We start from the raw sequence: 55,472 nt of genomic DNA, 5'->3' as shown, positions 1-55,472 counted from the left end.
GGCAGGCATCCCGACGACGGCAGCCTGCCCGGGCTTCGCTTACCTGCCCGAAAAAGACGCCGAAGCGGTGGCACGCCTCCGCGCCGCCGGTGCCCTGGTCCTGGGCGCCACCAACCTGGACCAGTTCGCCACCGGACTGGTGGGGACGCGCAGCCCCTACGGCGCCGTCCGCGACTCGCGCCGGCCTGAGTACATCTCCGGCGGATCCAGCTCCGGCTCCGCGGTAGCCGTGGCGCTGGGACTGGTGGACATCGCGATCGGTACGGACACGGCAGGGTCCGGCCGCGTCCCGGCGGGGCTGCAGGGCATCGTGGGCATCAAGGCAACGCTGAACGTCGTCTCCACAGCGGGCGTTGTGCCCGCGTGCCGGTCCTGGGACGCCGTCACCATCTTTGCCCGGCACCTGTCCACCGCCGAGCTCGCCATGGGCGTCATGGCCGGCAACTCCCGGTCCTGGCCCGCAGACATCAAACTGGCTGCACCGGCCCGGCCGCGCGTGGCGTATCCCGCCAGCCTGCCCGCCTTGCCGCCGGAGTGGGCCGCCGAATTCCACCACCAGGTTGACCGGTTGCGGGAGGCCGGGGTGGACGCCGAGGCCATCGATTTCGACGCCTTCCTCCAGGCAGCCCGGCTGCTGTACGACGGCGCACTGGTGGCCGAACGCCACGCTGCAGTGGGTGCTTTCCTGGAGAAGCACGACGGCGGCACGGCCAGCGGGGCGGGCATCGATCCGACCGTGGCGGGCATCGTAGCGGCGGCGGGCACAGTGCCCGCCCACCGGTATGTTGCCGATACGGGAAGGCTCGGGGTGCTGAAAGAGAACGCGATGGCGAAGTTGGAGGGCTTTGACGCACTCGTGGTTCCCACCGCGCCGTTCCACCCCACGCTGGCTGAAGTCGCCGCGGACCCGGTAGGCGTGAACTCCCTGATGGGCACCTACACCAACTTCTGCAACCTGTTTGACCTCTGCGCCGTTGCCGTCCCCGCCGGGGAGGTGGACGGCGCCCAGTTCGGGCTCACGGTGGTCGGCCGGACCTTCGATGATGCCGTGGCGGCAGACATCGCCCGCCGCCTGGAGCTAACCCCGGAGGCTCCCGCCCTCTTCGCTGCGGGCGCAGCGGAGGAGGCTGACCGCACTGGTGCCCGCCCGTCGTCGTCCGCTCCCTGGCCCGTGGCGGCCGGCGCAACCGCCGTGCCGCTGGTAGTCGTGGGCGCGCACCGCAAGGGCCAGCCGCTGGCGCCGCAACTGGAAGAACTCGGCGCCGCCTGGGACGGTCCCGTGAGGACCGCGGCGCGCTACCGCATGGTGGCACTGGACACGGTGCCGGCCAAGCCGGGCGTCTACCGGTCCGACGACGGCGCGGAACTGGTGGGGGAGCGGTGGCTTCTGTCCCCGGCAGCCCTGGGGACGTTTCTGGCCTCCCTCCCCGAACCCATGCTCCTCGGATCAGTGCAGCTGGCGGACGGATCGAGTGCCGTCGGGTTCGCCTGTGACGCCATTGCCGCTGCCGGCGGGGAGGACATCACCGCCTGGGGGGACTGGCTGGCGGACCGGAGCGTGGAACCGGCGCCGCGGACCGTGTGGCGTGACCTGGGGGAGGCTGCCCTCGCGGGGTTCAGCCGCGGGGAGCGCGGATAGCCTCAGCTGCGTCCGGGCGGGATTCCCCGTCCGGACGTTCGCCCGTGAAATACGCCGCGATGTCCGCCACCAGTTCCTTGACCGCTGCCGGAATGGACCCGTGGAAGCACTTGGGGGAGAGCTGGTAGGTGCTGCCCGGAACTGCCTGGTGCAGCCGTTCGGCCGTTTCCTTGTAGTAGGCGGGGCTCTTGCCGCCGGCCATGAAATGGGTGTTTGCAGGCAGCACGTTGAAGTCCCGGGCATGGTCCTTTTCGTCATATGCCGCGCGTAGTTCGCCCACACCGCTCGGCATGACCTGGCGGAACATTTTGTTGACCTTGGTCCGGGACAACACGGCCATCAGGCCGGCCAGGACCGGTTCTGGGATCCTGGCCATGGTCGAGCCCGGGCGGGTGGCCTTCTTCATATGCGCCAGCGCAAGGCCCACCCTGCCCTGGTTCACCGCGTCCTCGAACCCGTCCAGCCACCTGGTGTCGATGCTGCCGTCGATGTTCACCGCCGCGTCATACACGGCAAGCTTGTCCGGGACGAACGCGGTTCCGGTGAACTCCTGCACCGCATTAAGGGCCACCGCTCCGCCCAGGCTGTGCCCCAGGATGTTCCGGGCTCCGGTGGCCGTGAGGACCGTCCGGACATCCTCGATTTCGGTGGCCATGGAGTAGTCCGCTGGCTGTTCGGACGAGTTTCCGCGGCCCCTGCGGTCGTAGACGTCAACCGCCCAGCCGTCCCCCAGGCCCTTCGCCAGGGCAATGGAGAACGGGCGGTAGATCAGGGCCGTGAGGAACGCGCCGCCGATCAGCAGCACCCGCCGTTCGCCGGGCGCCTCCTCGGTGCCGTAACTGTACAAAGCCAGCCTGCCGCCGTCGTGCGTTGGAAGTACACGTTCTTTCACCAGCCCATCCTAGGGTGCACACCTGCCCGGCAACTGGGAGCCCGGATACCCAAGGCCCGGTAAACTTGTGGATTGTGACTTCCCAAAACACCCCCGCGCCCAAGAACGCCCCAGAGCCTGCCGACGCCAGCGAGCAGATGCGGATCCGCATGGAAAAGCGCGCCAAACTTCTTGAGCGCGGCGCTGAGGCGTACCCGGTGGGTGTGGAGCGGACGCATTCCCTCGCCGAGATCCGGGAAAAGTACGCCCACCTCGAGGCGGACGACACGACGGGCGACACCGTGGGCGTCACCGGGCGCGTCGTCTTCATCCGCAACACCGGCAAGCTCTGCTTCGCCACGCTGCAGGAAGGCGGCACCGACGGCAAGGCCACCCGCCTGCAGGCCATGCTGAGCCTGGCCAACGTGGGTGAGGAAGCGCTCGCCGACTGGAAGGCGCTGGTTGACCTCGGCGACCACGTGTTCATCAAGGGCGAGGTCATCTCCTCCCGCCGCGGCGAGCTGTCCATCATGGCGGATTCCTGGTCCATGGCCTCCAAGGCCTTGCGCCCGCTTCCGGTCCTGCACGCGGACCTGAACGAGGAAACCCGCGTCCGCCAGCGCTACGTCGACCTGATGGTCCGTGACGAGGCCCGCGAAATGGTCTACACCCGCGCCGCCATCACCCGCTCCATCCGCGAGACGCTGTTCCGGCACCGCTACGTGGAAGTGGAAACCCCCATCCTTAACCTGGTGCACGGCGGTGCCCTTGCGCGGCCGTTCGAGACCCACATGAACGCCTTCGACCAGAAGATGACCCTGCGCATCGCCACTGAGCTGTACCTCAAGCGCGCCGTGGTGGGCGGGATCGACCGCGTCTACGACATGGGCCGGGTGTTCCGCAACGAGGGCGTGGACTCCACCCACAGCCCCGAATTTACAACGCTTGAGTGCTACGAGGCCTGGGCGGACCAGTTCGTCATGGCCGAGCGGATCAAGGAGATCATCCTCGACGCCGCCGACGCCGTGGGTGCCGGCCGTGTCCTGCAGACCGAGGCAGGGGAGATCAACCTCGACGGCGAGTGGGCCTGGCTGGCCGTCTACCCCGGACTTTCCGACGCCGTTGGGCAGGAGATCACCCCGGATACGCCCGTTGAGGTGCTTCGGGGCATTGCAGAAAAGCACGACGTCAAGGTGGACCCCAAGTGGGACGCCGAAAAGCTGGTGGTGGAACTCTTCGGCGAAATCGTGGAGCCCACCCTGCTGAACCCCACCTTCGTCTACGACTACCCGCCCTCTGCCCAGCCCCTGGCCCGCCCGCACCGCGAGGACGGCCGGCTGATCGAGGCCTGGGATTTGATCATCGGCGGCATGGAGCGCGGCACCGCCTTCTCCGAGCTGATCGACCCCGTCATCCAGCGCGAACGGCTTACCGAGCAGTCCCTGCATGCAGCTGCCGGTGACGTGGAGGCCATGCAGCTTGACGAGGACTTCCTGCGCGCCCTGGAATACGGCGCCCCGCCCATGGGCGGCATCGGCCTGGGCATCGACCGGCTGGTGATGCTCTTCACCGGCGCCGGGATCCGCGAAACCATCCTGTTCCCCCTGCTGAAGCCCGAAGGGCACTGATCATGGAATACGTAGCGGTTATCCTGCCCTCCCTGGTGGTGGGCCTGCTGTTCTGGTTTGCCATGAAGGCAATCTTCAACGCGGACAAGGCCGAGCGGCAGGCAGAGGCCCGTGCGCAGGCCGAGGCCGATTCCCTCCCCGCACAGCCCACGGACCGTCCGGGCCCGGAATCCAAATAGATAAAACCCCCTTCTTTCCGGTTTTATCCCCAAGGAACCAATAGGCGCTTTGACGCGTTGCCAAGATAAGAGTCATAATTTTTTTGGGAAACATCCTGCTTTTCTGAAAACCCAAGAGGAAGACCTTTAATGGCACAGAAAGTAAACATCATCCTCGTTGATGATCTGGATGGGGGATCCGCAGACGAGAATGTTAAGTTCGGCCTCGACGGGGTCAACTACGAGATTGACCTGTCGGCAGCCAATGCCGCTGAACTTCGGTCTTCATTGGAGAGGTTCATCAATGCTGCACGCAAGGCATCCGGAGGAGGCCGCGCCGCCCAGCGGGCGAAGGCTCCAACGGGAGCCCGCAGCCACGATTCGGCCCAAATCCGGCAATGGGCCCGGGATAACGGCTACACCGTTAACAGCCGCGGCCGAATTCAGGCTGAAATCCAGGAGGCCTACCAAAAGGCAAATTCCTAGGACTGCCTTTAGCGCCGCTGAAACCCCGCTTCCCGCCGCCAGGCGGGGCGGGGTTTTTCAATTTCCGGCTATTTGCTGCTATGGGCCGGCTGCATCCGCGCCCAATTGGACTAATTAGGCGCTCTGCCTGGCCGCCAGGCCACCGCGCCAATTGAAGTTTGCACACGCCGGCGCGGCCTCCTGCATATCCTGCCGGGTGCCCCTGCCGGCCCGGTTCGCGGCACCGCAGGCCGCCGCCGTGCTTATTCCCGCAAGGGCCCGGGTTTCCCCTGTGGCGAACACGCTCCACAACTCAGGACCGGCCACGTAGCATCAAAGTACGTCGTAGCTAGGAGTGTGGCGAAATGTTTGAGCGATTTACGGACCGTGCCCGTCGCGTAGTTGTGCTTGCCCAAGAAGAGGCACGCATGCTGAACCACAATTACATCGGTACCGAACACATCCTCTTGGGTTTGATCCATGAGGGTGAGGGCGTTGCCGCCAAAGCTCTTGAGTCCTTGAGCATTTCGCTCGACGGCGTTCGCGAGCAGGTGCAGGAGATCATCGGGCAGGGCCAGCAGGCCCCCTCCGGCCACATCCCCTTCACCCCCCGTGCCAAGAAGGTGCTGGAGCTCTCGCTGCGCGAAGCCCTGCAGCTGGGCCACAACTACATCGGCACGGAGCACATCCTGCTCGGTCTCATCCGCGAGGGTGAAGGCGTTGCCGCCCAGGTGCTGGTCAAGCTCGGCGCCGACCTCAACCGGGTCCGCCAGCAGGTCATCCAGCTCCTCTCCGGCTACCAGGGCAAGGAAACCACCGGCGCAGGCGTCGGCGGCGGACAGCCCGAGGGCGCACCCGCCGGTTCCGTGGTCCTGGACCAGTTCGGCCGCAACCTGACCCAGGCTGCGCGCGAGAACAAGCTGGACCCGGTGATCGGGCGCGAGCAGGAAATGGAACGCGTCATGCAGGTCCTTTCCCGCCGCACCAAGAACAACCCCGTCCTCATCGGTGAGCCCGGCGTCGGCAAGACGGCCGTCGTCGAAGGCCTCGCCCAGGCGATTGTCCGCGGCGACGTTCCGGAGACCATCCGCGACAAGCAGCTCTACACCCTGGACCTCGGTTCCCTGGTGGCAGGTTCCCGCTACCGCGGTGACTTCGAAGAGCGCCTCAAGAAGGTCCTCAAGGAGATCCGCACCCGCGGCGACATCATCCTCTTCATCGATGAGATCCACACCCTGGTGGGTGCCGGTGCCGCCGAAGGCGCCATCGACGCAGCCTCGATCCTGAAGCCCATGCTGGCCCGCGGTGAACTGCAGACCATCGGCGCCACCACGCTGGATGAGTACCGCAAGCACATCGAGAAGGACGCCGCCCTGGAGCGCCGCTTCCAGCCGATCCAGGTCAAGGAACCCTCTGTGGCACACGCCATCGAGATCCTCAAGGGACTGCGCGACCGGTACGAGGCACACCACCGCGTCACCATCACCGACGGCGCCCTGGCCTCGGCTGCAAGCCTGGCCGAGCGCTACATCTCGGACCGCTTCCTGCCGGACAAGGCGATCGACCTGATCGATGAAGCCGGTGCCCGGCTGCGCATCCGCCGCATGACCGCTCCGCCGGAGCTCAAGGCCATGGACGAGCGCATCGCCAAGCTGAAGATGGAGAAGGAATCCGCCATCGACGCGCAGGACTTCGAAGGCGCCGCTTCGCTCCGCGATAAGGAACAGAAGATGATTTCCGAGCGCGCGGAGAAGGAACGCCACTGGAAGTCCGGCGGCATGGACGACATCTCCGAGGTGGATGAGGATCTCATCGCCGAGGTGCTGGCCAACTCCACCGGCATCCCCGTCTTCAAGCTGACCGAGGAAGAATCCTCGCGGCTGCTCAAGATGGAAGACGAACTGCACAAGCGCGTGGTCGGCCAGAACGAGGCCATCAAGGCACTCTCCCAGGCCATCCGCCGTACCCGTGCAGGGCTCAAGGACCCCAAGCGCCCCGGTGGCTCGTTCATCTTTGCCGGCCCCACCGGCGTCGGCAAGACCGAGCTCGCCAAGGCACTCGCGGAGTTCCTGTTCGGTGAAGAGGACGCCCTCATCACGCTGGACATGTCGGAGTACTCCGAGAAGCACACCGTCTCGCGGCTCTTCGGTGCCCCTCCGGGCTACGTGGGCTACGAAGAGGGTGGCCAGCTGACCGAGAAGGTCCGCCGCCGTCCGTTCTCCGTGGTGCTGTTCGACGAAGTGGAAAAGGCCCACGCGGACCTCTTCAACTCGCTGCTGCAGATTCTGGAAGACGGCCGCCTGACCGACTCCCAGGGCCGCGTGGTGGACTTCAAGAACACCGTGATCATCATGACCACCAACCTGGGAACCAGGGACATCTCCAAGAGCGTTGCCACCGGCTTCCAGTCCGGCACCGACACGCAGACCGGCTACAACCGCATGCGTGCCCGTGTCACCGAGGAGCTCAAGCAGCACTTCCGTCCCGAGTTCCTGAACCGTGTTGACGACGTCGTGGTGTTCCCGCAGCTGACCCAGGACGAGATCATCGAGATCGTGGACCTGTTCGTTACCCGCCTGGAGAAGCGCCTCAAGGACAAGGACATGGGCATCGAGCTCACCACCGCCGCCAAGGTGCTCCTCGCAACCCGCGGCTACGATCCCGCCATGGGTGCCCGGCCGCTGCGCCGCACCATCCAGCGCGAGATCGAGGACCAGCTCTCCGAGAAGATCCTCTTCGGCGAGATCCACCCTGGCGACATCGTCGTGGTGGATGTCGAAGGCGAAGGCGACGACGCGAAGTTCACCTTCGCCGGCAACGCCAAGCCGCGCATCCCGGAAATCGCCCCGAGCGTCTAGTCACCACAGCCAAAGCCCCGCCACTCCCCAAGGAGCGGCGGGGCTTTCGCTATTAAGGCTTTCCTCCGTGGCTGGGTCCGCTCCGGCCCCGGCGCCATTTGCCGCTTGCTGCTCCTTCGTCGCTTTGACGCAAGCTACACAAATGACCCCGGCGCCCTCGCTAGGCGCCTTCCGGACAGGAGCCCCGTGCACGTTCGGATTTGAGCGGCCCTTCCCCGCATAACCGTTGTTGGGCAGCACCGGTTCTGCGGGTTGGGGCCGTGTCGCCACCCTGCCCTCAACTCATCCGGTACTGCCCGCACGAGGTGCCGGGTATCAGGGATTTATGTAGGCGCCGTCAAAGCGACGAAGGAGCAGGCGCCGGGAAATCTCTGATATCCGGCGCCGGACCCAGCCCCGGAAACGCACCCGGGCGCCGGGGCCGGAGCGAACCCAGCCACGGAGACGCACCCACGGTGGCGGGACGGGTAGGATGCAGTGGCGTGTGGCGGCTGTGATGCTCGGCACAAACCGTGTTGAATCGGGTTCATGGCTAACTTGGACCCGGCGATCCCGGATGAGCAACCACTGACCCCTTTCCACGACCTCGACCACTACCTGTCCATCCCGCGCGTAAACGGCCTGGCCCTGAGCCCGGACGGGTCGCGGCTGGTCACCACGGTCAGCACCCTGAACGGCAAAGGCACCGAGTTCGCCACTGCCCTGTGGGAGCTGGACCCGGCTGGGCAGAAGCGTGCACGGCGCATTACCCGCAGCGCCAAGGGTGAGGCCGGTGCCGCCTTCGCGGCCAATGGTGACGTCTACTTCACGTCCGCGCGTCCCGACCCGGACAGCCCGGACGAAGAGCCGGTGAACGCGCTGTGGCTGCTTCCGGCAGACGGCGGGGAAGCCCGCGTGGTCCTCAGCAGGCCCGGCGGCATCAGCAAAGTGATGACGGCCAGGGACGCCGACGCAGCGTTCGTGACAGCCGAGGTCCTGGCAGGGTCCGCGGACGAGGAGGACGACGCCGAACGGCGCAAGGCACGCAATGACAGGAAGGTCTCAGCCATCCTGCACAGCGAATATCCGGTCCGCTACTGGGATGCGGACCTGGGCCCGGGCCAGCCGCGGATTTTTGCGGTGGAAGCAGGGGAGGACAAGGCGCCGGCCAAGCCGGGAACCGTTGATGCCACCGCTCCTTTGGTTCTGCGTAACCTGACACCGGACGCCGGTCCGCGGCTGCGGGAAGCGGAAGCGGTGGTCAGCCCCGACGGCAAGACCATCTACAGCAGCTACACCAAACCATTGGCCAAAGCGGACAGCCGCTCCATCCTCGTGGCGGTGGATGTAGCATCCGGCGGCGTCAAGGTGCTGCTGGACCGGGAAGGAATGAGCTACTTCCCGGGTCCGGTCAGCCCTGACGGCCGGACCCTGGTGGTGGTCAGCGAAAGCGACTCCACCCCGCAGCAGGCCCCCGCCATCAGAATGCATCTGCTGGATGTCTCCGGCGGCGCTGCCGGGGATGCCCCTGGCCTGCAGCCCCTGGCCCACGACTGGGACCGCTGGCCCAAGCCCGTAGCGTGGCTGCCGGACGGGTCCGCCATCCTGGTGACGGCGGACGACGACGGCGCGTCGCCGGTTTTCCGCGTCAGCGTGCCGTCGGCTGCCGCTGAGGTGGGCGTCACCCGGGTGACGCAGGACGCGGCGGCCTACTCCGACGTCGTCATTTCCCCCGAGGGGCGACATGCCTACGCCCTGCGCAGCTCCTATGAATTCCCGGCCGAAGCCGTCCGGATCGACCTCGCCTCGGGGGAAACCACCCGCCTGCCCGCGCCGGCAGAGCGCCCGACCTGCCCGGGCCGCCTGGAGCGCATCGCCTCAACCGCGGCCGACGGATCCCGGGTACCCGCGTACCTTGCGCTGCCGGAGGGCGCCTCCGCGGATGATCCGGCGCCGCTGCTCCTGTGGATCCACGGCGGTCCCCTGGGATCCTGGAACGCCTGGACGTGGCGCTGGAACCCCTGGCTCCTGACAGCCAGGGGATACGCGGTGCTGCTGCCGGATCCCGCCTTGTCCACCGGCTACGGACAGTCCTACATCCAGCGGGGCTGGGGCTCCTGGGGGAAATCCCTTTACGGACCTGATGGCCGTGACCGACGCGGCGGTGGAAAGGCCGGACGTCGATGAGTCCCGGACCGCCGCGATGGGCGGCTCCTTCGGCGGCTATATGGCTAACTGGGTGGCAGGCAACACGGACCGGTTCAAGGCAGTGGTCACACATGCCAGCCTGTGGGCCCTGGACCAGTTCGGGCCCACCACTGATGCCTCACAGTACTGGCTGAAGGAAATGACCGCGGAGATGGCGCTCGAGAACTCGCCGCACCTGCACGCGGAAAACATCGGCACGCCGATGCTGGTAATCCACGGCGACAAGGACTACCGGGTGCCCATCGGCGAGGGCCTGCGGCTTTGGTACGAACTGCTGTCTAAGTCCCGGCTCCCGGCCGACCAGGATGGGCAGACACCGCACCGATTCCTGTACTTCCCGGATGAGAACCACTGGGTCCTCCAGCCGCAGCACGCCAAGGTCTGGTACCAGGTGGTGGAGTGGTTCCTGGCCCGGAACGTGCTGGGCAAGGACCTGGAACTGCCCGCTGAACTGGGCCTGTAAACTCCCAGCCTCCTTCGCCTCGTAGGATGGCTGTGTGACCCACTCCTTCCACATCCGCCCAGCACGCACCAGTGACGTCCCTGCCATCAAGAAGCTGGTGGCGCCCCTTGCAGAGGAGCGCATCCTGATGGCCAAGGAGACGGTGGCGTACTACGAGAGCCTCCAGGAGTTCCGCATCGCCGAGTCCAGCGACGGCGAAATGATCGGCTGCGGCGCCCTGCACGTGATGTGGGAGGACCTCGCGGAAATCCGCACCCTCGCAGCTTCCGGGGAATGGCGCGGCAAAGGGGTGGGGCACGTCCTGGTGGAAAGCCTGCTGGAGGAAGCCCGCGCCCTTGGCGTGGCCCGGGTCTTCTGCCTCACGTTCGAGGTGGACTTCTTCAAGCGCCACGGCTTCGAAGTGATGGCGGACCAGTCGGCAGTGGACCCGGAAGTGTACTCGGAGCTGCTGCGCTCCCATGACGAAGGCGTGGCGGAATTCCTTGACCTGGCACGCGTCAAGCCCAACACCCTGGGCAATACCCGGATGATCCGCACCCTCTAGGCACTTATGGCCAAGGCACTTAGCACAAGTGCCTTGGCTTTATTCGAATTGATGGATAAACTTCTGGCGGCCGGTATTTGGGGGGCCTCAGGAAAGGGACAGTCATTGGGGGCTGTCCCTTTGCTGCGTTCCGGGCCGGCCGTCCCGGCAGGGATTCGGCAATCCGGGTGGAAGGAACCTACCGCCACCTGCGATGACGGTAGTAGGGTCAAAAAACATATCCTTCAGGAGCACAGCCAGGAGCAACGCCGTGAAGAAACTCATCAACGATCCAAAATCCGTTTTCCAGGAAGCTGTCCAGGGTTTCGGCCTGGCGCACGCCGGACTGGTCACGGTCAGCGAAGACCCCATCTACGTCACGCGCAAGGACGCGCCAGTGGCCGGCAAGGTGGGGCTCGTTTCCGGCGGCGGTAGCGGTCATGAGCCGCTGCATGCCGGCTACGTGGGGCAGGGAATGCTCGACGCCGCGGTGCCGGGGGCGGTGTTCACCTCGCCTACGCCGGACCAGATCCTTCCCGCCACCCTGGCAGTCAACTCAGGTGCCGGCGTCGTCCATATCGTCAAAAACTACACCGGCGACGTCCTGAACTTTGAGACGGCGGCCGAGCTTGCCGAGGCCGAGGGCGTGAGTGTCCGCACCGTGCTGGTCAATGACGACGTCGCGGTGGAGGATTCCCTCTACACGGCCGGCCGTCGCGGGGTAGGCGGCACCGTGCTGGTGGAGAAAATCGCGGGCGCCGCTGCCGAACGCGGTGACGACCTGGACGCGGTTGCTGCCATCGGTGAGCGGGTCAACGCCAACGTCAGGACCATGGGCGTGGCCCTGTCGGCCTGCACTGTTCCGCACGCGGGCACGCCCAGTTTCGACCTGGCAGAGGATGAGATCGAGATCGGCATCGGGATCCACGGCGAGCCGGGCAGGCACCGCATTCCGATGGAAAACGCGGACGGCATCACCAACCGCCTGCTGGAACCGGTCCTGGCGGATTTGAAGATCGGCTCCGGGGACAAAGTGCTGCTTTTCGTCAACGGCATGGGCGGCACCCCGTTGAGCGAGCTGTACATCGTGTACCGGCGGGCCGTGCAGGTGCTCGCTGATGCAGGTGCCACAGTGGAACGGTCGCTGGTGGGCAACTACATCACCGCGCTGGAAATGCAGGGCTGCTCCATTTCGGTCCTCCGGCTCGACGACGAGCTGACGGAACTGTGGGACGCACCCGTGCACACCGCCGCGCTGCGCTGGGGCGTGTGACTGTGGTCCTGGACGTCAACTGGGCCGTGAAATGGCTGACCCTGTGCGCGCAGGCCATGGCCGAGCACCGCGTTGAACTGATTGAGCTGGACCGCGCCATCGGGGACTCGGACCACGGCGAAAACATGGACCGCGGCTTCCAGGCCGTCCTGGCCAAGCTCGGCGAATCCACGCCGGAGACTCCCGGGGCTGCGTTGAAGATGACCGCCATGACCTTGATGTCCAAAGTAGGTGGTGCTGCCGGGCCCCTCTACGGCACCGCGTTCCTTCGCGCCGCCACGGCCCTGGGTGATACCGCCGAGATCGATCCCGCCGCCTGGGCCGGTGCCCTGGCCGCGGCCCGGGACGGGATCGTGGCGCGCGGGAAGGCGGAGCCGGGCGACAAGACGATGGTGGATGCGTGGACACCGGCGGTTGATGCTGCCCAGGCCGCGGCCGAGGGCGATGGCAGCGACGTCCTGAGTGTCTTGGTGGCAGCCGCCGAGGCTGCCGAGGCCGGGGCAGTGGCCACCGATCCGCTCATCGCACGCAAAGGCCGCGCCAGCTACCTTGGCGAACGCAGCGCCGGCCACCGGGACCCTGGAGCTGTGTCCAGTGCGCTGATCCTGCGCGCAGCCGTCGGGGCAGCTGCGTGACCGTAAGCATCGTGGTGGTCTCCCACAGTGAAAAGATCGCCGACGGCGCGGTGGAGCTTGCCGCCCAGATGGCGCCCGACGTCGTGATCCTGGCTGCCGGCGGCACTGACGACGGCAGGATCGGCACCAGCTTGGAGAAGGTCCTTGCCGCCCTGGAAGGGGCCGGTACGGACCAGGCCGGTGCGGAAGGAGCCGGCGCTAAGGCTGGCGGGAACGGCACGGTGGTCCTGACCGACCTCGGATCAGCGGTGATGACCGCAGAATCCGCGATGGAGTTCCTGGAGAACCGTGCCGGCGTCCTGCTCGCCGACGCGCCGCTGGTTGAGGGCCTCGTGGCAGCTGCCGTGGCCGCGCAGGGCGGAGCGGACGTGCAGGCGGTCCGGGCGGCGGCTGAAGCGGCTGGACGTCCGGCCCGCCAACCGGAATCCGCACGGACGGAAGCCGCGGAGCCCGGAACCGTCAGCAGCGCACCTGATTGCACGGGCGACTTTGAACTCGTCAACCAGGCCGGCATGCACGCCAGGCCTGCCGCGAAGGTTGCAGGCGGCCTGGCCTCCCTTGATGCCGAGGTCACCATCAACGGGGTGGATGGCGCCTCCATGACAGGCCTGATGACCCTCGGTGCGGGCAAGGGCACCGTCCTGCATGTGGAAGCGTGGGGCGCGGATGCAGAACGGGCAGTGGAGTACGTGGGCGGGCTGGTGCAGGCCGGCTTCGGCGAGCCCTAAGCCCCGTGGCGGGTTCCTGCGAATAAGCTCGATGCCATGGAACGGCCGCTTGCAGAGAACTCCCAGGAAATCGAAGTGCTGGACGGCCAAATCTCCGTAGAGGAACTGCTCGCCGAACTCGGTTTCAACTGGAGTGCGGAACCCGTCGGTGGCCGTCCTGAACCCGGTACTGCCGGGGGCGAAACGTTCACCCAACCTGCACTGTTCTAGCCCGCTCCTGTTCCGGCCCGCATTGGCTCAGGGTCGGACTTGTTGGTGCAGCCCGGCGTCGTCCAATGTGACGGACGCGGACACCACTTTTCCGCACTGCTCACCGAAGGGGTATGCCGCCTGCGGCTGGAACTCCATGGAGCGCACCGGCAGCGCGGTTCCCTCCGGGCCCGTGCCTGACACGGTCACCGTCATGGGCGATTCGGTCAGGGCTTCCAGCATCAGCGCGCCAACTTTGGTGCCATCAGGCGAGGCAGTGGCGGAGCAGGAGCCCTCGGGGTTGCACCCTGAGTCCACAGAGGTGCTGCCCGGGCGGAGTTCGACGTCGGCCTCCTTGCAGGTGCCGTCCTGGCACGCCCGAGCGTGGAGCGCCCCGACCTCCGGCGAGTAAGCGGCGGTGACGGTTACGGAGACGGCGGTGGCCTGCGCGATAGCCGGGCAGGCGCTGGCTGCGAATCCGCAGCCGGAGATGACAGCGGAGGTGAGTGCCGTCGTCGTCAATGCCAGGAGCAGCCCGGGCTTGTGCATGCCTTCAGGCTACGCCGGGCCGGTCCGCCCCCGGCCGGGCCGGCGTCAATTGGAGGCAGCATTGTTATGCCTTCCGCCCTAATCCAGCGGGAAAATACCAATGAACCAGAACAGCGCGAGGGCAAAGACCGCGAAGAACGCAATCAGGCAGCCCATGGCGGTGCGCGGTTCCGAGGACACCTGGAGGGATTCGCTGGGGTTCTGCGGGTTGTAGGCCACCTCGATCAGCGACCCCGGCACGGGCTGCTCTACGCCCGAGATCTCGGACTTGCCCATGAAGAGGGTGCCCTGCCGATCGGTGAACTGGTAGGTGGGGTAGTGGCGGAGGTTCCGGCTGGAGCCGCCCACGCCGCTGGTCCAGCCGGTGGTGCTGCCGGTGACGGTCGCGTGGACCTTGGGCCATTCCGCCATCAGCTGTTCCTGGCGCTTGGTCCTGCGGGCCGCACGCACCAGCGAAAAGACCGCGGCCGCAACGAACAAGGCCCACACGATGTACAGAATGGTTTTCATGGCTTCCCCCGGTTCCAGTCACCAAGAAGTATGCCATCGCGGCAGTGCGCCCCCGGCAGGCCAGGAGGGTCAGGCGGGGAGCCGGTATCCGCCGTCCTGCATCTCGGCCAGACCGTCCGCCAGCAGTCCCGCCAGTGCCCGCTCCAGCTGCTCGGGGCCGGAGTTGAGCCGGTGCAGCGCGGCCAGCGGCACGCCGATTCCTTCGGTGGCGAACCCAAGATCGGCGGCCTCACGCTGGAACATGTCCGACGGCACGGGGGTTTCCGCCAGGCGCAGCACGGCCAGCACGGCGCCGCGGACCTGCCGGTCAGTGCCGTGCCAGGCCTGGCCTTTGGGAACGTACGACGGCGGGGGCCCGCCCGCGGCGAGCCAGGCACAGGAGTCTTTCACGGGGCAGTCATTGCACTTGGGTGCCCGGGCCGTGCACACCAGCGCCCCCAGTTCCATGACCGCAGCATTCCAGCGCACGGAGGTCTCGGCGTCGTCCGGCAACAGGGCGGCGGCCAGCCGCATCTCCGCCGCGGTCAGTGCGGGGGCGGGAAGCGCGACGCCGGAGACCAGGCGGGCGTGCACCCGCCGGATGTTGGTGTCCACTACGGTTTCGCGCCGGCCGTACGCGAAGGCGGCCACTGCCGCGGCCGTGTAGCTGCCCACCCCGGGCAGGGCCAGCAGCTCCGTGTAGGTGTCCGGGACCTGGCCGTCGTGGTCCTGGACTATGGCGGTGGCTGCGGCATGCAGGCGGAGGGCGCGCCGGGGGTACCCCAGCCGGCCCCACGAGCGGACAGCCTCCCCGGCCGGTTCGCCTGCCAGGCCAGCCGGGGTGCTCCAGCGCTTGAGCCATTCGTGCCAGACGGGGAGGACCCGGACCACGGGGGTCTGCTGCAGCATGATCTCGCTGACCAGCACGCCCCAGGGCGAGCAGTGGGGTTCACGCCAGGGCAGGTCGCGGGCAATTCCGGCGAACCAGGAGTTGATCCGGTGGTGGAGCATCGCGAGGTCTGCAGGGTCAGGGGGAGTGACCGCGGCGTCGATGGTGGAGGTTTGAGTGTCGATGCCCAATACCTTAGTTGATGGGTTTGGACTGGCTGAAACCCGGTGTCACCGGTCCGGTGTGACCAGTGCGATGGGCCTTCGGCGGCGTGGTGGCAGTGCAGAACCGGCGGCGTTCCCTAGCCTAGGAGGATGGGCAGGCAAGGCAATTCACCAGCACGCGGCACGGCATCCGGTTCCAGCAGCGTCCGGAAGCCGAGCGCCGCCGTGTACCGCCGCCGTCGCCTGGTTGTTGGAGCGGCGCTGCTGCTGGTGATTGCCTTGGTGGTCAGCGGGTTCGCGCTGGCGGGTGCCTTCAAGGGCGGTTCGCAGCAGGCGTCCTCCACCCAGCCTTCTTCCAGTGGCACGGCCGGCCCCTCTGCCTCCGCAACTCCGTCGGCTGCCGCCACCCCTTCCGCCTCAGCGTCGGCAACCACGTCCGCTACGCCGTCGCCCACTGCGTCTGCCACCCCTTCCTGCAACCAGAACCAAGTGACTGTTTCGGCTTCCACTGACAAGCCCGCGTACGGGCCGGGAGAAAACCCGATGCTCACCCTGAAGGTGACCAACGGCGGCACCGTCCCCTGTGAAGTCAACATCGGAACCTCGCAGATGGAATTCCTGGTGACCAGCGGCTCTGACCGGATCTTTTCTTCGAAGGACTGCCAGGCGTCAAGCGAGGACCTGGTGAAGGTGATTGCGCCCGGCGCCAGCGAAACCGCGAACTTCCCGTGGAACCGGAACCGCAGTGCCGATGGCTGCAAGGCCGTGGCCGCGGCGCCCGGCGGCGGTGGCGCGTACTACATCTTTACCGCCAAGCTGGGTTCGCGGGCCAGCCCCAAGGCGGTCTTCCAGCTGAACTGACCCCACCTCCCATCCATTGGTCCCCACCGGTTCCCTCGCCTCGCAAGCTCGGCCAGGGAACCCTGCCGGTGTGGGCCCATTGTGGCTTTCGCGGCTGAAAACGGCGTCTACCCGGCACTCGATGGGGGAGGCCGCCGGGGTTGCGCGGTGGGGTGGTGCCGCCGGGATGGCTCGATGGGGTGAAGTCTGGGGTGGTTAGAGGAAACGGTCCAGGAGGCTTGCTTCGGCCATCCGGCTAAGACCCTCCCGCACGGTGCGTGCGCGCTGGTCGCCGATGCCGTCGACCGTCATGAGGTCGTCGATGGTGGCGGCCATCAGGAACTGCAGGCCACCGAAATGGTCCACCAGTCGGTCTGCAACGGCCTTGGGGACTGCCTTCAGGCCGGACAATAGCCGGTAGCCACGGGGCTGCACCACGGCGTCCAGGTTTGCTTCGCCGCCCGCAAATCCCACGATCGCCGAGATCCTGCCCAGGTCGATCAGTTCGGTCGGCCCCAGGCTGACGAGTTCATTGACGGCCTTTTCGATGTCTTCTGCCGACGCATTGGGGCTGGCGTAATCACGGATGATCACGTCGCTGCCCGGTCCACGGCCCACTGTGAGCTCGTCCAGCTGGAGGGAGAGGAGCCGGCCGTCCTCACCCAGTTCCAGGACGTACTGCGAGATTTCCTCCGAAATGCGGCGGACCATTTCCTGCCGCTGCAGGGTGACAGCCACATCGCGCACCGTCACCATCGCCTCGATTTCCAGGGCCGAGAGCGAACTGGTGACCTGGTCCAGCCGGGCGCGGTAGCGCTCCAGCGTGGCAAGGGCCTGGTTGGCGCGGGCAAGGACGTTCTCGGAGCCCTCCAGGACGTGCCGCAGCCCGTTGACGTAGAGGGCGATGATCTGCATGGACTGGCTCACGGAGATGACGGGCACGCCCGTCTGGATGGCCACCCGCTCCGCTGTGCGGTGCCGGGTGCCCGACTCCTGGGTCTCAATGCTTGAGTCCGGGACCAGCTGGACCGCGGCCCGCAGGATGTTGCCGGCATCCTTGTCGCAAATAATGGCGCCGTCCATCTTGGCCAGTTCGCGCAGGCGGGTGGGCGAGAATTCGATACCGATATCGAATCCGCCGGAGCAGATGGAATCGATGGTGCGGTCGGAGCCGAGGACGATCAGTGCGCCGGTGCGCCCGCGGAGGATGCGTTCCAGGCCGTCGCGGAGGGGTGTTCCGGGTGCAACCCTGCCCAGAGTGGCCCTCAGCGATTCTTCGGGGCTCCGCGCCATAGGTGTTTCCCTTCAAAGGTGCGGACAGCCACCCGCAGGAATGCCGGCGTCCGCTGTTGGCCGGCAGGATCAAAAAGTGCAGTGATTCCCGCAAGCTCAATGATAGGGGTAAGAAATCCAACTTCCGCACGGTCAAGCCCCAAAGTGGCCCATTAGGGGGTGCCCGGAAGGGCCGGGAAAAGGGCTTTTGGGCGCCTTGCCGGGCGGGTACTTTCGGCCCTTTCGACCATGGCCCTCCAGTGATGGCCGCAGGCGTTGCTCAGGCCGATGGTCCCAGGGGCGTCACCGTTTTGGTGGTGCTGTCCCAGAGCCGCGCCGCTGTACAGCGGCCACCAAGGCGCAGGTCGAGCAGGTCCATCGCAGCTCCGAGGTGCTGCCCGGGAATCCGCCGGGAGATGGTGATGTGCGGTGTCCAAGCCCCCGGACACGTGAGCGGCAGCGCCCCCGACAGGCCCTGGTGCAGGAGGCGGTGCAGGTCCAGCAGCGGACCGGTCGGCAGGACCGACCGGGCCAGGACGTACTTTCCGGCGCCGGCAGGAAAAATGATCGCTCCGGAAAAGGTGACGTCCAGGGGCAACCGCTGCCAGGGACCTTCCGGCGCGGCACCCAGGCCAGCGCCGGAAACCAGGCCCGCGTCTGCAACCAGGTCTGCGTCTGCAAGGAGGTCCGCGCCGGCGGCAAGGGTGATGTGCGGGCTGTTGCTGGGGGAGGTGTGCGCTGCCAGGCTGGGGAGCCCAGCGGCCGCCAGCCGCGCCCAGTCGGCCCTGATCAGGGAATCCGTGGGGCCATCAAAGACCAACTCGATGCTCCGCATGAACCCATCATGCCGCTACCCGCCCCGCTGCCCGGCTCCCCAATTCCCGCTCCCCGCTGCCCATGCGCGCCGACCGGTGCCGGCTACGTAGCCCGGCCGCCCCGGGAGGCTTCAGCGCTTCAGGTCCCTGAGCATCCGCTCCAGATCCCTGCTGACTTTCGAAAGCGATGCGGCGCGGAGGGCCTGGTGCTCAGCAGCTGTTTGCACTCCCCGCTTCCGGGAGCTGGAAGGAAGGGCCGGCGCTGGTCCCCGCGCCGCGGGAGCACCACGGCCTGCCGGGGCGCTGGTGAGCACATGGGTTGCCAGATTGGTGGCCAGGGGGTCGAAGAAAAGGTTGCCGGTGAAAGTGGCGCCATCCATCATGTGCCCAAAGCTAACCGGCCAGCGTTTCGCTGCTTTGAACGTCCGGTTTCGCCTGCGTTAAGCGCAACCGGTCCCGTTTGCAGCCCTGCGATAAACTTGTACTTTGGCCGTTCGCCAATCACATTCCCGCCCTCGAGCCGCAGCGCAGTACCCGAAAGGCCCTGGGCAGCCACAACCGCAGCGAAGGTAGCACCGTGTCCCAAGATGTCCTGACCCCCGCCCGGATCTCCGGCATCCACAAAGAGGCAGGCCGCCGCAGGACCTTTGCTGTCATCTCCCACCCGGACGCCGGCAAGTCCACGCTCACCGAGGCGCTGGCCCTGCACGCGAAGGTGATCGGCACCGCGGGCGCTTCCAGCGGCAAGGCCAACCGCAAGGAAACCGTCTCCGACTGGATGCAGATGGAAAAGGACCGCGGCATTTCCATCAGCTCCGCGGCGCTGCAGTTCTCTTACCGCGACACCGTCATCAACCTGCTGGACACCCCGGGCCACGCCGACTTCTCCGAGGACACCTACCGGGTGCTCGCTGCCGTCGACTGCGCCGTGATGCTGGTGGACGCCGCCAAGGGCCTGGAAACGCAGACCATGAAACTCTTCGAGGTCTGCAAGCAGCGCAACCTGCCCATCATCACCGTCATCAACAAGTGGGACCGACCGGGCCTGGACGCGCTGGCGCTGATGGACGAAATCACCGAGCGCACCGGACTGCAGCCCATGCCGCTGACCTGGGCCGTGGGCATCTCGGGTGACTTCCGCGGCGTCTGGGACCTCCGCAACGACCGCTTCGCCCGTTTCCAGCGCAACAACGCCGGCGCCCAGATCGCCATCACCGAATACTTCACCCCGGAGGAAGCCGCGGAAAGCCAGGGCAGCAACTGGTCCGACGCCGTGGACGAGGCCGGACTGGTGATCGAATCAAATCTCGAGTTCGACGTCGACGCGTTCCACGCCGGCAAGGCCACCCCCATCCTGTTCAGCTCCGCGGCGCTGAACTTCGGCGTCAAGGAACTGCTGGATGCGCTGGTGGACTTTGCCCCGCCGGCGGCGCCGCGCCCCGACGTGGACGGCAACCCCCGTCCCGTGGAATCCCCGTTCTCCGGGTTCGTCTTCAAGGTCCAGGCGGGCATGAACAAGGCGCACCGCGACCATGTGGCCTTCATCCGCGTCTGCTCGGGGGTCTTCGAGCGGGGCATGGTGGTCACCCAGACCCGCACCGGCAAGTCCTTCGCCACCAAGTACGCGCAGCAGGTGTTCGGCCGCGAACGCGAAGTCATCGACGAGGCGTACCCGGGTGACGTGGTGGGCCTGGTCAACGCCTCCTCGCTGCGCGTGGGCGACAGCCTGTTCCTCGAGGACCCGGTGGAATACCCGGCCATCCCGCTGTTCGCCCCCGAGCACTTCCAGGTGGCCCGGTCCAAGGACCCCAGCAAGTTCAAGCAGTTCCGCCGCGGCATCGAGCAGCTGGAACACGAGGGCGTCATCCAGGTGCTCCGCTCCGACGTCCGCGGTGACCAGGCGCCGGTGCTTGCCGCCGTCGGCCCCATGCAGTTCGAGGTGGTGGAGGACCGCATGGCGCACGACTTCAGCGCACCCATGCGCCTGGAACGCCTGCCCTACTCGCTGGCAAGGATTTCGACGGCGGATGCCATGCCCGCGCTGGCAAACGTCCCCGGCGCTGAGGTGCTGTTGCGGTCCGACGGCGAATACCTCGCCTTGTTCAACGACGTCTGGGCGCTGCGGCGGATCGAAAAGAACCACCCCGACCTGACGCTCGTGCCCATCGGCACGCACAACCCCGCAAAGTAGGGCCCCATGGCTGCAATCCAACCCCGCGCACTGGTCACCGGCGCCGGCACCATCAACCCCCTGGGTTCCACGGTCAAGGAAACCTGGGAGGCCCTGCTTGACGGGCGCTCCGGGATTGCGGCCCTGGAGCAGGACTGGGCAGAGCAGCTGCCGGTCAGGATCGCCGGGCAGGTCACGGCGGACCTTTCGGAGCACCTGAGCACCCGCGAGATGAAGCGGATGGACCGGTGCGGCCAGTTCGCGCTGATTGCCGCACGGGAGGCGTGGGCACAGGCCGGCGCCCCGGAAGTGGACCCGGAACGGTTCGCCGTGGTGATCGGGTCCGCGTACGGCGGGCTCGGTTCCACCATCGAGCAGGACCGGGTGCTGGGACAGTCAGGCCCGCGCAAGGTTTCCCCGCATACCCTCACCCGGCTCATGGTCAACGGCCCGGCCGCGTGGGTGTCCATGGACCTGGGTGCCCGCGGCGGCGCCCGGACCCCTGTCAGCGCCTGCGCCTCCGGGGCTGAGGCGATTGTCCAGGCAGCGGAGATGATCCGCTCCGGTGCTGTCGACGTCGTGATTGCCGGCGGCGTGGACGCTTCCGTGAACGACCTTGTGATCAGCGGCTTTTCCCAGATCCGTGCCCTGTCCACCCATGCGGGTGATCCTCAGCTTGCCTCGCGGCCCTTCGACGGCGGCCGGGACGGCTTTGTGCTCGCAGAGGGCGCCGGCGTGGTGGTGCTGGAAAGCGAGGAGCACGCCCGTGCCCGCGGCGCCGCCGTCCTTGGCGCCGTGGCCGGGGGAGCCGTGACCTCCGACGCAAACGACATCGTGGCCGCAGATCCCGCCATGCAGCGGCGGGTCATGCAAAAGGCCCTGGATTCTGCGGGAATGGGGCCGGCCGACATCGGATTCGTTCACGCGCACGCCACCTCCACTCCGGTGGGGGACCGGCTGGAAGGCCAGGCCATCAACGCGGTCTTCGGTGCTGACGTCCCGGTCACTTCCACCAAGGGGCATACCGGACACCTCCTGGGTGGCGCCGGCGCCCTGGCCGCCGTCGTGGTCATCGAAGCCCTCCGGACCGGCAAAGTTCCGGGGACGCTGAACGTGGAGGCACTGGACCCGGAAGTGGACCTTAACGTCCTCACCGAAGGCACCCACCAGCTTCCGCCGGGCTACGCCCCGGCCGGGCTGGTGAATGCCTTCGGTTTTGGTGGCCACAGTGTGGCGCTGGTGCTGACCGCCGGTTAGGCCTTGCTGGGAAGCGGTGCGGTGGTGGGCAGTTCCGCGCTTATCCCGGCCGCCGCGGCATCAGCCCCGCTGCGGCGTTCCTTCAGGAAATAGACCAGGCCGGCCGCTACAGCCGAAGCGGCAGCCAGGGCGAAGAGCCCCGGGATGACGCTGCCTGTCTGCTCCTTGATAATGCCAAAGCCAAACGGTGCCACGAACCCGCCCAGGTTGCCCAGCGAGTTGATGATGGCGATGGCCGGTGCCAGTACCAGCGGGTGCAGGCCGGACTGCGGGATGGTCCAGAACAGCGGTGACGCGCTCTTGAACCCCATGGCTGCGATGGCCAGGAATACCAGTGCCAGCACCGGCGAGGCCACGGCCGCCGCGTAGGTTCCGGCGGCGGCCACCAGGAGCGCAACCACCAGCAGGGGCTTCCTGGACCGGGCCTTGTCCTGCCACTTCGCGGCGAAGTACATCGCGAACACGGCACAGATCCAGGGGATGGAGGACAGGAATCCGGCCGAGAGGTCGGTGGTTCCGGGAATCCGCTTGACGATGCTTGGCAGCCAGAAGGTGTTGGCATAGATGGACAGCTGGATGGCGAAGTAGATGCCGCACAGGAGCAGGATCTGGGGGTTCAGGAGCATCTTCCAGCGGTTGACCTTTCCGCTGTCAGTCTTGGTGTGCTCCGCGTCCTCGGCATCTATGGCGTGGGACAGCGCGTCCTTTTCCGCCGCCGAGAGCCACCTGGCATCCGCGATCTTCGCGTCGAGCAGGAAGAACACGGTGATGCCCACCAGGACGGACAGAATGCCCTCGAAACCGAAGAGCCACTGCCAGCCGTGCATGCCCAGTGCCCCGTTCAGGCTCAGCAGCATGCCCGCGATGGGCCCGGAGATCGCGGCGGCCACCGAGGAACCGGCGATGAAGACCGCCGTCGCCTTTCCGCGCTGGCCGGCAGGTACCCAGCGGGCGAAGTAGAAGATGACGGCCGGGAAGAAGCCGGCCTCAGCAGCGCCCAGCAGGAACCGCAGGACGTAGAACATGGCCTCGTTCTGCACGAACGCCATGAGGAACGAGACGATGCCCCAGCTGACCATAATCCTGGTCAGCCAGACCTTGGCACCGTACTTTTCCATCATGACGTTGCTGGGGAGCTCGAAAATCGCGTAGGCGATGAAGAACAGCCCGGCGCCGAAACCGTAGGCGGCGGCGCCGATGCCAACGTCAGCCTGGAGGTGGTCCTGGGCGTAGCCGATATTGGACCGGTTCAGCTGGTTGCAGACCAGCATGACCAGCATGACCGGGAGCACGCGCTTGAAGAACTTCCTGGTGGCAGATGCCAGGTCCAGGACGGCGTTGTCCACAGACTTCATTGAATGTTTCCTTTGGGGTGGGGATAGGCAAGGCGGGGGCCTTGGAGAAATTTACCTGACTGTCGTCAGCGGACTGTCATTACCTGACCAGGCAGGGCCGCTTGGGGTCGAAGGACCAGCCGTCGATGTAGTACTGCATGCCGATGCTGTCGTCACGGGCGTCCAGGCCGTGCGCCAGGTACAGCTGGTGGGCCTTGTCCAGCGCGTCCCGGTCCAGTTCGATGCCCAGGCCGGGGGCGTCCGGAACCTCGATGGCGCCACCCTTCATCTGCAGCGGTTCCTTGGTGAGGCCCTGGCCGTCCTGCCAGATCCAGTGCGTGTCCAGCGCCGTGATCTCGCCCGGTGCCGCAGCGCCGGTGTGGGTGAACATGGCCAGCGAGATGTCGAAGTGGTTGTTCGAGTGCGAACCCCAGGTGAGGCCGAACTCGTTGCACAGCTGGGCCACGCGGACCGAGCCGTGCATGGTCCAGAAGTGCGGATCGGCCAGCGGAATGTCCACGGCGTTGCTGCGGATGGCGTGCGACATCTCGCGCCAGTCCGTGGCGATCATGTTGGTGGCGGTCTTCAGCCCGGTGGCCCGGCGGAACTCGGCCATGACCTCGCGGCCGGAGAACCGGCCTTCGGCACCGCACGGGTCCTCCGCGTAGGCAACGACGCCCTGCATCCGCCTGCCCAGCCGGATTGCCTCGTCCAGGAGCCAGCCGCCGTTCGGATCGAGCGTCACCCGGGCTTCCGGGAAGCGCTTGGCCAGGGCGGTCACAACGTCCACTTCGTCGTCCCCGGACAGCACGCCGCCCTTGAGCTTGAAGTCGGAGAAGCCGTAGCGTTCCTGGGCTGCTTCGGCGAGGGCGACGACGGCTTCCGGAGTCATGGCCTCCTGCCGGCGGAGCTTCTCCCAGCGGTCAGCCGGGGCATCCTCCACGAGGTAAGGCAGGTCGGTGCGGGCGTGGTCGCCGACGAAGAACAGGTAGCCGAGCATCGGGACAGACGTCCGCTGCTGGCCGTCGCCGAGCAGTTCGGCAACGGGAACGCCCAGGTACTGGCCGTGCAGGTCCAGCAGCGCCGACTCGACGGCGGTAACGGCGTGGACCGTGGTGCGCAGGTCGAAGGTCTGCAGGCCCCGGCCACCGGCGTCGCGGTCCGCGAACTGTGACGCGACCTCGCGCAGGAGCGAGCGGTAGCGGGCCACCGGCTTGCCCTTGATCAGGGCGCCGGCTTCCTCGATGGTGGTGCGGATCTTCTCGCCGCCGGGAACCTCGCCCAGGCCGGTGCGGCCGTCGGAGTCGGTAATGATCACAACGTTGCGGGTGAAGAAGGGGCCGTGCGCGCCGCTGAGGTTCATCAGCATGCTGTCATGGCCCGCAACCGGCACTACTTCGATGGCGGCAATGGCTGGCGCGTTGCTCATGCGTCGATCTCTGCTTTCTCTGCGGCGGCTTCCACAAGGCCGTCGATCCTGCGGTTCAGGTGCCACGGGTTGTCGTCCTGCAGCGGTGCGGGGAGGAGTTCCTGGGGGATGTTCTGGTAGGCGACGGGGCGCAGGAAGCGGTTGATGGCGAGGGTGCCGACGGAGGTGGTTCGGGAATCGGAGGTGGCGGGGAACGGGCCGCCGTGGACCATGGCGCGGCCGACTTCGACCCCGGTGGGCCAGCCGTTGACGAGGATACGGCCCACCTTCTGCTCGAGGGCCGGAATCAGGGGCGCCGCCATCGGGTAATCCTCTTCGGTGAGCTGCAGCGACGCGGTGAGCTGGCCTTCGAGCCGTGCGACGGCTTCGAGGAGTTCGTCTGTACTGCCGTAGCGGATGACCAGGGACGCGGCGCCGAAGATTTCCTCGTGCAGGACGTGGTTGGTGACGAAGTCACGGACCTGGGTGCCGAAGATGGTGGGAGCCGGGGCGTTCCGGGTGGCGCCTTCGGTGCCCCTGCCGATGAGGTCCACGCCGTCAGCATTGCCAAGTGCTTCGGTGCCGGCGTTCCAGGAGTTGGCGATGCCTTCGGTGAGCATGGTCTGTCCCGGGCAGGCGGCGATGGCGCGTGCGACGGCGGCAGCGAGTTTGTCGCCTGCCTCGCCGGCGGGGGCGAACAGGAGTCCGGGAGACGTGCAGAGCTGGCCGGAGCTTCCGGTAACCGAGGCAACGTACTGCTGGGCCAGGGCGTCAATGTCGCCCTTAAGGGCGCCTTCGAAGACGAAGACGGGGTTCAGGGAGGACATTTCGGCGTAGACCGGGATCGGTTCGGGGCGGGCGGCTGCGGTCTTCATCAGGGCGATGCCCGCTGCCCGCGAGCCGGTAAAGCCCACGGCCTTGATGGCCGGGTCCGCTACGAGGGCCTGGCCGGTGCTTGCGCCCGGCCCGTACACCAGGGAGAACACGCCGGGATGGAGGTTGAAGTCCCTGACAGCCTTGGCCACTGCCTGGCCCACGAGTTCGCTGGTCCCCGGGTGGGCGTTGTGGGCCTTGAAGACGACGGGGCAGCCGGCGGCGAGGGCCGAGGCGGTGTCTCCGCCCGCCGTCGAGAAGGCCAGCGGGAAGTTGCTGGCGCCGAATACGGCAACCGGGCCGAGCGGGATCTGGCGTTGCCGGATGTCAGCGCGGGGAAGCGGAGTGCGGTCCGGGATGGCGGGGTCGATGCGGACGCCGCGGAAGTCGCCCTGGCGCACCACCTCCGCGAAGAGGCGCAGCTGGCCGGTGGTGCGGGCGCGTTCGCCTTGGAGCCGGGCGGCGGGCAGCCCGGTTTCCTGGCCTGCGCGGATGATGAGTTCGTCGCCGATGGCCTCGATGTTGTCCGCGATCGCTTCCAGGAAGGAAGCGTGGGTTTCCGGTTCAAGGGTGCTGAAGGACGGGAAGGCCTCGGCGGCGGCGGCGGTGGCCTGCTTCAGCTGCTCTTCGGTGATCAGCGAGTAGGCCGGCTCGAGCTGGTCGTTGGTGGCCGGGTTGAAACCGTTGGTGGTCTTGCCGTCGCCCACGACGGTCTGTCCGGCGATCAGGGAGTGTCCGGTGAGGGTCACGATGGTTCCTCCTGGGAAGGGATGGATCGGAAAGGGGTCAGGAAACGCGGGCGATCAGGGCCTTGAGGTCGGCCAGGTCCTGCTCTGCGAGGTTCTGCAGCGGGGGACGGACCGGGCCGGCGGGGCGGCCAATGGCGTCGAGGCCGCCCTTGACGATGGAGACAGCGTAGCCCTTCACGCGGTCGCGAATGTCCAGGTACGGGATGACGAAGTCGTTGAGCTTCCTGTTGACGGCGACACGGTCGTTGTTCCGCACGTCCTGGTAGAAGTCCAGGGCGAACTGGGGGACGAAGTTGTACATGGCGCTGGAGTAGGTGCTCATGCCCAGCTGCAGCAGCGGCAGGGCGAAGGTCTCGGCCGTGGGGAGGCCGCCCAGGTAGAAGAGCCGGTCGCCGAGCTTGGCGTAGACGCGGGCATCGTGTTCCAGGTCGCCCACGCCGTCCTTGAAACCGATGAGGTTTTCGTGTCGGTCTGCGAGGGTGGCCACCGTGCTGTCCTTGTAGATCGCGTTGGCGCGGTTGTAAATGATGACGCCCAGGGAAGTGGCGGCGCAGACTGCGCTGACGTGTTCCACGAGCCCGTCCTGGTCTGCCTCGGTGAGGTAAGGGGGGAGGAGAAGGATGCCTTCCGCGCCGGCGGCTTCGGCAGCCTTCGCGTTTTCGATGGCCTGGGCGGTCGAGCCCCCTGCCGAAGCGAGGACGGGGACCCGGCCTCCGACTTCGTCGACGGCGGTGCGCACTACACGTTCGGATTCAGCGGGAGTCAGTGAGAAACCTTCGCCGGTGCCGCCGGCCGCAAACAGGCCTGCCACCGGAAAGCTCGCCTGCCACGCCAGGTGCTTGCGGTAGTTCTCCTCGTCGAACTGCAGGTTCGCGTCGAAAGAGGTCACTGGGAAGGACAGCAGGCCTTCCTTGAGCGTGTCCGCGAGTTCCTGGGGGGTGTACTTAGCCACGGTGTGGTCCTTTGGTGTGTGCGCCGCGGGCGGCAGGCTGATAGTTCCTTCCCAGAGTAGGAGCGGCGCTGATGCCTGTCTAAGTGTATTTTGATATGCATTGATACCTTCGTTGCATCATCCGCGGGCGTTGGCTCCGGCTACTCCATTGCGAACTCCAGGTCACGCAGGAGCCGCGACAGCGCAGGATTGGTGATCCTCCGGTTCCACAGCGCATGCAACTCCACCTGCTCGTGGTCTCCGCCTTCGAGCGGAAGGAACTCAACACCACGGATGCCGAGCAGGGTTGCGGAGTGGGGCACGAACGCCAGCCCGCGCTTGGCCGCCACAAGGGAGACCATCGTGAGGATCTGGCTGACCGTGTGCACCACATTGGTGTGGCGGATGGGGAGCATGCGGACCACCAGGTCATAGAAGTAGCGGGCCTGGGTGGCCGAGTGCATGATCAGCGGCTCGTCGCTGAAATCGTCCGCGGTGATGCTGCGTCCCAGCAGCACCAGCGGGTGGCCCTCAGGTACGGCCAGCATCATGGACTCCCGGTAGAGCAGATGCGAGTCGAAGGTCTCCTGGTCGAATGGCGGCCGGGCCAGGCCCAGGTCCAATTCGCCGGTCAGCAGGCCTGCCAGCTGGTCTCCGGTCACCAGTTCCTGCAGTTCGATGTCCACGTCCGGGATGATGCCGGAGAGCTCCTCCAGCAGCGGGCCCAGGATGCTGAAGCCGCTGGCTGCGGTGAAGCCGATCCGCAGGACGCCGGATTTCCCGGAAGCGATCCGGCGTGCGGTGGCAGGCGCCCGCTCGGCGAGCGCCATTAGCCGGCGGGCCTCATCAAGGAAAGTCCGGCCGGCAGAGGTCAGCTCCACTTTCCTGTTGTCCCGCTCCAGCAGTTCGGTTCCCACGATTTTCTCCAGTTTCTGGATTTGCCGGCTCAGCGGGGGCTGCGTCATGTTCAGGCGTTCTGCCGCCCTGCCGAAGTGGAGCTCCTCCGCAACGGCGATGAAGCCGGCCAGCTGATCGAAAGTAAACATGATGCCCTCCAGGTATCAAATGATGCAGATATGGGCTTAGACAGGCATCATAGCCGCTCCCTACACTCGACACAGCGAAGCGGGGGTGACCCCCTTCACAGATGGTCCGGGCGCCCCAGCCCGCACTTGCGCATGCACCTAGGAGTTCCAATGATGCACTTCCCGTCCCGCCGCACCGTCCTCGGAACGGCGTCGGCCTTCACCCTGCTGGCACTGACAGCCTGCGGCGGCAACGTTGCCGGCGGAGCCGCTGCCGGCAACTCGTCCAAGTACCCGGCAGGGCCCGTAACAATGACCGTGGGGCAGGCCGCCGGCGGCAGCACTGACCTGATTGCCAGGGCGCTGGCAGACGGCGCCACCAAGACCCTCGGAGCCCCGATGCCCGTGGTCAACAAGCCGGGTGCCAACGGCGCCCTGGCCACCAAGGAAGTTGCCGGCAAGCCGGCCGACGGCCAGGAACTGGTCCTCCTCACGGCCTCCCTCATCACCATCACGCCCCTTGCCGTCAGCAAGGACGAGGCCGTGAACCTTGATGACCTGGACATCATCACCGGACTTTCGCAGGACGACTACGTGCTGGTGGCCAGCCAGGGCTCCGGATTCAAGAGCTTCAAGGATGTCACCGCCGCCGGCCGGAACGTCACCTTCGGCACCACCGGCGTGGGCACGGGCAGCCAGCTGGCCCAGACTGTCCTGTTCAAGCAGGCCAACGTGCAGGGCACCGACGTCCCGTTCGACAGCGGAAAGCCCGCGCTGACCGCCGTCCTGGGCAACCAGGTGGAGCTGGCCACCGTCCAGCTGGGCGAGGCCATGGCGCAGATCCAGGCCGGAAAGGTCACCCCGCTCCTGGTCTTCTCCGAAGAGCGCAACAGCTTCCTGCCCGACGTTCCGTCCGCCAAGGAAGCGGGCTACGACGTTCCCGTGGCACAGTACCGGGCCGTCGCGGCTCCCAAGGGCACCCCCCAGGAGGTCAAGGACAAGCTCGCCACGGCGTTCAAGGACACCTTCAAGACCGATGCCTACCGGGAGTTCAACAAGAAGAACCTCCTGACGCCCAAGGAGATCTCCGGCGAGGAAGTGGTGACGCAGTGGAAGGACTACGCCGCGAAGTACAAGTCCCTGGTGGAGAAGTACGGCATCAGCCTCAGCGGGAACAAGTAACGGCCATGGGGACTACTCCAGCAGTGGCCGCCGGGCCGGGCGGCAGCTCCGCCGTACAGCCCGGCGGTGACGGCCAGGACGACCTGCCCGATGCCCTGACCCCTGAAGAACTGGCTGCGCAGTGGGAGGAGGAAAAGCCTCCCGCTGCGGGCCCGCTCGCCAACGCTGCCTCTTCCCTGGTGGTGCTCGCCGTCGGAATCGGGGCCCTGGCGCTGTCCGTGTCCATGGGCCTTGGCACTCCGGAAAAGCCCGAACCGGGGCTGTGGCCCTTCCTGACCAGCTGCGTGATGGTGGCCCTGGCCATCTTCCAGCTGGTTTGGGGCCGGCACAACCGGGACGCGGAGAAATTCACCCGGATGTCCTTCGCGCCGCTGACTGGCCTGGCCACGCTGGCCGCCATGGTGGCGCTGATGCCCGTGATCGGCTTCGAAATCCCCTCCCTCATCCTGTGCATCATCTGGATGAAGTTCCTGGGCAGCGAGACCTGGCGCTCCACCCTCCTCATCAGCACCATCGTCGTCGCGGCGTTCTACGGGATCTTCGTCCTGGCCCTCGGCACCTCCATTCCCCACCTCTTCTAGGAGACCACCGTGGATTTCTTCAATCCTGTGATCAACGGTTTTTCCGTCGTCCTGGAACCAATGAACCTTCTCTACTGCCTGATCGGCGTGGTGATCGGCATGCTGATCGGCGTGCTGCCCGGGCTTGGCCCGGCCGCCACCATCGCCATCCTGTTGCCGCTGACCTACAGCGTGGAGCCGGTCACCGCCATCATCATGCTTGCCGGCATCTTCTACGGCGCCCAGTACGGCGGCACCATCACGTCCGTCCTGCTCCGGCTTCCGGGTGAGGCGTCATCGGTGGTGACCGTCTTCGACGGGTACCAGATGGCAAGGCAAGGCAGGGCCGGGACGGCCCTCGGCCTGGCGGCCATCGGTTCCTTCATCGGCGGAACCGCCGCCATCATCGGCCTGACCTTCCTGGCCCCGGTGGTGGCCGGCTTCGCGCTCGACTTCGGGCCTGCCGAATACTCGGCCCTGGCGCTGCTGGGCATCCTGCTGGTGGCCACCATCAGCGGTGGCGCCAAGGCCAAGGCGCTCATCGCCGCCGCCGTCGGACTCCTGCTCGCCACCGTCGGCCGGGACGTCTTTACCGGTGAAAGCCGCTTCACCTTCGGCAGCCTGCAGCTCGCGGACGGGATCGACTTCGTGCCCATCGCGATGGGCCTCTTCGGCCTGGGCGAGATCCTCTACAACCTCGAGGAGCGGCACCGGGCGGCCAAGGCGCCGTCGAAGGTCTCCAATGTCTGGCCCTCCAGGTCGGACCTTAAGCAGGCGTCCGGCGCCATTACCCGAGGCTCGGTCCTGGGCTTCTTCCTGGGCATCCTGCCTGGCGGCGGCGCCACCATCGCCTCCATGGCCTCGTATGCCATGGAGAAGAAGCGGGCCAAGCAGCCGGAACGGTTCGGCAAGGGCGCGCCGGAAGGCGTGGCGGGCCCGGAAACAGCGAACAATGCGGCAGCAACGTCGTCGTTCATCCCGCTGCTGACCCTGGGCATCCCCGCCAACGCCACCATGGCACTGATGTTCGGCGCGCTGCTGATCCAGGGCGTGACGCCGGGGCCGCAGCTGGTGGAGCAGAACCCGGACCTCTTCTGGGGCGTGGTCAACTCCATGTACATCGGCAACATCCTGCTGCTGATCATGAGCCTGCCGCTGGTGGGCATCTTCGTCCGGATCCTCCGCGTCCGGGCGGCAATCCTGGCGCCCATCACCGCCCTGATCACGCTGCTGGGTGCCTACACCATCAACAACAGCATGTTCGACGTGACCCTGGTGGTCTTCTTCGGCGTACTGGGCTACCTGATGAAGAAGTTCGGCTTCGAACCCGGACCGCTGGTCCTGGCGTTCGTCCTGGGTGAGCTGCTGGAGAGCTCGCTGCGGCGCTCGCTGCTGGTTTTCGGCGGCGACCCCACCGGGTTCTTCACCCGCCCCATTTCGGCAACACTGCTGGTGGTCTTCATCCTGGTGGCCGTGCTGCCGGGCATCCGCAGCATGGTGGGCAAGCGCAAAGGCACGACGGCGGCAGCCGCGTCCGCCGGGAACGGCAGCAACCAGAACATCAAGGAGAAGGTATGAGCATCATCGTCGGGTTCGTTCCCACACCGGCCGGCGAGGCAGCCCTCGCCGCAGGCATTGCCGAAGCACAGCTCCGGCAAAAGGACCTGTACATCGTGAACTCCGCCCGCCAGGGCGCACTGGTGGACAAGTCCGTGGCCCCGGAGGATGTCCTGGCCCAGGCCGCGAAAAAGGCGGCCGACGCCGGCGTCACCGCCACCGTCATCCAGCCGCCGTACGAGCATGACCTCGCGGATGAGTTCCTGGACGTGGCAAGGGAGGTGGACGCTTCGCTGATCGTGATCGGCCTGCGTCACCGCACCCAGGTGGGCAAGTTCATCCTGGGCAGCCACGCCCAGCAGATCCTCATGCAGGCGGACCGGCCGGTGCTGGCGGTCAAGGCCGGCGCTGTGCGTTCTTGAGGCGCAGGCGTTCTATGCCAGTTGCCCGTCCTTGACCAGTGCATCAAGGATGGGCAGCTGGCCCTTGACGAGTTTTAGCCGTGCCTCCTGTTCGGGGAACCAGCGGGCGTCGTCGATTTCGGGGTAGTGCTCGATCCTGCCGGACCCTTTGGGCCATTCCAGCGGAAAAGTGTTGCTGCTGATCACGGCCGGAGCGAAGTCCGCTTCCGCCGCGAAGACTGTGATGAGCTTTCCCGACGGTTGCCGGAACTCGCCAAGCAGCCGGTATTCGGCCTCCGGGGCCGCGGTGCCCATCTCCTCGGCGAACTCGCGCAGTGCGGCGGCGCGTGGATCCTCACCCTCGCTGTATTCGCCCTTTGGGAGTGACCAGGCGTGCGCGTCCTTGCGGGCCCAGAACGGGCCGCCCATGTGGGCGATCCACACGTGCAGCCCGTCCCTGGCGCCGGCGGGGGCGGCCGGGTCCTGGCGGTACAGCAGAATGGCGGCACTGCGAATGGGCATTGATCCTCCAAGAAAGGCAGTCTGAACAGGAAGTGAAGTTGCCGTCCGCCGTTAACGTGGAGTTCACGGCCCTGCTTTAGGTTATTCCTTCAGGCACTCCGCCAGGCACTCTGGTCGAAAGGGACGGGACCACTCATGGCCAACATTGCCGAAGTTTTGGGACGGCTTACACCGGAAGAAGTAGATGAGCTGCGCAGCCTTGGTCCGCAGGGGCACCTGCCGCGGCATCTGGTGGATGCCCTGGACCGTGCAGCCGGGGGAGCAGGTTCGGGCCGCGGCTACTACGTGCCCACCGGAAACGTGAGCGCCACCGGTGGCCCCCTCCTGGTGCTGCGCAGCGACGTCTCCGGCTGGCTCTTCAACTCCCACCGCGGAGATCCCGATTCGCTGCCACGGCACGACAGTTAGCCTGGCGGACGGCTGCCACTGCCAGGCAGCCAAAGCCGCTAGCCGATCAGGAGGCTGAGCGCTTCCGTCAGGTGCTCCACTTCCCGGACCGAAAACCCCGCAGGAACCGGGCCGGGTCCGGTGTGGCTGGCTGGAACCACGGCGTGGGTGAATCCCAGCCGGTGCGCCTCCTGGATGCGCTGGTTGATGCCCGGTACCGGCCGCACCTCGCCGGCCAGACCCACCTCACCGAAGGCAATCAGCCGGATGGGAAGGGGCTTGCGGGCCTTTGCCGAGGCCACGGCAAGGGCCACGGCGAGGTCCGTGGCCGGTTCGCTGAGTTTCACCCCGCCCACGGTGGCAACGTACGAATCGTCCTTGTGCAGCAGGGTCCCTGCGCGTTGCTGCAGCACGGCCAGGAGCATGGACACGCGGGAACTGTCCAGCCCGCTGGTGGCCCGGCGGGGCTGTGAGTTGGGGCTTTCGGCGAGCAGTGACTGCACCTCTGCCAGCAGGGGGCGTCGGCCCTCCATAGTGACCGTGATGCAGGTTCCGGAAACCGGCTCCTTGGTGCGGCTGACGAACAGGCCGCTGGGATCGGCCAGGCCCTCGATGCCGTTCTCATTGAGGTCGAAGCAGCCCACGTCATCGGTGGGACCGTACCGGTTCTTGACGGCCCTAAGCAGCCGCAGCCGGGAATGCCGCTCACCCTCGAACTGGCACACCACATCCACCAGGTGTTCCAGCAGCCGCGGCCCGGCGATGGAACCGTCCTTGGTAACGTGGCCCACCAGCAGGGTGGTCATGTTCCGCCGCTTGGCTGCGGCAATGATGGACGCGGCCACTTCACGGACCTGGGACACGCCTCCGGCGCTGCCGTCCACGTCCGCGCTGCTGAGGGTCTGCACCGAGTCCACGATCAGGAGCCGCGGTTCGATCTTCTCGACCTGCCCGAGGGCCTGGCCAAGGTCCGTTTCGGCGGACAGATACAGGGATTCGGCGACGGCGTCGATCCGCTCCGCGCGCAGCTTCACCTGGGCGGCCGACTCTTCGCCGGTGACATAGAGGACGTCCTGGGCAGTCCGCGCGAACTTCGCGGCAACGTCCAGCAGCAGGGTGGACTTTCCCACACCGGGCTCACCCGCCAGCAGGATGACGGCGCCGGGAACCAGGCCGCCGCCCAGCACCCGGTCCAGCTCGTCCACCCCGGTGGGCAGGAACGCCGCCGTGGTGGCGTCGACGTCCGCGATCCGCCGTGCGGGCTCTACGACGGTTGTGGCCGCCGTGGTCCGCGCCACCGCCGTGCCCGTCTCCTCAACCGTGCCCCACGCCTGGCACTCGCCGCAGCGGCCCACCCATTTAACCGTGGTCCAGCCGCATTCGGCGCACTTGTATGCCGGCGCCTTGGAGGCCCGCGAAGTCTTTGTTGCCATGCGTTCAACCCTAGCGGCGGGCCCCGACAATTCCCGCCCGCCAGCGCCTACAGTGCCGGCAGCACGTCCCTGGCTTCGTCCGCGTCCATGCCCGTCGCCTCGAGCAGGTCCACCATCAGCGGCCGGAACAGCATCACCACGGTTTCGCCCTCCAGCCGCTGCACCTCCAACAGCTTGGGGTGCAGGCGCAGGGCGATTTCGCTCAGGTCGCGGCGGGCAGTTCGCAGGTGGGCGCGGCGGACGCCGTCGTGCGATTCCGCGAGGCCCAGCGAAAGCTCGTCAATGGCGGCAGCGGTCTCCTGCAGCACCTCGGCGATGCTGTCCGTCGCCTCGTCCGAGAGGGCGGCATGGTTGATGGCGCTGGTCAGCCGCCGCGCAAACACGCGGCTGTTCCGCAGCGCCAGGTCGATGAAGTCCAGCGACTGCTTGAGCCGGTCCAGTTCATCCCGGTGCCGGCGGTAGGCAGGGGCCAGCGTGGCAACCTCGCCCGAGGCCCGCAGCGACTGCCGCATGGCGTCCACCAGGGGCTGGCAGTTCCGGCCGCGGATCAGCGCGTGCCAGGCCTGGGTCGAGTCACTGTTTACCAGCGCATCGGCGCACTCCCGCAGCACTTCTGCCAGTTCGTGCAGCAGTTTCTGGACGTCGCGGCGCGGTTCCCGGCGCGGGTCCTTGGGCATGAGGATGGTCACCAGCAGCGCGCAGAGGCCGCCCACCACGGCGTCGATGCTGCGGGTGAAAGGGCCGCCCGCGGGCGCCGGCAGCAGCACCACCAGCAGCGACTGCAGCCCCAGCTGGGTGGTGAAGATGGTGCCGCTGTCCAGGAAGCGGGCCAGCAGGATGGAGAAGAGAAGGACGACGGCGGCCTGCCAGATTCCGCTGCCCAGCCAGTGCAGGAGCAGGTCGCCCACCGCGATGCCGATCGTGCAGCCCAGGCCCACTTCCACCACCCGCCGCAGGCGTGGCTCCCGCGAGAACCCAAGGGCGATGAGGGAGGACGTGGCGGCGAAGAGCGGCCCGCTGTGCCCGAGCACGTATTCGGCGAAGGCGTAGGCCGCAACCGCGCAGATGGTCATCTGGATGGCAGGAACCAGGGAGTTCCGGCTCCGGATCAGTCCCGTCCGGACGCGGCCGTGCAGGAACCGCCTGCCTGCTGAAAGTCCTGCTGCTGGAGCCATGCGGTTCAGTCTATTTGCTGGCGGTCTGTTTACATTTCGTGCCGCGCATTAGGGCCGGACATGTGATCCGCGCAATGGTGACCCGGCATTTGTCAGCCAATATCCCGCCGTCGTTAATCCTCCGTTCACTTTGTTCAGCCCATCCCGTTACCTGCGGCCCATAACTTTCTTGAAGGTACACAACGTACGCATCGCGCAGCAGGGTTCTCCGTCCCTGTCCCGCACCTGAATAACCCTGGAAGGGGTACATCTAGTGAAGGCACTTCGCTTCGGCCGCCACGCGGCTATCGCTGTCATCGCAGCCGGCGCACTCGCGCTCAGCGCCTGCGGTTCAGACAACGCCACGGGCACCGCGCCTGCCGGCAGCCAGTCAGCCGGCGGCACCAAGGTCACCGGTACCCTGACCGGCATCGGCTCCTCCGCACAGGGCGCCGCCATGGACGCGTGGAAGACCAACTTCGCTTCCGCCAGCTCCGGCGCCACCGTGCAGTACTCCCCGGACGGCTCCGGTGCAGGCCGCAAGGCCATCCTGGACGGCTCGGCCCAGTTCGCCGGTTCCGACGCCTACCTCAAGGATGACGAATACGCCTCCTCCAAGTCCGTCTGCGGGCCTGACGGTGCCATCAACGTCCCGGTTTACATGTCCCCGATCGCCGTGGCCTTCAACGTTCCCGGCGTCACGGACCTGAAGCTGGACGCCACCACCGTCGCCAAGATCTTCCGCGGCCAGATCGCCAAGTGGAACGACCCCGCCATCGCCGCCCTGAACGCCGGCGTCTCCCTGCCCGACCTCAAGGTCACTCCGGTGAACCGCTCCGACGACTCGGGCACCACCCAGAACTTCACCGACTACCTGGCCGCCGCAGCCTCCGACGTCTGGACCGACAAGGCCGCCGGCATCTGGCCCGCCAGCCTCCAGGGTGAAAACGCCAAGGGAACCTCCGGTGTGGTCAAGACCGTGACGGACACCCCCGGTGCCGTGACCTACGCCGATGACTCCGCCGTGAGCGGCAAGTTGGGTGTGGCCCAGATCAAGGTTGGCGATTCCTTCACCAAGATCTCCGCCGATGCCGCCGCCAAGGCCGTGGACGCCGGCAAGCCCGTTGCAGGCCGCGCCGCCAACGATGCGTCCATTCAGCTGGACCGCAAGACCACCATCGCAGGCGCCTACCCGATCGTGCTGGTGTCCTTCCACATCCTGTGCACCACCTACGACAAGCAGGAGACCGTTGACCTGGTCAAGGCCTTCGAGCACTACGTGGTTTCGAACGAAGGCCAGAAGGCCGCAGCAGAGTCGGCCAAGTCCGCTCCGCTGTCCTCGGACCTGGCAGCCAAGGCTGCCAAGGCCATCGACTCGATCAAGGTCAAGTCCTAACTATTGACGTAAAACCTGGTTCCCCGCCTGCCGGAAGGCAGTGCGGGGAACTTGGCTTTGCACCCCGCATCCCCACTCCAGCAACGAATCGAAGGGCCGTCGAATGACCGCCACCTCCCTGACCAGTACCCAGGGCGCCGGGCGCGCCGGGGACAAAGTCTTTTCCGGCGCCACGCTGGCAGCCGGGTGCCTGATCCTCGCCGTCCTCTTCGGCGTCGCGCTCTTCCTGGTGGTCCAGGCAATTCCGGCGCTGACCGCGCCTGCCGACAAAATCCAGGGCGGCCAGGGCTTCTTCGCCTATATCTGGCCCATCGTGATCGGCACCCTCATCGCGGCCGTCATTGCGCTGGTGATCGCCACCCCCATCGCCATCGGGGTGGCGCTGTTCATCTCGCACTTCGCGCCCCGTGGCCTGGCCTCCGGACTCGGCTACGTCGTGGACCTGCTCGCCGCCATCCCCTCAGTGGTCTACGGTGCCTGGGGGGCTGCGTTCCTGGCCAAGCAAATTTCACCGGCCTACGGCTGGCTGGCGGCAAACATGGGCTGGCTCCCCATTTTCCAGGGCCCGGCCTCCACCACCGGCAAGACCATCCTCACCGCAGGCATCGTCCTGGCGGTCATGATCCTGCCGATCATCACCTCGCTGTCGCGCGAAATTTTCCTGCAGACCCCCAAGCTGCATGAAGAAGCCGCACTGGCGCTGGGCGCCACCCGCTGGGAAATGATCAAGATGGCGGTGCTGCCCTTCGCCCGTCCGGGCATCATCAGCGCCGTCATGCTGGGCCTGGGCCGTGCGCTGGGTGAAACCATGGCCGTCGCCCTGGTGCTTTCCTCCGGTGCCCTGACTGCCAGCCTGATCCAGTCCGGGAACCAGACCATCGCTGCCGAGATTGCCCTGAACTTCCCCGAAGCCGGGGGCCTCAAGGTCAGCACACTGATCGCTGCCGGCCTGGTGCTGTTCGTCATCACCCTGGCCGTGAACATGATCGCCCGCTGGGTCATCACCCGGCACAAAGAATTCTCGGGAGCCAACTAAATGACCTCCACCCTTACCCCCGTCCGCAGCAAGAGGTCGGCGCTGACCAAGGGCCAGCTGCCCAAGTACGCGCCCTATGCCGTGCTCGCTGCGGCCCTGATCGTCGGCGCCGCCATCCTTGCGCTGGTTGGTTTCAACCCGTTCGGCTGGGGCGTGGTCTCCGCGATCCTGTTCGCCGTGGGACTGGTGTCCTGGAGCGCCGCCGTGGAAGGCTCCCGCAAAGCCAAGGACAAACTGGCCACCTGCCTGGTGGTGGGCTCATTCCTGGTGGCGCTGCTGCCCCTGGTTTCGGTAATCTGGACCGTCCTGGTCAACGGCGCGCCGGGGCTCGTCACGCCGGGGTTCCTGACGAACTCCATGAACGGGGTCACCGGTTCCTTCGACAATAAAGCCGTGGAGAGCGGCGGCCCCGTGCTGGGCGGCATCTACCACGCCCTCCTGGGCACCGTGCAGATCACGCTGCTGGCCACCGTGATCTCCGTTCCCGTGGGGCTGCTCACCGCCATCTACCTGGTGGAGTACGGCAACGACGGCCGCCTGGCCAAGGCGATCACGTTCTTCGTGGACGTCATGACCGGCATCCCCTCCATCGTGGCCGGCCTGTTCGCTGCCGCGTTCTTCTTCGTGGTCGTAGGGCCAGGCACCAAGACGGGTGCGGTGGCCGCCGTCGCGCTTTCGGTGCTCATGATCCCCGTGGTGGTCCGCTCCAGCGAGGAAATGCTCAAGATCGTCCCCAACGAACTCCGCGAGGCCGCCTACGCCCTGGGCGTGCGCAAATGGCGGACCATCCTCAAGGTGGTTATTCCGACGGCGATTTCCGGCATTGCATCCGGCGTCACCCTGGCGATCGCCCGGGTCATCGGCGAGACGGCGCCCATCCTGGTCACCGCCGGGTTTGCCACCAGCATCAACTCGAACGTGTTCGGCGGCTGGATGGCTTCGCTGCCCACGTTTATCTACACCCAGATCCTCAACCCCACCTCGCCCTCCAACCCGGACCCGTCCTCGCAGCGGGCCTGGGGCGCGGCGCTGGTGCTGATCATCCTGGTGATGGTCCTGAACCTGGTGGCCCGCCTCATCGCCAGGCTCTTCGCCCCGAAAACCGGCCGGTAACCGTGCCGGCCCGGCTGTCCGCCTTCCCGCGGCGGACCTAGACTTCAATCCATACCCAGCAAGTGAAGGAACACCATGTCTAAGCGCATCGACGTCAAGGACCTGAACGTGTACTACGGCGATTTCCTTGCCGTGGAGGACGTCAGCATCAACATCGAGGCCAAGTCCGTTACCGCGTTCATCGGCCCGTCCGGCTGCGGAAAATCCACCTTCCTCCGCACCCTCAACCGAATGCATGAAGTCATCCCCGGTGCCCGCGTTGAAGGTGAGGTCCTGCTCGACGGCGACAACCTTTACGGTCCCGGCGTGGACCCCGTGACCGTGCGCTCGCAGATCGGCATGGTCTTCCAGCGGCCCAACCCGTTCCCCACCATGTCCATTCGCGACAATGTGCTGGCCGGCGTCAAGCTGAACAACAAAAAGATCTCCAAGGGCGAGGCCGATGTCCTGGTGGAACGCTCACTGAAGGGCGCCAACCTCTGGAACGAGGTCAAAGACCGGCTGGAGAAGCCCGGTTCCGGCCTTTCCGGAGGCCAGCAGCAGCGCCTCTGCATTGCCCGCGCCATCGCCGTGGAGCCGCAGGTGATCCTCATGGACGAGCCCTGCTCCGCCCTGGACCCGATTTCCACGCTGGCCATTGAGGACCTCATCAATGAGCTCAAGGACCAGTACACGGTGGTGATCGTGACCCACAACATGCAGCAGGCCGCCCGCGTCTCTGACAGGACGGCGTTCTTCAACATTGCCGGCACCGGCAAGCCGGGCAAGCTGATCGAGTACGGCGACACGCACACGATCTTCAGCAACCCCGTGCAGAAGGCCACCGAGGACTACGTGTCCGGACGCTTCGGATAGGCCCCTGGACCTGTTCCCCGTGCCGACCAGGATTACTCCGGGACCTCCAGCTGGTACCCGCAGTGGCAGCGAAGGACCCGGGTGGGCAGGGACACTGCATTAAGGCCACTGCCTGTGTTGCTGCTCCGGTAGCAGAGCCGCTCAACCTCGTGCTCCGCTTCCTCCATGGGGTAGCCGCAGTGGATGTACTCGTCCCCGAAAAGAATCACTTTGGCCATCCAGCGGACCTGGTTCAGCACGGCTGCCACGTCCGTGGCGAAGGCTGTGTGTTCCTGGAACAGGTTGCAGTCGTTGCAGGTGTAGGAAACGGTGACAAGGTCCCCACCGGCGGCGCCGATGGCCGTGATGGCATGGATGGTCAGCTGGTGCCCGGTTCCGCAGGCCTCGCACTGAAGTTGCCGTGGCTGTGGCAGCGGGCGCCGGGGATACGAGGAAGACATGACGCCTGCTCTTTTCCGCGTTGTGCATCCAAGCCGCCGTCTTGCTGCAGCGGCGCTCGTCCGCGGCCCTGCACGCGGCCCGGACGCCGGTCCCCGCACCGTTGGCCGGGGGCCGCTTTTTTCGAATCTACGTCACGGCGCTGCCCCTGTACAGGGGAGGGGTGCCCTCCGTTGTGCGGGCTCGACAGGGGTGGCCCACCAAGGGCGGTGCACCCGTTGCGGGCTGAACAGGTGCGGGCTAAACCGCGATGGGGGAGAGGGCCAGCGCGAGCACGAAGGCCAGGGCGCACGTCGCCAGGGGAGTCAGGGCCCAGAGCCACAGGATCCGGATAACCAGCTTCCGGTTTGTCACCGAAAAATTCTGGTTCTCGCCTGCGCCCAGGGCCCCGGCGGTAACGGTATGGGTGGTGGAGAGCGGCCAGTGGAGCCCGATGGCACCCACAAAGAGCATCAGTGCGCTGAAGGTCTGGGCCACAGCTCCGCGCAGGGGGTCGATCCTGGTGATTTTGTACCCGATGGTGTGCGAGATGCGCCATCCTCCGAAGAGCGTCCCGGCCGTCATCATCACCGCGGACAGCCCTGCCACCCAAAGCGGGATCCCGCCGTCGGAATAGCCTGCCGCCAGGAGGGCCAGCAGCAGCACTGCGCTGACGCGCTGCCCGTCCTGCAGGCCGTGCCCGAACGCCACAGCTCCGGCGGCGACGGCCTGGCCCCGGCGGAAGCGCTGGTTCACCACATTGGGCTGCGTGTAGCGGGCCACCCACGTGGCCGGATAGACCAGCAGGAAGGAGCCGCTGTAGGCCACGAGCGGGGACAACACCAGGGGCAGCACCACCTGGAAAAGCAGCGACTGGTCCACCCCGGCAACCCCCGGGCCGCCGACGGCCAGGCTGGCAAGGCCGGCGCCGGCAAGACCGCCCACCAGGGCGTGGGTGGAGGACGCGGGGATGCCCCGCCGCCACATCAGAAGCCCCCAGGCGCAGGCGCTGGCCAGGCCGGCCACCAGGATGGTGAGCCCGTCGGCACCGGCCGGAAGATTGATCCAGGTCTGGCTGGCGGCGACGGCGAGCAGGGCGCTCAGGAGGGCACCGATGAAGTTGAAGAACGCCGCAAGGAGCACGCCCACGCTGGGGGTAAGGGCCCGGTTCCGCACGGCCAGGGCAACAGAGTTGGACGCATCGCGGAAGCCGTTGAGGAAGGCAAACGCCGCCGCCAGCAGGACCACCGCGGCGAAGATGACTGCAGCCACCTCAGGATTCCTTGACGATGATGCTGCCTACCTGGGTGGCCACCCGCCGCATGTCCTTGGTGACCTCCACCAGCTGGTTGGCGATGTCCCTGTTGCGGGAGTACTGCGCCCACTTCAGGTCCGCAATCATGTCTGCCACCCAGACCCTGTGGGTCCGCTCGGCGCGCTTGGCCAGGCGCAGGATCTCGATCCAGTAGTCCTCCAGGTCATCGAGGTTGTTGAGCTTGCGCATGGCATCCACTGTCAGTTCGGCCTGCCGGCTGATGATCTCCAGCTGGTCGGCGGCCCGCTTGGGCAGGCGGTCAAGCTGGTACAGGGCCACCAGTTCCGCGGCGGCATCCATCTTCTCCATGGCCTCATTGAGGTACCGGGAGAGGGCGTACATGTCCTCCCGGGGCAGCGGGTTCACAAAGCTGGTGCGCATGTGGGTCAGCAGCGCGAAATGCAGTTCGGCGGATTTGGCCTCGAGGTTGTGCATGTCTTCCACGAGGTTGCCGTGCTCGTCCGCGGGGACGCCAAGGATCTCGGCCAGGGTGGCGGTGGCCAGCACGATCTGTTGTGCCATCTGCGAGAGCAGGTTCAGCCCGGCGGGCTCCTGGGGAAATAGGCGCAGCTTCACGTGTTTTCCGGTCTCCGGGGACGAATCAAGGCGGGGGGCTGCTGCCGTGTGACTTGACGCCGGCGCGCAACTGTCGCTTACTCTACCGGCCCGTAACTGAAGCCTCTGAATTGGCCACTGGGAAGAGGGCAGAAAGATGGTGCCGAACCGGATACGCCTCTCGGCGGTAGGCCGCTCTAGGCGGCTAATTGTTGAAGCCCGGGGGTTTCGCGGCTCGGCACCGGTTTCAGTCTTCTACTTCATCCGGCCCAAGTCAATCTTGACAGCGGGGCCTTGTCGGTCGTGGAAAAGCGGGGTCCGCCGGCGTCGAAGAAGCTCCAGCAGGCGAATCAGTCGAGTTCGCCAAGGCGCCACGCGTTGGCGGCGTGCTCCAGGTCCTCGGCGGTCTTGACCAGCTGGTGGGAGTTGCGGGTCAGCTTGCTGGCGTGGGCCTCGTTGGAGTGCTCGGCGCCGTCGGCAAGGGTGGCCTGGCCAAGCGCCACCACGCGGCAGAAGGCGGCGGACCGTTCCAGCGCGACGTCGAAATCGCCGTCGAAAGCGCCGGAAAGGATGGCATCGGCCATGGCGCGCATTTCGTCTGCGCCCGGCGGCTCAGCCGCCCCGGCCACCACGTTGGATACCTGGGCGGTGTCCCTGCCCGCGCGGAAGTACACCGAGATGCGTTCCGGATCCTGGACCGTGGCAGCGCGGAGCGCATAGAGCCTCCACAGGGCGCCGGGAAGGGAACGGGCGGGGCTCTCGGCCCACATCTCGGCAATGGCCTCCAGGCCCTGTTCGTCGGCGAGCTTCACCAGGCGGTCGGTGACCACGGGATCATCGCTGTCCCGGCCATGGCGGACCAGCGCCTGGGCGGCGAGGTGGGCGGCCTCGGAGACGCGGGCGGGATCGGCCCCGCCGGCGAAGGGCTCGAAATCCATCGGGGCGAAAGGCTTGGGCTTGTGGTGCCTGTTGCTGCCGCCGTAAGGACTAGTTCCCGCTTGCTCGCTCATGCCCCCCACGCTACTCCTGTGCGGACGCGGAAATCGAGCATCAGCAGCGTCGGCTGCACCTGCAGGAAGAGCGTTCAACGGGGGATGACAGCGCCCGACGACGGCGCCTTGGGCCATGTGCGAAGACGCCGGAACCATGGGTTAGAGTATTAACGTCCAGAAATGGATTGGGCCGGGCGGGCGGACACAGCGTGTTTGACTGGCCGGCAGGGGCCTTTAGCTCAGTTGGTAGAGCATCGGACTTTTAATCCGTGGGTCGTGGGTTCGAGCCCCACAGGGCCCACCCAGGAACCGTGAGGGTCCGCCGCGGATGCCGGCGGACCCTTTCCTCTTAATCCCGCGACTTCAAAAGCCCGGCCTCAGGCACGCACAACAGGTTTTCCGGGTTCAGCTGGCGGGATCGTACTGGAAAGCCCGCACTTCCTGCGCGCAGCGGCAAGCCGCAGCGATCTTCGCGGCCCACTGCACCGCGGCTTCGTGGGTGGGCAGCTCCAGCACCGTGTAGCCGCCTTCGATCTGTGCCGTCTGGGGATAAGTGCCCTCGCTCACCGTACCGTCGCCGTCGACTATCACGGGTGGAACGCTCTCATCGATACCGCCGCCGAAAACCCACACTCCGGCGTCCTTCGCCTCCTTTACAACTGCGTGCGCGGCGTCCGCCACTGCCTGCAGGCCGCCATCCGGGATGTCCATGGCGCCGCTGGGAAACGAGATCAGGTATTTGGTCATGCTGCGGCTCCTTTGTTTGCAATCGCGGATCAGCTTCATCCTTTCCACCGTTCCGCTGCCGTGCAAGGATTCGATGCGCTTGTGCCCGCCATAGTGGGCCCCTGCAGGGGACGCACTGGTTGCACAGGCACAATAGGCTCATGGCAAAAACCAGCAAGGGCAGGATGCCGCGCCTGGAAGACGTGGCCAAGGTGGCCGGCGTCTCCCACCAGACCGTCTCCCGGGTGGTGAACAACCACCCCAACGTCAGCAAGGCGACGCGGGAAAAGGTGGAGGCGGCCATTGCCGAACTGGGATACCGGCGCAACACCGCCGCCCGCAGCCTGGTTACGCGGCGCTCGCAGACCATCGGCGTGCTGGCAAGCGAGCTGTCCCAGTACGGGCCGGCGAATACCCTGCTGGGGGTTGAACATGCAGCCCGCAACGCCGGCTATTTTGTCAGTATCGCGGCCCTGCGGGAGGTCAGCCGGGACGCCATATCCAACGCGGTGGGCCACTTCATGGACCAGGCCGTGGACGGGATCGCCGTGCTGGTGCCGCACTCGGACACCCTCGCCGTGTTGGAGCAGATGAATCTTCCCGTGCCCGTGGTGGCGGTGGGCTCCGCCGGCAGCGCTTCCGTCAGCGGCGCAATGGTGGACCAGCGTGAGGGCGCCAGGCTCGCCGTCGAACATCTCATCAAGGAGGGCCACCGGCAGATCGGGCATATCGCCGGCCCGCCTGACTGGACGGACGGCGCCGAGCGCGCAGAGGGGTGGCGCGCTGCCCTCAGGGAGGCCGGGCTGGACGAGTCGCTGCTGGTGGAAGGGGACTGGAGTGCGGGCAGCGGTTACGCCATTGGATGCAGGCTGGCGGCCGGACGCACGGCCACGGCCATCTTCGTTGGAAATGACCAGATGGCCCTGGGCCTGCTGCGCGCCTTCACCGAGGCGGGGGTCAGGGTGCCCGACGACGTCTCCGTGGTGGGCTTCGACGACCAGCCGGAAGCGGGGTACTTCACGCCTCCGCTGACCACAGTCCGCCAGGACTTCGAGGAACTGGGACGCCGCTGCATGGACATCATGCTGAAGGAAATCGAGTCCGGCGCCGCGGTGAGCTCCACGGTGGTCCCGGCGGAGCTGATCCTCCGCGCAAGCACCGCTGCTCCAACACGCGCTTAGGTTCTGCCAGCCTTTGCACCGGTCCACCCGGCGAGCCTGTTCCACTGGGCAACCGCAGCGGCGGCCAGGAGCGCCGCGGCTGCATGCAAATACAGCATCAGGTGCAGTGATGAGTGCGCAGCCGGGGAACCGGATGACGACGGCGCGTCCGGAGTCGGCGCCCCGCCATGGGCGTGGCCCGGCAACGGAACTGCAGCGGCCGTGGAAAAGGCTGCGAAGGCCAGATGCAGCAGTTGTTGTGCGACAGCGGCCGCCACCAGGACTGCCCAGCCGGGAAGCTGCGCGGACGGCAGCCGGTCCCGGACCAATCGCTTCTGGACCACGCGCTCCAGAACCGCGGCGCCCAGGCTGAGCAGCGCCACCAGCGCCGCCACGATGACGAGTGCTGGTGACTGGCCCCCGCCGGCGACATGCGCTGCCAGTCCGAGGGCGGTGGCAAAGGGCCCGGCGAGCCACGCGCGGGCGCTGATGCGGGCAGGCAAGGCGGACGGCTGCGTGCTTTCCATCCCTCCCCCTCCCGCGCTCCGTGGTCCTGGTCCTTCCCTACCCAATCGGGCTGGCGTGAACCGTGAACCTGGTCAGCGGCCGAAGTGCGAGTGCGGTGCACCTTCCGGCAGCCGGTCCAGCAGCTCCTCTGCCACCTTGCGCACCTTGATGTTCCGGTGGCTCGACGCCTTGGCAAGGATGGAGAAGGCCTCCTGGTAGGAACACCTGTTCTGGGCCATGATCACGCCGCACGCAACATTGATGGAGGTGCGGCTGTCCAGTGCCGAGCGGAGGTCCGCGGCAAGCGAACGGGCCGCGTGCAGGTTTATGGCCATCTGCAGGCTCTTGCTTGCCAGTCCGGCAAACGTGCGTGCCTCGGCAATTGCCTGCAGCGGGAATGCCTTGGAGTCGTGGGCGAAAAAGGCAAGCGCGGCGGTGGTCTGGCCGGGCTCCTTGCTGCCGTTGGCCTGGTCGTCTGCCTGGGGGGCGGTGTCCAGGCGGAGCCTCACTGCCAGGGCGCTGCCGAACCCGGACAACTGCAACTGTGTGGAGTAGTGCTGCCACCGGAAGTCACCGTTCCGCTGGAGCACCGCGACAGGGTGCCCGCCGGACATGACGTCAGTTACGGGCCCCTCCGCCATCTCCCGTTCCCAGTCCAGCAGTCGCTCCACGTCGCCGGTGGTGCCCGCAATGGCAGGAAGCCGCTTGGGCTGGTGCAGTACCAGGCCGCAGCCGACGTCGATCCCGGCCGTGGCAGCCACATGCCCGGCCGAAGCGGTCACCAGCAGGTCAAGGGAATCGGAGAGGGTTTGCGCACCATTAACCAGGTCCAGCACGACGGCCGGGTTCCGGGGCGCGCCCCGTTCATGGCCGGCGGGTTCCGGATGGGGCACGCGCACCCTGCGGGCGCCCGCTGGGGCAAGAGGGCCGGCGACGGCTGGGGGAGAGCCCTTGGTCTCGAAGGACTCCTCGTCGCCGGCCCCGCTTAGTACCCGGGTCCTATGGACCGGGAAGCCTGGGTTTACCTGTCGTGCATGCATTGCCAGTCTCACACCCCCTAGTGAGCCAAGTACCGGGAAGCAAAACAGGTCTTGTCTCTGTGAAAAACCTAATTGCCGTCCAGCCTCCGGTGAATGCGTAGCTGGTACCTGTTTTTCCAATTAGGTAGTACTTGGGCCCGCGCCTGGGGCTGCCCTTTACGTGTTCCCGCAGGTGGGAGGCAGGTGGCTCCGCAGTCCAGGGGCTGCGGTGTGTTGTGGCACTGGAAATGAGAACACTTGACTGGCGAAGCGGCGCCCCCAACAATATCTTCTATAACGTTGTAAAAACCGAGCCAAGGATGCTTTCGTGACCCAGCCAGAACCCGTCGCAGCAAAAATCACCGTTGACCCGTCGTTCACCGTGGGGCCGGTCCGGCGTCGTACTTTCGGTGCCTTTGTTGAGCACCTTGGCCGGTGCGTCTACACCGGCATCTTTGAACCCGACCACCCGGATGCGGATGGGGACGGCTTCCGCAGTGACGTCCTGGCGCTTACCCGTGAACTGGGCGTATCCACCGTCCGGTACCCGGGCGGGAACTTTGTGTCCGGCTACCGATGGGAGGACGGCGTGGGCCCGGCGGACCAGCGACCCGTGCGCCTGGACCTCGCGTGGCACTCCACCGATCCCAACACCGTGGGCGTGGACGAGTTCGCCCAGTGGTCCGCCAAGGCCGGCGTGGAACCCATGATGGCGGTGAACCTGGGCACCCGCGGCGTCCAGGAGGCGCTGGATCTCCTCGAGTACTGCAACATCGACGGCGGCACCGCCCTGTCTGAGCAGCGCCGCGCAAATGGTGCCCCGGATGGTTACGGCATCAGGATGTGGTGCCTGGGCAACGAGATGGACGGCCCCTGGCAGATCGGGCACAAGAACGCCCTTGAATACGGCCGCCTGGCCGCCGACACCGCCCGGGCCATGCGCATGGTGGAGCCGGACCTGGAACTGGTGGCCTGCGGCAGCTCCGGGCCCACTATGCCCACTTTCGGTGAGTGGGAGCGCGTGGTCCTGGCTGAGACCTACGAGCTGGTGGACCTGATCTCGGCACACCAGTACTTCGAGGACTTCGGCGACCTGCAGGAACACCTCGCCGCCGGACACAAGATGGAGGCCTTCATCCATGACCTCGTCAGCCACATCGACCACGTGAAGTCGGTGAAGAAGTCCACCAAACAGGTGAACATCTCCTTCGATGAGTGGAACGTCTGGCACATGAGCCGCGCCGAATCCAGGGTGCCCACCGGCAAGGACTGGCCGGTGGCCCCCGTCCTGCTGGAGGACACGTACACGGTGGCGGACGCCGTCGTCGTGGGAGACCTGCTGGTCACGCTGCTTCGGAACACGGACCGCGTGCACTCAGCCAGCCTGGCGCAGCTGGTGAACGTGATCGCCCCCATCATGACCGAGCCGGGCGGCCGGGCCTGGAAGCAGACCACCTTCCACCCGTTCGCCCTGACCTCCCGGTACGCCTCCGGCACGGTCCTGCAGCTTGCCGTGGAGTCCCCACTGGTCAGCGGCGGCAAGACAACTGACGTCGCCGCCCTGTCCGCCGTCGCCACGTACGACGCAGACAAGGGCGAGGCCGTGGTGTTCGCCGTCAACCGGTCAGCGGAGCAGGCACTGACGCTGGACGCAGCGGTGGCCGGGCTCGGCGACGTCCGGCTGGTGGAGGCAGTGACCTATGCCAACAAGGATCCGTACTGGCAGGCCAGCGCCGATGATTCCACCTCGGTCCTGCCGTCGGAAAACGCCTCCGTGAAGGTGGACGGCGGCCGGCTCACCGCCGAACTCCCCGCCGTTTCCTGGTCCATGATCCGGTTGGCCGTGAACAGCTGACCCGCCCTGGCGGCAGGGCGGCGCTGCCCTTATGACGACGGCGGGCCGCAGGTGGGAGGATGGACGGCATGGAACTGCACATCACGGGCGATCCCGCCGCGGACAAGTTGTTGAGTGAGGACGACTTCGCCCTGCTGACCGGCATGCTGCTGGACCAGCAGGTGACGATGGAATCGGCCTTCGCCGGTCCTGAGAAGATCCGCAGCCGGATCGGGTCAATGAAGCCGGAGACCATTGCCGCCCAGGAGCCGCAGGCGTTCGTGGAAATGTTCAAGGAACGGCCCGCCGTCCACCGCTTCCCGGGGTCCATGGCGGCCCGCGTGCAGGCGCTGGCCGAGGCCGTCCAGAACGAGTGGGACGGGGATGCCGCGGCCATCTGGACCAAAGGGGCGCCGGACGGTGCCGAGGTGCTGCGCCGGCTCAAGGCCCTGCCCGGGTTCGGGGAGCAAAAGGCAAAAATCTTCCTGGCACTCCTGGGCAAGCAGCGCGGCCTCGAAGCGCCCGGGTGGCGCGAAGCCGCCGGGCACTACGGTGAGGACGGCAGCTACCTCTCCGTGGCAGACATTGTGGATCCGGAGTCCCTGGCAAAGGTGCGCGCCAGCAAGCAGGCAGCCAAGGCGGCGGCGAAAGCAGGAAAAGAACGTTAATGGCAGTCACCATGAACGACGTGGCGCGGGCGGCAGGCGTTTCGCTCAAAACCGTTTCCAACGTCCTGAACGACTACGAATTCATCCGTCCAGCCACCAAGCAGCGGGTGCAGGACGCCATCGCGGAGCTGGGCTACGAAGCCAACCTCACCGCCCGAAGTCTCCGGTCCGGTAAGACCTCCATGCTGGGGTTGGTCCTGTCCGACCTCTCCGCCCCGTACTACGCCGAGCTCGCGTCCAAGCTCATGAAGGCCGCTTCCCGCCACGGCTACCGTGTGCTCGTGGAGCAGTCCGACGCCGACGGGACCGTTGAACTTGGTGTGCTGCAGGGGACGTTCCGGCAGCTCACGGACGGGCTGCTGTTCACGCCGCTGGTGGTGGACGCGGACGCCATCGCCGCGCGTACAGGCAACAAGCCGCTGGTGATGCTCGGGGAACACATCATGGATCCCCGCTTTGACCTGGTCACCATGAAGAACGAGGAAGCCGCGGCTGCGCTCACGGCGCACCTGCTGGCCGGCGGCCGCCGTCGTATCGCCGTCATCGGGGCCAACGCCGGGGAGTCCTCCGGCAGCGCGGGCCTGCGCCTGAACGGGTACCGGAAGGCGCTGGGGAAGGCGGGCATCCCGTTCGACCCCGCGCTGGTGGCGCCCGCCGAGTGGCGCCGCGATACCGGTGCGGCCGCGGTGGCCGGCCTCCTGGAATCGGGCGTGGAATTCGATGCGGTCTTCGGGCTGAATGACGTGCTGGCGCTCGGCGCACTGCACGAACTGCTGGTCCGCGGGGTCACGGTGCCGCAGGATGTGGCCGTGGCCGGCTTTGACGACATCGACGAAGCCCGGTTCGCGTCCCCGTCCCTGACCACGGTCTCGCCGGGCATGGACGAGATTGCCGAACGCTCGATCGGCCTGCTGCTGGACCGGATCGCCGGTCGCGAGGCATCCGCGGGGGGCGTGCACGTGGAGGCCGGCTTCGAGCTGAAGATCCGGGAATCCGCACCCTAGTTTCCAGGCCTGGCTCCGCCCCGGTTCCGTCCTGATTTCCTTCCCCGTTTTCCTCCTCAAGGGTTTCGCCGGCTTCGCCTGCGGGTACAGCTATGGCACCGGTTCAAAAGACGGAAAGGTGCCCCCATGATTGCCCTCCTGGTCATCGACATGCAGAACGCGTTCTTCGAAACCCCCGAGCTGGCAGCCCAGCAGGAGCGGGTGGTCGGCGAGTGCAACCGGCTGCTGGAAGGGTTCAAGGAAGCCGGGCACAAGGCGCTGCTGGTGGGCACCGAACACGAGCGGGACAAATCGACCTGGACCCTCAGCATGCTCGATGACGACCAGGGATTCATCTTCCGCGGCAGTGAGCAGGCCCAGTCCGTGCCGGGACTCATCACCGAAGACCTGCCCCAGCTGAACAAGACCAGGGACAGCGCCTTTGTGGGCACCAACCTGCTGGCCCGGCTCCGGAACTGGCGAGCCGATGAGGTGGTGCTCGCCGGCGTGTCAACCCACAACTGCATTGCCCAGACGGCCGCCGACGCCTTCGCGCACAACATCCGCGTGACGTATGCGCAGGACGCCATGGCTTCGGAAGCCGACCAGGACGCCGCGGACATGCTCCGCATCCTCTCAACCACCTACCGCCAGCCGGTCCAGCCGAGCGACGAGATCCTCGCGCGTCTCAGCAAGTGAGCTGTGCCGGATAGAGCGGCCTGATGCTGCTGAAACCTGGTGGAAACGTGCCGGGTTTACGCTGGACCCCACGCCGTTGGCCGTCGAAGGGAAGTCCATGCATCTGATGCCGCGTGAGCAGGAAAAGCTGATGATCGTGGTGGCCGCGGACCTGGCAAGGCGCCGGCAGTCACGAGGGCTGAAACTCAATTATCCCGAGGCCGTGGCAATTATCAGCTACGAACTGATCGAGGGCGCCCGGGATGGCAGGACCGTAGCCGACCTCATGAGCTATGGCACCACCTTGCTCAGCCGCGGGGACGTCATGGAGGGTGTGCCCGAGATGATCCACGACGTGCAGATCGAGGCGACCTTCCCCGACGGCACCAAGCTGGTCACCGTCCACAACCCCATCCGCTGAGGATAACCGCAATGATTCCAGGCGAGTACGTTCTCCGGCCGGAGCCCGTGACCGCGAACGCGGGCAGGGACGCGATCGAGGTGGCTGTGACCAATACCGGCGACCGGCCCGTCCAGGTGGGTTCCCACTTCCACTTTGCCGAGGCCAACGCAGCCTTGTCCTTCGACCGGGACGCCGCGTACGGCCGGCGCCTGGACATTCCCGCGGGAACGGCTGCACGGTTTGAGCCGGGGGACTCCCGGAGCGTGCGGCTGATTGAACTGGCCGGGCGCCGCGAGGTGTTCGGGCTCAGCAACGCGGTCAACGGAAAGCTCGACGGCGGCACCCGCCGGGGCAGGCCTGTTACGGGAGGGGACAAGCAGTGAGCTTTGAGATTCCACGCCGGCAGTACGCAGACCTGTACGGGCCCACGGCCGGGGACAAAATCCGCCTGGCGGACACCGATCTGTTCCTTGAGATCGAAAAAGACCTCACCGTCTACGGCGAGGAAGTGGTGTTCGGCGGCGGCAAGGTGATCCGTGACGGCATGGGCCAGAACGGCCAGGCGGTCAGGGACGACGACGGGCAGGGCGGCGCCATCCCGGATACGGTGATCACCAACGCCGTGATCCTGGACTACACCGGCATCTACAAGGCCGACGTGGCCCTCAGGGACGGGCATATCTTCAAGATCGGCAAGGCCGGCAACCCCCAGATCACCGACGGCGTGGACATCGTCATCGGGGCAAGCACCGAAATCATCGCGGGGGAGCGGAAGATCCTCACCGCCGGCGGCATCGACACCCACATCCACTTCATCTCCCCGGACCAGGTGCCCACTGCCCTGGCCAGCGGCATCACCACCATGATCGGCGGCGGCACCGGCCCGGCCGAAGGCACCAAAGCCACCACGGTGACGCCGGGAAAGTGGCACATCCAGCGGATGCTGCAGGCGGCCGAGGGGCTGCCCATGAACATCGGCCTGTTCGGCAAGGGGCACGCGTCCGCCTTCGAACCTTTGGCCGAGCAGATCCGCGCCGGTGCCATCGGGCTCAAAGTCCACGAGGACTGGGGATCCACCACCTCCTCCATCGACACCTCACTGAAGGTGGCGGACGAGTACGACGTCCAGGTGGCCATCCACACCGACACCCTGAACGAATGCGGCTTCGTGGAGGACACCATCCGCGCCATCAACGGCCGCGTCATCCACACCTTCCACACCGAGGGCGCCGGCGGCGGGCACGCACCGGACATCATCAAGATCGCCGGGATGCCCAATGTCCTTCCGGCATCCACCAACCCCACTCTGCCGTACACGCGCAACACCATCGAAGAGCACCTGGACATGCTGATGGTGTGCCACCACCTCAACCCGGACATCCCCGAGGACGTGGCCTTCGCCGATTCCCGGATCCGCGCCGAAACCATCGCCGCCGAGGACGTGCTGCAGGACCTGGGCATCTTCTCCATCACCTCCTCGGACTCCCAGGCGATGGGCCGGGTGGGCGAGGTGATCACCCGCACCTGGCAGGTGGCGGACAAGATGAAGAAGCAGCGCGGGGTGTTGGAAGAGTCCGACGGCGGCACCCACGGCAGTGCGGGCAGCGACAACTTCCGGCTCAAGCGGTACGTGGCCAAGTACACGATCAACCCGGCCATCGCGCAGGGGATCGCAGACTTCGTCGGATCCGTGGAGGTGGGCAAGTTCGCGGACCTCGTGCTGTGGGATCCCGCGTTCTTCGGCGTCAAGCCGGAACTGGTGCTCAAAGGCGGCCAGATCGCCTACGCCTTGATGGGCGACGCGAACGCCTCCATCCCGACGCCCCAGCCCCGCACCATGCGGCCCATGTTCGCCACGTTCGGCAAGGCGATGCAGCGGTCCTCCATCACCTTCCTGTCGCAGGCCGCGATCGATGCCGGCGTGCCGGAAGAACTCGGGCTGGAGAAGGTCATCCGGCCCGTTTCCGGCATCCGGACCCTCACCAAGGCGGACCTCAAATACAACGACGCCACACCCGACATCCAGGTGGACCCGGAAACCTACCAGGTGACCGTCGACGGCGAAGACGTCACCTGCGAACCCGTCGACGTCCTGCCCATGGCCCAGCGCTACTTCCTGTTCTAGACCGTCATCCCAACTCCGGAGTCCCACGTGATCATCGACAAAGTCCTCGGCAACCTGCACGACCTGCCGGACCCTGAAACCTACGCCGGGCTCCACCGGGAAAAAGTGATGCTCCCCAGCGCCCAACTCGTCAAACGCATCCAGCGCGCCACTACCGACCACGGCAAGGAAATCGGCATCCGCCTCCCCGCCGGGTCCGGGGACCTCCGCGACGGCGACATCCTCCACGTCGAAGAGTCCAACATGATCGTGGTGTCCGTCCTGCCCACCGACGTGCTTGTCATCGCGCCGCGGAGCATCCAGGAAATGGGCGTCACCGCACATTCGCTGGGCAACCGGCACCTCCAGGCACAGTTCTTCGACTCCGCGTCAGAGTACGGGGCCGACGTCATGGTGTGCGCCTACGACCACACCGTCGAGGACTACCTCCGCCACAACTCAGTGCCCTACACCCGCCAGGAACGCGTCATGCCTGTACCTTTCCGCCATGCTGAGCACTCGCACTAGTACCAGCGGCACCTTGGGTGCGGCGGCGGGTGAAGGGGGCTGTGCCCGCTTCGCGGTGCCCACCACGCCGCAGCCCCCTTCACCCACCACCGCCAGTGTCGGCAGCTATCAGCTGGCTTTGCAGCAGTTGGTTGACTCGGCGCTTCCTACGGGGGCTTTTGCTCACTCGCTTGGGTTTGAGACGTATCTCGACCGGGGGCTCGTTTTTGATGAGGAGTCTTTCGGAGTGTGGCTCGGTGCGTTCGTCTCGCAGGCGCTGACCTATTCTGATGGGTTGGCCATCCGGTTCCTTTATGAAGATGTTGGTCTTGGGGAGCTGGATGCCCTCCTGTCTGCTTCGCTTTTGCCGCGGCAGGTCCGGGAGGCCAGCTTTAAGATGGGCTCCCGGCTGCTGGAGATCGGGGCGGAGGTATTTCCCTCGCCTGCGCTGGAAATATACCGGGACCTGGTGACCACCGGCCGCGCCGCCGGGCACCAGCCGCTGGCGTTCGCCGTCGTCGCCCGCTCCCTGGGCGTGCCGCAGCAGGAGGCGCTCGCCGCCTACCTTTTCGCCACCGCCACCTCCCTGACGCAGAACGCCGTCCGCGCCATCCCGTTGGGCCAGAACGCAGGGCAGCGGGTGCTGCGGAAAGCTCACGACGACGTCGCTGCCGCCATCAACAGCATCGCCCGCCTCACCCCGGACGACTTTGGCGCCGTCAGTCCCGGCCTGGAAATTTCGCAAATGCGGCACGAGCGCCAACGTGCCCGGATGTTCATGAGCTAAGTGTGTTTTTCAAAGGAGGACTAATGTCTGAACCCATCAGGATCGGCATCGGCGGGCCCGTCGGCGCCGGCAAAACCCAGCTCGTGGAGCGGCTCACCCGGCACATGAGCGGCGACATCTCCATGGCCGCCATCACCAACGACATCTACACCATCGAGGACGCCAAAATCCTCGCCGCCAACGGCATCCTCCCCGAGGACCGGATCATCGGCGTCGAAACCGGCGGCTGCCCCCACACCGCCATCCGCGAAGACACCTCCATGAACACCGCCGCCATCGAGGAACTCAAGGCACGGCACCCCGACCTGCAGGTCATCTTCGTCGAATCGGGCGGCGACAACCTCTCCGCCACCTTCAGCCCCGAGCTCGTGGACTTCTCCATTTACATCATCGACGTGGCCCAAGGCGAAAAGATCCCCCGTAAAGCCGGCCAGGGCATGATCAAGTCCGACCTCTTCATCATCAACAAAACCGACCTCGCACCCCACGTCGGGGCGGACCTCACCGTGATGGAACGGGACTCAAAAGAATTCAGGGGCAACAAGCCGTTCTGCTTCACCAACCTCAAAACGGACGAAGGGCTGGACAAGGTCATCGATTGGGTGCGACGCGACGTCCTGATGCTCGACCTCGCACCATGAGCCAGAGCAGTTCCGCTGTCATCTCACCTTGGGCGGCGCCCGCGGATGAAGGGGGCCGTGCCCGCTCCGCGGTGCCCGCCACGCCGCGGCCCCCTTCATCCGCGACCGCTGATCGCCCAGAGAGAGGGCGGTTGGAGTTGGGCATCAAGGTGCGGGACGGTAGATCTATCGCTTCCACCCAGTTCCATGAGGGCGCTC

The 55,472-nt window shown here is 66.6% G+C and carries 56 protein-coding genes, 1 tRNA gene and 1 pseudogene (2 of these 58 cut by a window edge); 36 read left to right on the top strand and 22 right to left on the bottom strand.

Translation table 11 applies throughout. The features are described from left to right. A protein-coding gene (atzF, locus tag Q9R31_RS08630; protein WP_311262306.1) for an allophanate hydrolase crosses the window boundary here: on the top strand, positions 1–1,639 show its 3' portion. The gene continues 209 nt to the left of window position 1, outside the view; 1,639 of the gene's 1,848 nt are visible here — the last part of the coding sequence; the start codon falls outside the window, past its left edge; the stop codon is at positions 1,637–1,639. Here the strand turns inward: atzF and Q9R31_RS08625 are convergent. Then, entirely contained in the window at positions 1,617–2,531 is a 915-nt protein-coding gene (locus Q9R31_RS08625) for an alpha/beta hydrolase (protein WP_311262305.1), read from the bottom strand. The two genes, atzF and Q9R31_RS08625, sit on opposite strands and share 23 nt — an antisense overlap. 74 nt (positions 2,532–2,605) lie before the next feature. Between Q9R31_RS08625 and lysS the strand changes: the two genes are divergently transcribed. The 10 genes and pseudogenes from lysS (at position 2,606) to Q9R31_RS08575 (ending at position 13,638) form a co-directional block, all read left to right on the top strand. Beyond that, positions 2,606–4,138 carry a lysine--tRNA ligase gene (gene lysS / locus Q9R31_RS08620; protein ID WP_311262304.1) on the top strand — a complete coding sequence of 511 codons (1,533 nt, stop codon included), beginning with the start codon at positions 2,606–2,608 and terminating at the stop codon, positions 4,136–4,138. A gap of 2 nt (positions 4,139–4,140) precedes the next feature. After that, complete coding sequence (locus Q9R31_RS08615; RefSeq protein WP_311262303.1) at positions 4,141–4,317, top strand: hypothetical protein; 177 nt, start codon at positions 4,141–4,143, stop codon at positions 4,315–4,317. Between the two features lie 129 nt (positions 4,318–4,446). After that, on the top strand, positions 4,447–4,782 hold the full coding sequence (locus tag Q9R31_RS08610) for an Lsr2 family protein (protein ID WP_311262302.1): 336 nt from the start codon (positions 4,447–4,449) through the stop codon (positions 4,780–4,782). A gap of 344 nt (positions 4,783–5,126) precedes the next feature. After that, positions 5,127–7,619 carry an ATP-dependent Clp protease ATP-binding subunit gene (locus Q9R31_RS08605; protein ID WP_311262301.1) on the top strand — a complete coding sequence of 831 codons (2,493 nt, stop codon included), beginning with the start codon at positions 5,127–5,129 and terminating at the stop codon, positions 7,617–7,619. A 528-nt stretch (positions 7,620–8,147) separates the two neighbouring features. Then, a pseudogene (locus tag Q9R31_RS08600) lies at positions 8,148–10,269 on the top strand (prolyl oligopeptidase family serine peptidase). A gap of 34 nt (positions 10,270–10,303) precedes the next feature. Next, entirely contained in the window at positions 10,304–10,813 is a 510-nt protein-coding gene (locus tag Q9R31_RS08595; RefSeq protein WP_311262300.1) for an amino-acid N-acetyltransferase, read from the top strand. A gap of 250 nt (positions 10,814–11,063) precedes the next feature. Next, positions 11,064–12,065, top strand: a complete 1,002-nt coding sequence (gene dhaK, locus Q9R31_RS08590; RefSeq protein WP_311262299.1) for a dihydroxyacetone kinase subunit DhaK — start codon at positions 11,064–11,066, stop codon at positions 12,063–12,065. A gap of 2 nt (positions 12,066–12,067) precedes the next feature. After that, on the top strand, positions 12,068–12,700 hold the full coding sequence (gene dhaL, locus Q9R31_RS08585; protein ID WP_311262520.1) for a dihydroxyacetone kinase subunit DhaL: 633 nt from the start codon (positions 12,068–12,070) through the stop codon (positions 12,698–12,700). Beyond that, positions 12,697–13,428 carry a dihydroxyacetone kinase phosphoryl donor subunit DhaM gene (dhaM, locus tag Q9R31_RS08580; RefSeq protein WP_311262298.1) on the top strand — a complete coding sequence of 244 codons (732 nt, stop codon included), beginning with the start codon at positions 12,697–12,699 and terminating at the stop codon, positions 13,426–13,428. Before dhaL ends, dhaM begins: the two co-directional genes overlap by 4 nt. Positions 13,429–13,464: 36 nt before the next feature. Further along, complete coding sequence (locus Q9R31_RS08575; RefSeq protein WP_311262297.1) at positions 13,465–13,638, top strand: hypothetical protein; 174 nt, start codon at positions 13,465–13,467, stop codon at positions 13,636–13,638. Positions 13,639–13,665: 27 nt separating this feature from the next. Here Q9R31_RS08575 and Q9R31_RS08570 read toward each other — a convergent pair whose 3' ends face one another. The 3 genes from Q9R31_RS08570 to Q9R31_RS08560 form a co-directional block, all read right to left on the bottom strand. Further along, positions 13,666–14,166: a hypothetical protein gene (locus Q9R31_RS08570; protein ID WP_311262296.1), complete on the bottom strand. Its 501-nt coding sequence runs from the start codon at positions 14,164–14,166 to the stop codon at positions 13,666–13,668. A gap of 78 nt (positions 14,167–14,244) precedes the next feature. Then, positions 14,245–14,676 carry a DUF3592 domain-containing protein gene (locus Q9R31_RS08565; protein WP_311262295.1) on the bottom strand — a complete coding sequence of 144 codons (432 nt, stop codon included), beginning with the start codon at positions 14,674–14,676 and terminating at the stop codon, positions 14,245–14,247. 69 nt (positions 14,677–14,745) lie between these two features. Further along, a complete protein-coding gene (locus Q9R31_RS08560; RefSeq protein WP_311262519.1) occupies positions 14,746–15,666 on the bottom strand; it encodes an A/G-specific adenine glycosylase in 921 nt (306 codons plus the stop codon). A gap of 192 nt (positions 15,667–15,858) precedes the next feature. On the opposite strand from Q9R31_RS08560, the gene Q9R31_RS08555 reads away from it, so the two are divergent. Further along, positions 15,859–16,569 carry a hypothetical protein gene (locus Q9R31_RS08555; RefSeq protein ID WP_311262294.1) on the top strand — a complete coding sequence of 237 codons (711 nt, stop codon included), beginning with the start codon at positions 15,859–15,861 and terminating at the stop codon, positions 16,567–16,569. 195 nt (positions 16,570–16,764) lie between these two features. Here the strand turns inward: Q9R31_RS08555 and disA are convergent, their stop codons facing one another. The 3 genes from disA to Q9R31_RS08540 all read right to left on the bottom strand — a co-directional run bounded on the left by disA (position 16,765) and on the right by Q9R31_RS08540 (position 19,018). After that, positions 16,765–17,841 carry a DNA integrity scanning diadenylate cyclase DisA gene (gene disA / locus Q9R31_RS08550; RefSeq protein ID WP_311262293.1) on the bottom strand — a complete coding sequence of 359 codons (1,077 nt, stop codon included), beginning with the start codon at positions 17,839–17,841 and terminating at the stop codon, positions 16,765–16,767. 259 nt (positions 17,842–18,100) lie between these two features. After that, positions 18,101–18,655 (bottom strand): 2'-5' RNA ligase family protein, encoded by a 555-nt coding sequence (locus Q9R31_RS08545; protein WP_311262292.1) that lies wholly within the window; start codon positions 18,653–18,655, stop codon positions 18,101–18,103. Positions 18,656–18,766: 111 nt separating this feature from the next. Beyond that, positions 18,767–19,018, bottom strand: coding sequence for a hypothetical protein (locus tag Q9R31_RS08540; protein ID WP_311262291.1), 252 nt, complete (start codon positions 19,016–19,018; stop codon positions 18,767–18,769). 194 nt (positions 19,019–19,212) lie between these two features. Here Q9R31_RS08540 and Q9R31_RS08535 point away from each other — a divergent pair, with 194 nt between their 5' ends. Both Q9R31_RS08535 and Q9R31_RS08530 read left to right on the top strand, forming a co-directional pair. Next, positions 19,213–20,826, top strand: coding sequence for a peptide chain release factor 3 (locus Q9R31_RS08535; RefSeq protein ID WP_311262290.1), 1,614 nt, complete (start codon positions 19,213–19,215; stop codon positions 20,824–20,826). Between the two features lie 6 nt (positions 20,827–20,832). After that, entirely contained in the window at positions 20,833–22,062 is a 1,230-nt protein-coding gene (locus Q9R31_RS08530) for a beta-ketoacyl-[acyl-carrier-protein] synthase family protein (protein ID WP_311262289.1), read from the top strand. On the opposite strand, the gene Q9R31_RS08525 is transcribed toward Q9R31_RS08530, so the two are convergent. The 5 genes from Q9R31_RS08525 to Q9R31_RS08505 all read right to left on the bottom strand — a co-directional run bounded on the left by Q9R31_RS08525 (position 22,059) and on the right by Q9R31_RS08505 (position 28,403). Continuing rightward, positions 22,059–23,417: an MFS transporter gene (locus Q9R31_RS08525; protein ID WP_311262288.1), complete on the bottom strand. Its 1,359-nt coding sequence runs from the start codon at positions 23,415–23,417 to the stop codon at positions 22,059–22,061. The two genes, Q9R31_RS08530 and Q9R31_RS08525, sit on opposite strands and share 4 nt — an antisense overlap. Positions 23,418–23,496: 79 nt before the next feature. Further along, complete coding sequence (locus tag Q9R31_RS08520; RefSeq protein WP_311262287.1) at positions 23,497–24,825, bottom strand: enolase C-terminal domain-like protein; 1,329 nt, start codon at positions 24,823–24,825, stop codon at positions 23,497–23,499. Then, positions 24,822–26,426, bottom strand: a complete 1,605-nt coding sequence (locus tag Q9R31_RS08515; RefSeq protein ID WP_311262286.1) for an aldehyde dehydrogenase (NADP(+)) — start codon at positions 26,424–26,426, stop codon at positions 24,822–24,824. The genes Q9R31_RS08520 and Q9R31_RS08515 overlap by 4 nt, the downstream gene beginning before the upstream one ends. Before the next feature lie 37 nt (positions 26,427–26,463). Next, entirely contained in the window at positions 26,464–27,378 is a 915-nt protein-coding gene (gene kdgD / locus Q9R31_RS08510) for a 5-dehydro-4-deoxyglucarate dehydratase (protein ID WP_311262285.1), read from the bottom strand. Positions 27,379–27,518: 140 nt separating this feature from the next. Next, positions 27,519–28,403 (bottom strand): LysR family transcriptional regulator, encoded by an 885-nt coding sequence (locus Q9R31_RS08505; RefSeq protein WP_311262284.1) that lies wholly within the window; start codon positions 28,401–28,403, stop codon positions 27,519–27,521. 150 nt (positions 28,404–28,553) lie between these two features. On the opposite strand from Q9R31_RS08505, the gene Q9R31_RS08500 reads away from it, so the two are divergent. From Q9R31_RS08500 to Q9R31_RS08485, 4 genes are read left to right on the top strand one after another with little or no spacing between them, the layout of a single operon-like run. Beyond that, entirely contained in the window at positions 28,554–29,564 is a 1,011-nt protein-coding gene (locus Q9R31_RS08500) for a tripartite tricarboxylate transporter substrate binding protein (RefSeq protein ID WP_311262283.1), read from the top strand. Positions 29,565–29,569: 5 nt separating this feature from the next. Continuing rightward, positions 29,570–30,145, top strand: a complete 576-nt coding sequence (locus Q9R31_RS08495; protein ID WP_311262282.1) for a tripartite tricarboxylate transporter TctB family protein — start codon at positions 29,570–29,572, stop codon at positions 30,143–30,145. A gap of 9 nt (positions 30,146–30,154) precedes the next feature. Continuing rightward, a complete protein-coding gene (locus Q9R31_RS08490) occupies positions 30,155–31,702 on the top strand; it encodes a tripartite tricarboxylate transporter permease (protein ID WP_311262281.1) in 1,548 nt (515 codons plus the stop codon). Continuing rightward, on the top strand, positions 31,699–32,103 hold the full coding sequence (locus Q9R31_RS08485) for a universal stress protein (RefSeq protein WP_311262280.1): 405 nt from the start codon (positions 31,699–31,701) through the stop codon (positions 32,101–32,103). The genes Q9R31_RS08490 and Q9R31_RS08485 overlap by 4 nt, the downstream gene beginning before the upstream one ends. Positions 32,104–32,115: 12 nt before the next feature. On the opposite strand, the gene Q9R31_RS08480 is transcribed toward Q9R31_RS08485, so the two are convergent. Beyond that, complete coding sequence (locus tag Q9R31_RS08480) at positions 32,116–32,604, bottom strand: NUDIX domain-containing protein (RefSeq protein WP_311262279.1); 489 nt, start codon at positions 32,602–32,604, stop codon at positions 32,116–32,118. A gap of 135 nt (positions 32,605–32,739) precedes the next feature. On the opposite strand from Q9R31_RS08480, the gene Q9R31_RS08475 reads away from it, so the two are divergent. Then, a complete protein-coding gene (locus Q9R31_RS08475) occupies positions 32,740–33,012 on the top strand; it encodes a hypothetical protein (RefSeq protein ID WP_311262278.1) in 273 nt (90 codons plus the stop codon). A 38-nt stretch (positions 33,013–33,050) separates the two neighbouring features. On the opposite strand, the gene radA is transcribed toward Q9R31_RS08475, so the two are convergent. Together radA and Q9R31_RS08465 are read right to left on the bottom strand one after the other, a co-directional pair. Next, a complete protein-coding gene (gene radA, locus Q9R31_RS08470; protein ID WP_188572709.1) occupies positions 33,051–34,424 on the bottom strand; it encodes a DNA repair protein RadA in 1,374 nt (457 codons plus the stop codon). Between the two features lie 47 nt (positions 34,425–34,471). Then, entirely contained in the window at positions 34,472–35,599 is a 1,128-nt protein-coding gene (locus tag Q9R31_RS08465) for an FUSC family protein (RefSeq protein ID WP_311262277.1), read from the bottom strand. 253 nt (positions 35,600–35,852) lie between these two features. Between Q9R31_RS08465 and pstS the strand changes: the two genes are divergently transcribed. The 4 genes from pstS (at position 35,853) to pstB (ending at position 39,978) form a co-directional block, all read left to right on the top strand. Beyond that, complete coding sequence (pstS, locus tag Q9R31_RS08460; protein ID WP_311262276.1) at positions 35,853–36,974, top strand: phosphate ABC transporter substrate-binding protein PstS; 1,122 nt, start codon at positions 35,853–35,855, stop codon at positions 36,972–36,974. Between the two features lie 103 nt (positions 36,975–37,077). Further along, positions 37,078–38,010 carry a phosphate ABC transporter permease subunit PstC gene (gene pstC / locus Q9R31_RS08455; RefSeq protein WP_311262275.1) on the top strand — a complete coding sequence of 311 codons (933 nt, stop codon included), beginning with the start codon at positions 37,078–37,080 and terminating at the stop codon, positions 38,008–38,010. Beyond that, on the top strand, positions 38,011–39,123 hold the full coding sequence (gene pstA / locus Q9R31_RS08450) for a phosphate ABC transporter permease PstA (RefSeq protein WP_311262274.1): 1,113 nt from the start codon (positions 38,011–38,013) through the stop codon (positions 39,121–39,123). It abuts the gene before it with no gap. Between the two features lie 75 nt (positions 39,124–39,198). After that, on the top strand, positions 39,199–39,978 hold the full coding sequence (pstB, locus tag Q9R31_RS08445) for a phosphate ABC transporter ATP-binding protein PstB (protein ID WP_018770927.1): 780 nt from the start codon (positions 39,199–39,201) through the stop codon (positions 39,976–39,978). A 32-nt stretch (positions 39,979–40,010) separates the two neighbouring features. Here pstB and Q9R31_RS08440 read toward each other — a convergent pair whose 3' ends face one another. The 4 genes from Q9R31_RS08440 to Q9R31_RS08425 form a co-directional block, all read right to left on the bottom strand. Then, a complete protein-coding gene (locus tag Q9R31_RS08440; RefSeq protein ID WP_311262273.1) occupies positions 40,011–40,418 on the bottom strand; it encodes a hypothetical protein in 408 nt (135 codons plus the stop codon). A gap of 238 nt (positions 40,419–40,656) precedes the next feature. Then, positions 40,657–41,667 (bottom strand): inorganic phosphate transporter, encoded by a 1,011-nt coding sequence (locus Q9R31_RS08435; RefSeq protein WP_311262272.1) that lies wholly within the window; start codon positions 41,665–41,667, stop codon positions 40,657–40,659. A gap of 1 nt (position 41,668) precedes the next feature. After that, positions 41,669–42,286: a nuclease PIN gene (locus Q9R31_RS08430; protein ID WP_311262271.1), complete on the bottom strand. Its 618-nt coding sequence runs from the start codon at positions 42,284–42,286 to the stop codon at positions 41,669–41,671. A 329-nt stretch (positions 42,287–42,615) separates the two neighbouring features. Further along, positions 42,616–43,275: a hypothetical protein gene (locus tag Q9R31_RS08425; RefSeq protein WP_311262269.1), complete on the bottom strand. Its 660-nt coding sequence runs from the start codon at positions 43,273–43,275 to the stop codon at positions 42,616–42,618. 210 nt (positions 43,276–43,485) lie between these two features. Here Q9R31_RS08425 and Q9R31_RS08420 point away from each other — a divergent pair. After that, a tRNA-Lys gene (locus Q9R31_RS08420) sits at positions 43,486–43,558 on the top strand. Between the two features lie 104 nt (positions 43,559–43,662). Here Q9R31_RS08420 and Q9R31_RS08415 read toward each other — a convergent pair. Beyond that, entirely contained in the window at positions 43,663–44,004 is a 342-nt protein-coding gene (locus tag Q9R31_RS08415; protein WP_311262268.1) for a YciI family protein, read from the bottom strand. Positions 44,005–44,144: 140 nt separating this feature from the next. Here Q9R31_RS08415 and Q9R31_RS08410 point away from each other — a divergent pair, with 140 nt between their 5' ends. After that, positions 44,145–45,164, top strand: coding sequence for a LacI family DNA-binding transcriptional regulator (locus tag Q9R31_RS08410; RefSeq protein ID WP_311262267.1), 1,020 nt, complete (start codon positions 44,145–44,147; stop codon positions 45,162–45,164). Here the strand turns inward: Q9R31_RS08410 and Q9R31_RS08405 are convergent. Both Q9R31_RS08405 and Q9R31_RS08400 read right to left on the bottom strand, forming a co-directional pair. Next, on the bottom strand, positions 45,161–45,670 hold the full coding sequence (locus Q9R31_RS08405) for a hypothetical protein (RefSeq protein WP_311262266.1): 510 nt from the start codon (positions 45,668–45,670) through the stop codon (positions 45,161–45,163). The genes Q9R31_RS08410 and Q9R31_RS08405 overlap by 4 nt on opposite strands. Positions 45,671–45,742: 72 nt before the next feature. Continuing rightward, entirely contained in the window at positions 45,743–46,543 is an 801-nt protein-coding gene (locus Q9R31_RS08400; protein WP_311262265.1) for an ANTAR domain-containing protein, read from the bottom strand. Between the two features lie 454 nt (positions 46,544–46,997). On the opposite strand from Q9R31_RS08400, the gene Q9R31_RS08395 reads away from it, so the two are divergent. The 11 genes from Q9R31_RS08395 to Q9R31_RS08345 form a co-directional block, all read left to right on the top strand. Then, entirely contained in the window at positions 46,998–48,524 is a 1,527-nt protein-coding gene (locus tag Q9R31_RS08395; RefSeq protein ID WP_311262264.1) for an alpha-N-arabinofuranosidase, read from the top strand. Positions 48,525–48,583: 59 nt separating this feature from the next. Continuing rightward, positions 48,584–49,171 (top strand): HhH-GPD-type base excision DNA repair protein, encoded by a 588-nt coding sequence (locus tag Q9R31_RS08390; RefSeq protein ID WP_311262263.1) that lies wholly within the window; start codon positions 48,584–48,586, stop codon positions 49,169–49,171. After that, positions 49,171–50,175, top strand: coding sequence for a LacI family DNA-binding transcriptional regulator (locus Q9R31_RS08385; RefSeq protein WP_311262262.1), 1,005 nt, complete (start codon positions 49,171–49,173; stop codon positions 50,173–50,175). The genes Q9R31_RS08390 and Q9R31_RS08385 overlap by 1 nt, the downstream gene beginning before the upstream one ends. A gap of 126 nt (positions 50,176–50,301) precedes the next feature. Next, positions 50,302–50,853, top strand: coding sequence for an isochorismatase family cysteine hydrolase (locus Q9R31_RS08380; RefSeq protein ID WP_311262261.1), 552 nt, complete (start codon positions 50,302–50,304; stop codon positions 50,851–50,853). Positions 50,854–50,950: 97 nt separating this feature from the next. Further along, on the top strand, positions 50,951–51,253 hold the full coding sequence (locus tag Q9R31_RS08375; protein WP_056338167.1) for an urease subunit gamma: 303 nt from the start codon (positions 50,951–50,953) through the stop codon (positions 51,251–51,253). A gap of 11 nt (positions 51,254–51,264) precedes the next feature. Further along, positions 51,265–51,618, top strand: a complete 354-nt coding sequence (locus tag Q9R31_RS08370; protein ID WP_311262260.1) for an urease subunit beta — start codon at positions 51,265–51,267, stop codon at positions 51,616–51,618. Further along, a complete protein-coding gene (gene ureC, locus Q9R31_RS08365; RefSeq protein ID WP_311262259.1) occupies positions 51,615–53,360 on the top strand; it encodes an urease subunit alpha in 1,746 nt (581 codons plus the stop codon). The genes Q9R31_RS08370 and ureC overlap by 4 nt, the downstream gene beginning before the upstream one ends. 27 nt (positions 53,361–53,387) lie before the next feature. After that, positions 53,388–53,867 (top strand): urease accessory protein UreE, encoded by a 480-nt coding sequence (ureE, locus tag Q9R31_RS08360; RefSeq protein ID WP_311262258.1) that lies wholly within the window; start codon positions 53,388–53,390, stop codon positions 53,865–53,867. Between the two features lie 55 nt (positions 53,868–53,922). Next, positions 53,923–54,633 (top strand): urease accessory protein UreF, encoded by a 711-nt coding sequence (locus Q9R31_RS08355; protein WP_311262518.1) that lies wholly within the window; start codon positions 53,923–53,925, stop codon positions 54,631–54,633. Between the two features lie 23 nt (positions 54,634–54,656). Next, complete coding sequence (gene ureG, locus Q9R31_RS08350; RefSeq protein ID WP_311262257.1) at positions 54,657–55,274, top strand: urease accessory protein UreG; 618 nt, start codon at positions 54,657–54,659, stop codon at positions 55,272–55,274. After that, positions 55,271–55,472, top strand: the 5' portion of a protein-coding gene (locus tag Q9R31_RS08345) for an urease accessory protein UreD (RefSeq protein WP_311262256.1). It continues 755 nt past the right edge of the window; only the first 202 of its 957 coding nucleotides appear in the window; its start codon is at positions 55,271–55,273; the stop codon falls past the right edge of the window. Before ureG ends, Q9R31_RS08345 begins: the two co-directional genes overlap by 4 nt.

Source organism: Pseudarthrobacter sp. BRE9, assembly GCF_031844305.1.
In the GTDB taxonomy this organism is placed as follows: domain Bacteria; phylum Actinomycetota; class Actinomycetes; order Actinomycetales; family Micrococcaceae; genus Arthrobacter.
This window is presented reverse-complemented; position numbering and strand designations above follow the sequence as displayed.

What these genes read in the sequence shown, in the direction of transcription:
- Q9R31_RS08615 (WP_311262303.1), top strand. Translation starts at nt 4,141, where the DNA reads ATGGAATACGTAGCGGTTATCCTGCCCTCCCTGGTGGTGGGCCTGCTG.
- Q9R31_RS08610 (WP_311262302.1), top strand. Translation starts at nt 4,447, where the DNA reads ATGGCACAGAAAGTAAACATCATCCTCGTTGATGATCTGGATGGGGGA.
- Q9R31_RS08605 (WP_311262301.1), top strand. Translation starts at nt 5,127, where the DNA reads ATGTTTGAGCGATTTACGGACCGTGCCCGTCGCGTAGTTGTGCTTGCC.
- Q9R31_RS08575 (WP_311262297.1), top strand. Translation starts at nt 13,465, where the DNA reads ATGGAACGGCCGCTTGCAGAGAACTCCCAGGAAATCGAAGTGCTGGAC.
- Q9R31_RS08570 (WP_311262296.1), bottom strand. Translation starts at nt 14,166, where the DNA reads ATGCACAAGCCCGGGCTGCTCCTGGCATTGACGACGACGGCACTCACC.
- Q9R31_RS08565 (WP_311262295.1), bottom strand. Translation starts at nt 14,676, where the DNA reads ATGAAAACCATTCTGTACATCGTGTGGGCCTTGTTCGTTGCGGCCGCG.
- Q9R31_RS08560 (WP_311262519.1), bottom strand. Translation starts at nt 15,666, where the DNA reads ATGCTCCACCACCGGATCAACTCCTGGTTCGCCGGAATTGCCCGCGAC.
- Q9R31_RS08555 (WP_311262294.1), top strand. Translation starts at nt 15,859, where the DNA reads ATGGGCAGGCAAGGCAATTCACCAGCACGCGGCACGGCATCCGGTTCC.
- disA (WP_311262293.1), bottom strand. Translation starts at nt 17,841, where the DNA reads ATGGCGCGGAGCCCCGAAGAATCGCTGAGGGCCACTCTGGGCAGGGTT.
- Q9R31_RS08545 (WP_311262292.1), bottom strand. Translation starts at nt 18,655, where the DNA reads ATGCGGAGCATCGAGTTGGTCTTTGATGGCCCCACGGATTCCCTGATC.
- Q9R31_RS08540 (WP_311262291.1), bottom strand. Translation starts at nt 19,018, where the DNA reads ATGATGGATGGCGCCACTTTCACCGGCAACCTTTTCTTCGACCCCCTG.
- Q9R31_RS08530 (WP_311262289.1), top strand. Translation starts at nt 20,833, where the DNA reads ATGGCTGCAATCCAACCCCGCGCACTGGTCACCGGCGCCGGCACCATC.
- Q9R31_RS08525 (WP_311262288.1), bottom strand. Translation starts at nt 23,417, where the DNA reads ATGAAGTCTGTGGACAACGCCGTCCTGGACCTGGCATCTGCCACCAGG.
- Q9R31_RS08520 (WP_311262287.1), bottom strand. Translation starts at nt 24,825, where the DNA reads ATGAGCAACGCGCCAGCCATTGCCGCCATCGAAGTAGTGCCGGTTGCG.
- Q9R31_RS08505 (WP_311262284.1), bottom strand. Translation starts at nt 28,403, where the DNA reads ATGTTTACTTTCGATCAGCTGGCCGGCTTCATCGCCGTTGCGGAGGAG.
- Q9R31_RS08500 (WP_311262283.1), top strand. Translation starts at nt 28,554, where the DNA reads ATGATGCACTTCCCGTCCCGCCGCACCGTCCTCGGAACGGCGTCGGCC.
- Q9R31_RS08495 (WP_311262282.1), top strand. Translation starts at nt 29,570, where the DNA reads ATGGGGACTACTCCAGCAGTGGCCGCCGGGCCGGGCGGCAGCTCCGCC.
- Q9R31_RS08485 (WP_311262280.1), top strand. Translation starts at nt 31,699, where the DNA reads ATGAGCATCATCGTCGGGTTCGTTCCCACACCGGCCGGCGAGGCAGCC.
- Q9R31_RS08480 (WP_311262279.1), bottom strand. Translation starts at nt 32,604, where the DNA reads ATGCCCATTCGCAGTGCCGCCATTCTGCTGTACCGCCAGGACCCGGCC.
- Q9R31_RS08475 (WP_311262278.1), top strand. Translation starts at nt 32,740, where the DNA reads ATGGCCAACATTGCCGAAGTTTTGGGACGGCTTACACCGGAAGAAGTA.
- radA (WP_188572709.1), bottom strand. Translation starts at nt 34,424, where the DNA reads ATGGCAACAAAGACTTCGCGGGCCTCCAAGGCGCCGGCATACAAGTGC.
- Q9R31_RS08465 (WP_311262277.1), bottom strand. Translation starts at nt 35,599, where the DNA reads ATGGCTCCAGCAGCAGGACTTTCAGCAGGCAGGCGGTTCCTGCACGGC.
- pstC (WP_311262275.1), top strand. Translation starts at nt 37,078, where the DNA reads ATGACCGCCACCTCCCTGACCAGTACCCAGGGCGCCGGGCGCGCCGGG.
- pstA (WP_311262274.1), top strand. Translation starts at nt 38,011, where the DNA reads ATGACCTCCACCCTTACCCCCGTCCGCAGCAAGAGGTCGGCGCTGACC.
- pstB (WP_018770927.1), top strand. Translation starts at nt 39,199, where the DNA reads ATGTCTAAGCGCATCGACGTCAAGGACCTGAACGTGTACTACGGCGAT.
- Q9R31_RS08440 (WP_311262273.1), bottom strand. Translation starts at nt 40,418, where the DNA reads ATGTCTTCCTCGTATCCCCGGCGCCCGCTGCCACAGCCACGGCAACTT.
- Q9R31_RS08425 (WP_311262269.1), bottom strand. Translation starts at nt 43,275, where the DNA reads ATGAGCGAGCAAGCGGGAACTAGTCCTTACGGCGGCAGCAACAGGCAC.
- Q9R31_RS08415 (WP_311262268.1), bottom strand. Translation starts at nt 44,004, where the DNA reads ATGACCAAATACCTGATCTCGTTTCCCAGCGGCGCCATGGACATCCCG.
- Q9R31_RS08410 (WP_311262267.1), top strand. Translation starts at nt 44,145, where the DNA reads ATGGCAAAAACCAGCAAGGGCAGGATGCCGCGCCTGGAAGACGTGGCC.
- Q9R31_RS08405 (WP_311262266.1), bottom strand. Translation starts at nt 45,670, where the DNA reads ATGGAAAGCACGCAGCCGTCCGCCTTGCCTGCCCGCATCAGCGCCCGC.
- Q9R31_RS08390 (WP_311262263.1), top strand. Translation starts at nt 48,584, where the DNA reads ATGGACGGCATGGAACTGCACATCACGGGCGATCCCGCCGCGGACAAG.
- Q9R31_RS08385 (WP_311262262.1), top strand. Translation starts at nt 49,171, where the DNA reads ATGGCAGTCACCATGAACGACGTGGCGCGGGCGGCAGGCGTTTCGCTC.
- Q9R31_RS08380 (WP_311262261.1), top strand. Translation starts at nt 50,302, where the DNA reads ATGATTGCCCTCCTGGTCATCGACATGCAGAACGCGTTCTTCGAAACC.
- Q9R31_RS08375 (WP_056338167.1), top strand. Translation starts at nt 50,951, where the DNA reads ATGCATCTGATGCCGCGTGAGCAGGAAAAGCTGATGATCGTGGTGGCC.
- Q9R31_RS08370 (WP_311262260.1), top strand. Translation starts at nt 51,265, where the DNA reads ATGATTCCAGGCGAGTACGTTCTCCGGCCGGAGCCCGTGACCGCGAAC.
- ureG (WP_311262257.1), top strand. Translation starts at nt 54,657, where the DNA reads ATGTCTGAACCCATCAGGATCGGCATCGGCGGGCCCGTCGGCGCCGGC.